General features: G+C 71.1%; 49 protein-coding genes (2 of these 49 only partly in view). 31 read left to right on the forward strand and 18 right to left on the reverse strand.

Annotated features, from left to right (window positions below):
• Positions 1–573, forward strand: partial view of a tRNA pseudouridine(38-40) synthase TruA gene (truA, locus tag ACFZBD_RS27120; RefSeq protein ID WP_391144225.1) — the 3' portion only. Its footprint begins 282 nt before the window's first position; only the last 573 of its 855 coding nucleotides appear in the window; the start codon falls outside the window, past its left edge; the stop codon is at positions 571–573.
• Positions 574–592: 19 nt separating this feature from the next.
• Here truA and ACFZBD_RS27125 read toward each other — a convergent pair whose 3' ends face one another.
• Positions 593–1,642: a hypothetical protein gene (locus ACFZBD_RS27125; protein ID WP_391144227.1), complete on the reverse strand. Its 1,050-nt coding sequence runs from the start codon at positions 1,640–1,642 to the stop codon at positions 593–595.
• A 56-nt stretch (positions 1,643–1,698) separates the two neighbouring features.
• On the opposite strand from ACFZBD_RS27125, the gene ACFZBD_RS27130 reads away from it, so the two are divergent.
• From ACFZBD_RS27130 to glmM, 4 genes are all read left to right on the forward strand, one after another.
• Complete coding sequence (locus tag ACFZBD_RS27130) at positions 1,699–3,321, forward strand: ATP-binding cassette domain-containing protein (RefSeq protein WP_391144230.1); 1,623 nt, start codon at positions 1,699–1,701, stop codon at positions 3,319–3,321.
• A gap of 219 nt (positions 3,322–3,540) precedes the next feature.
• Positions 3,541–3,984, forward strand: coding sequence for a 50S ribosomal protein L13 (gene rplM, locus ACFZBD_RS27135; protein WP_391144232.1), 444 nt, complete (start codon positions 3,541–3,543; stop codon positions 3,982–3,984).
• 42 nt (positions 3,985–4,026) lie between these two features.
• A complete protein-coding gene (gene rpsI / locus ACFZBD_RS27140) occupies positions 4,027–4,545 on the forward strand; it encodes a 30S ribosomal protein S9 (RefSeq protein ID WP_391144234.1) in 519 nt (172 codons plus the stop codon).
• A 174-nt stretch (positions 4,546–4,719) separates the two neighbouring features.
• On the forward strand, positions 4,720–6,078 hold the full coding sequence (gene glmM, locus ACFZBD_RS27145; protein WP_391144237.1) for a phosphoglucosamine mutase: 1,359 nt from the start codon (positions 4,720–4,722) through the stop codon (positions 6,076–6,078).
• Between the two features lie 170 nt (positions 6,079–6,248).
• On the opposite strand, the gene ACFZBD_RS27150 is transcribed toward glmM, so the two are convergent.
• From ACFZBD_RS27150 to ACFZBD_RS27160, 3 genes are all read right to left on the reverse strand, one after another.
• Positions 6,249–7,229, reverse strand: coding sequence for a DUF389 domain-containing protein (locus tag ACFZBD_RS27150; RefSeq protein WP_391144238.1), 981 nt, complete (start codon positions 7,227–7,229; stop codon positions 6,249–6,251).
• Between the two features lie 20 nt (positions 7,230–7,249).
• Positions 7,250–8,173, reverse strand: a complete 924-nt coding sequence (coaA, locus tag ACFZBD_RS27155; protein WP_391144240.1) for a type I pantothenate kinase — start codon at positions 8,171–8,173, stop codon at positions 7,250–7,252.
• Positions 8,174–8,379: 206 nt separating this feature from the next.
• Positions 8,380–9,465, reverse strand: coding sequence for an acyltransferase family protein (locus ACFZBD_RS27160; RefSeq protein ID WP_391144242.1), 1,086 nt, complete (start codon positions 9,463–9,465; stop codon positions 8,380–8,382).
• Positions 9,466–10,234: 769 nt separating this feature from the next.
• Between ACFZBD_RS27160 and ACFZBD_RS27165 the strand changes: the two genes are divergently transcribed.
• From ACFZBD_RS27165 to ACFZBD_RS27175, 3 genes are all read left to right on the forward strand, one after another.
• Complete coding sequence (locus tag ACFZBD_RS27165) at positions 10,235–14,509, forward strand: LamG-like jellyroll fold domain-containing protein (RefSeq protein ID WP_391144244.1); 4,275 nt, start codon at positions 10,235–10,237, stop codon at positions 14,507–14,509.
• A gap of 206 nt (positions 14,510–14,715) precedes the next feature.
• Complete coding sequence (locus tag ACFZBD_RS27170; RefSeq protein WP_391144246.1) at positions 14,716–21,510, forward strand: polymorphic toxin-type HINT domain-containing protein; 6,795 nt, start codon at positions 14,716–14,718, stop codon at positions 21,508–21,510.
• Between the two features lie 2 nt (positions 21,511–21,512).
• On the forward strand, positions 21,513–21,812 hold the full coding sequence (locus ACFZBD_RS27175) for a hypothetical protein (RefSeq protein WP_367494102.1): 300 nt from the start codon (positions 21,513–21,515) through the stop codon (positions 21,810–21,812).
• Positions 21,813–21,951: 139 nt separating this feature from the next.
• Here the strand turns inward: ACFZBD_RS27175 and ACFZBD_RS27180 are convergent, their stop codons facing one another.
• Genes ACFZBD_RS27180 through ACFZBD_RS27190 form a run of 3 tightly spaced genes read right to left on the reverse strand, consistent with a single transcriptional unit; the run spans position 21,952 to position 24,470 of the window.
• Entirely contained in the window at positions 21,952–23,172 is a 1,221-nt protein-coding gene (locus tag ACFZBD_RS27180) for a tyrosine-type recombinase/integrase (protein WP_391144410.1), read from the reverse strand.
• Between the two features lie 43 nt (positions 23,173–23,215).
• Positions 23,216–23,401, reverse strand: coding sequence for a helix-turn-helix domain-containing protein (locus ACFZBD_RS27185; RefSeq protein ID WP_391144250.1), 186 nt, complete (start codon positions 23,399–23,401; stop codon positions 23,216–23,218).
• A complete protein-coding gene (locus ACFZBD_RS27190) occupies positions 23,394–24,470 on the reverse strand; it encodes a replication initiator (RefSeq protein WP_391144252.1) in 1,077 nt (358 codons plus the stop codon). The genes ACFZBD_RS27185 and ACFZBD_RS27190 overlap by 8 nt, the downstream gene beginning before the upstream one ends.
• A gap of 317 nt (positions 24,471–24,787) precedes the next feature.
• Between ACFZBD_RS27190 and ACFZBD_RS27195 the strand changes: the two genes are divergently transcribed.
• From ACFZBD_RS27195 to ACFZBD_RS27230, 8 genes are all read left to right on the forward strand, one after another.
• The gene (locus tag ACFZBD_RS27195; RefSeq protein ID WP_391144254.1) at positions 24,788–25,546 is read left to right on the forward strand and encodes a hypothetical protein; all 759 of its coding nucleotides are present in this window, start codon (positions 24,788–24,790) and stop codon (positions 25,544–25,546) included.
• A 277-nt stretch (positions 25,547–25,823) separates the two neighbouring features.
• A complete protein-coding gene (gene glmS, locus ACFZBD_RS27200) occupies positions 25,824–27,671 on the forward strand; it encodes a glutamine--fructose-6-phosphate transaminase (isomerizing) (protein ID WP_391144256.1) in 1,848 nt (615 codons plus the stop codon).
• Between the two features lie 4 nt (positions 27,672–27,675).
• Entirely contained in the window at positions 27,676–28,044 is a 369-nt protein-coding gene (locus tag ACFZBD_RS27205; RefSeq protein ID WP_391144259.1) for a holo-ACP synthase, read from the forward strand.
• 210 nt (positions 28,045–28,254) lie between these two features.
• Complete coding sequence (locus ACFZBD_RS27210; protein WP_391144262.1) at positions 28,255–29,784, forward strand: NAD(P)H-hydrate epimerase; 1,530 nt, start codon at positions 28,255–28,257, stop codon at positions 29,782–29,784.
• Positions 29,785–30,207: 423 nt separating this feature from the next.
• Entirely contained in the window at positions 30,208–31,368 is a 1,161-nt protein-coding gene (gene alr, locus ACFZBD_RS27215) for an alanine racemase (RefSeq protein ID WP_391144264.1), read from the forward strand.
• Positions 31,369–31,492: 124 nt separating this feature from the next.
• Positions 31,493–32,668: an alpha/beta fold hydrolase gene (locus ACFZBD_RS27220; protein WP_391144267.1), complete on the forward strand. Its 1,176-nt coding sequence runs from the start codon at positions 31,493–31,495 to the stop codon at positions 32,666–32,668.
• Between the two features lie 10 nt (positions 32,669–32,678).
• The gene (tsaE, locus tag ACFZBD_RS27225; RefSeq protein WP_391144270.1) at positions 32,679–33,173 is read left to right on the forward strand and encodes a tRNA (adenosine(37)-N6)-threonylcarbamoyltransferase complex ATPase subunit type 1 TsaE; all 495 of its coding nucleotides are present in this window, start codon (positions 32,679–32,681) and stop codon (positions 33,171–33,173) included.
• Positions 33,174–33,337: 164 nt separating this feature from the next.
• Positions 33,338–33,475, forward strand: a complete 138-nt coding sequence (locus tag ACFZBD_RS27230) for a hypothetical protein (RefSeq protein WP_391144272.1) — start codon at positions 33,338–33,340, stop codon at positions 33,473–33,475.
• Between the two features lie 110 nt (positions 33,476–33,585).
• On the opposite strand, the gene ACFZBD_RS27235 is transcribed toward ACFZBD_RS27230, so the two are convergent.
• Positions 33,586–34,149 (reverse strand): hypothetical protein, encoded by a 564-nt coding sequence (locus tag ACFZBD_RS27235; protein ID WP_391144274.1) that lies wholly within the window; start codon positions 34,147–34,149, stop codon positions 33,586–33,588.
• 101 nt (positions 34,150–34,250) lie between these two features.
• Between ACFZBD_RS27235 and tsaB the strand changes: the two genes are divergently transcribed.
• The 7 genes from tsaB (at position 34,251) to ACFZBD_RS27270 (ending at position 39,577) form a co-directional block, all read left to right on the forward strand.
• The gene (gene tsaB / locus ACFZBD_RS27240) at positions 34,251–34,904 is read left to right on the forward strand and encodes a tRNA (adenosine(37)-N6)-threonylcarbamoyltransferase complex dimerization subunit type 1 TsaB (protein ID WP_391144275.1); all 654 of its coding nucleotides are present in this window, start codon (positions 34,251–34,253) and stop codon (positions 34,902–34,904) included.
• 29 nt (positions 34,905–34,933) lie between these two features.
• Complete coding sequence (gene rimI / locus ACFZBD_RS27245; protein ID WP_391144412.1) at positions 34,934–35,398, forward strand: ribosomal protein S18-alanine N-acetyltransferase; 465 nt, start codon at positions 34,934–34,936, stop codon at positions 35,396–35,398.
• Positions 35,398–36,510 (forward strand): tRNA (adenosine(37)-N6)-threonylcarbamoyltransferase complex transferase subunit TsaD, encoded by a 1,113-nt coding sequence (gene tsaD, locus ACFZBD_RS27250; protein WP_391144277.1) that lies wholly within the window; start codon positions 35,398–35,400, stop codon positions 36,508–36,510. Before rimI ends, tsaD begins: the two co-directional genes overlap by 1 nt.
• 14 nt (positions 36,511–36,524) lie before the next feature.
• Complete coding sequence (locus tag ACFZBD_RS27255) at positions 36,525–36,782, forward strand: hypothetical protein (RefSeq protein WP_391144415.1); 258 nt, start codon at positions 36,525–36,527, stop codon at positions 36,780–36,782.
• 43 nt (positions 36,783–36,825) lie between these two features.
• Complete coding sequence (locus ACFZBD_RS27260; RefSeq protein ID WP_391144279.1) at positions 36,826–37,749, forward strand: polysaccharide deacetylase family protein; 924 nt, start codon at positions 36,826–36,828, stop codon at positions 37,747–37,749.
• Between the two features lie 185 nt (positions 37,750–37,934).
• Entirely contained in the window at positions 37,935–38,291 is a 357-nt protein-coding gene (locus tag ACFZBD_RS27265) for a YciI family protein (RefSeq protein WP_391144281.1), read from the forward strand.
• An 80-nt stretch (positions 38,292–38,371) separates the two neighbouring features.
• Positions 38,372–39,577, forward strand: a complete 1,206-nt coding sequence (locus ACFZBD_RS27270; RefSeq protein ID WP_391144417.1) for a DUF6596 domain-containing protein — start codon at positions 38,372–38,374, stop codon at positions 39,575–39,577.
• Positions 39,578–39,596: 19 nt separating this feature from the next.
• Here ACFZBD_RS27270 and ACFZBD_RS27275 read toward each other — a convergent pair whose 3' ends face one another.
• Entirely contained in the window at positions 39,597–40,781 is a 1,185-nt protein-coding gene (locus ACFZBD_RS27275) for an SAM-dependent methyltransferase (RefSeq protein ID WP_391144283.1), read from the reverse strand.
• A 99-nt stretch (positions 40,782–40,880) separates the two neighbouring features.
• On the opposite strand from ACFZBD_RS27275, the gene ACFZBD_RS27280 reads away from it, so the two are divergent.
• The 4 genes from ACFZBD_RS27280 (at position 40,881) to groL (ending at position 44,413) form a co-directional block, all read left to right on the forward strand.
• A complete protein-coding gene (locus tag ACFZBD_RS27280) occupies positions 40,881–41,888 on the forward strand; it encodes a polysaccharide deacetylase family protein (RefSeq protein ID WP_391144285.1) in 1,008 nt (335 codons plus the stop codon).
• Positions 41,885–42,079, forward strand: a complete 195-nt coding sequence (locus ACFZBD_RS27285) for a hypothetical protein (protein WP_391144287.1) — start codon at positions 41,885–41,887, stop codon at positions 42,077–42,079. The genes ACFZBD_RS27280 and ACFZBD_RS27285 overlap by 4 nt, the downstream gene beginning before the upstream one ends.
• Before the next feature lie 284 nt (positions 42,080–42,363).
• Positions 42,364–42,672, forward strand: a complete 309-nt coding sequence (gene groES / locus ACFZBD_RS27290; protein ID WP_010471835.1) for a co-chaperone GroES — start codon at positions 42,364–42,366, stop codon at positions 42,670–42,672.
• A gap of 112 nt (positions 42,673–42,784) precedes the next feature.
• Positions 42,785–44,413, forward strand: a complete 1,629-nt coding sequence (gene groL / locus ACFZBD_RS27295; RefSeq protein ID WP_391144290.1) for a chaperonin GroEL — start codon at positions 42,785–42,787, stop codon at positions 44,411–44,413.
• A gap of 142 nt (positions 44,414–44,555) precedes the next feature.
• Here the strand turns inward: groL and ACFZBD_RS27300 are convergent, their stop codons facing one another.
• From ACFZBD_RS27300 to ACFZBD_RS27325, 6 genes are all read right to left on the reverse strand, one after another.
• Positions 44,556–45,254, reverse strand: a complete 699-nt coding sequence (locus tag ACFZBD_RS27300; protein ID WP_391144291.1) for an ester cyclase — start codon at positions 45,252–45,254, stop codon at positions 44,556–44,558.
• A 61-nt stretch (positions 45,255–45,315) separates the two neighbouring features.
• A complete protein-coding gene (locus ACFZBD_RS27305; RefSeq protein ID WP_391144292.1) occupies positions 45,316–46,344 on the reverse strand; it encodes an NAD(P)-dependent oxidoreductase in 1,029 nt (342 codons plus the stop codon).
• A gap of 17 nt (positions 46,345–46,361) precedes the next feature.
• Positions 46,362–47,216: an ABC transporter permease subunit gene (locus tag ACFZBD_RS27310; protein WP_391144293.1), complete on the reverse strand. Its 855-nt coding sequence runs from the start codon at positions 47,214–47,216 to the stop codon at positions 46,362–46,364.
• On the reverse strand, positions 47,213–48,103 hold the full coding sequence (locus ACFZBD_RS27315) for an ABC transporter permease subunit (RefSeq protein WP_391144295.1): 891 nt from the start codon (positions 48,101–48,103) through the stop codon (positions 47,213–47,215). Before ACFZBD_RS27315 ends, ACFZBD_RS27310 begins: the two co-directional genes overlap by 4 nt.
• Before the next feature lie 4 nt (positions 48,104–48,107).
• Entirely contained in the window at positions 48,108–49,424 is a 1,317-nt protein-coding gene (locus ACFZBD_RS27320) for an extracellular solute-binding protein (RefSeq protein ID WP_391144297.1), read from the reverse strand.
• A 303-nt stretch (positions 49,425–49,727) separates the two neighbouring features.
• Entirely contained in the window at positions 49,728–50,837 is a 1,110-nt protein-coding gene (locus ACFZBD_RS27325; protein WP_391144299.1) for a substrate-binding domain-containing protein, read from the reverse strand.
• Positions 50,838–51,071: 234 nt separating this feature from the next.
• On the opposite strand from ACFZBD_RS27325, the gene ACFZBD_RS27330 reads away from it, so the two are divergent.
• Positions 51,072–52,892 carry a DUF2264 domain-containing protein gene (locus ACFZBD_RS27330; protein WP_391144301.1) on the forward strand — a complete coding sequence of 607 codons (1,821 nt, stop codon included), beginning with the start codon at positions 51,072–51,074 and terminating at the stop codon, positions 52,890–52,892.
• A 25-nt stretch (positions 52,893–52,917) separates the two neighbouring features.
• Here ACFZBD_RS27330 and ACFZBD_RS27335 read toward each other — a convergent pair whose 3' ends face one another.
• Together ACFZBD_RS27335 and ACFZBD_RS27340 are read right to left on the reverse strand one after the other, a co-directional pair.
• Entirely contained in the window at positions 52,918–53,691 is a 774-nt protein-coding gene (locus tag ACFZBD_RS27335) for an SDR family NAD(P)-dependent oxidoreductase (protein WP_391144303.1), read from the reverse strand.
• Between the two features lie 23 nt (positions 53,692–53,714).
• The gene (locus ACFZBD_RS27340) at positions 53,715–54,449 is read right to left on the reverse strand and encodes an MOSC domain-containing protein (RefSeq protein WP_391144306.1); all 735 of its coding nucleotides are present in this window, start codon (positions 54,447–54,449) and stop codon (positions 53,715–53,717) included.
• 81 nt (positions 54,450–54,530) lie between these two features.
• Between ACFZBD_RS27340 and ACFZBD_RS27345 the strand changes: the two genes are divergently transcribed.
• Positions 54,531–55,424: a LysR substrate-binding domain-containing protein gene (locus tag ACFZBD_RS27345; protein WP_391144308.1), complete on the forward strand. Its 894-nt coding sequence runs from the start codon at positions 54,531–54,533 to the stop codon at positions 55,422–55,424.
• Between the two features lie 110 nt (positions 55,425–55,534).
• Here the strand turns inward: ACFZBD_RS27345 and ACFZBD_RS27350 are convergent, their stop codons facing one another.
• Positions 55,535–55,873, reverse strand: coding sequence for a WhiB family transcriptional regulator (locus ACFZBD_RS27350; protein ID WP_391144310.1), 339 nt, complete (start codon positions 55,871–55,873; stop codon positions 55,535–55,537).
• Between the two features lie 451 nt (positions 55,874–56,324).
• Between ACFZBD_RS27350 and ACFZBD_RS27355 the strand changes: the two genes are divergently transcribed.
• Together ACFZBD_RS27355 and ACFZBD_RS27360 are read left to right on the forward strand one after the other, a co-directional pair.
• Entirely contained in the window at positions 56,325–56,936 is a 612-nt protein-coding gene (locus ACFZBD_RS27355; RefSeq protein ID WP_003948568.1) for a response regulator transcription factor, read from the forward strand.
• A 254-nt stretch (positions 56,937–57,190) separates the two neighbouring features.
• Positions 57,191–57,671: the 5' portion of an RNA polymerase sigma factor ShbA gene (locus tag ACFZBD_RS27360; RefSeq protein WP_391144311.1), read on the forward strand. It continues 122 nt past the right edge of the window; 481 of the gene's 603 nt are visible here — the first part of the coding sequence; its start codon is at positions 57,191–57,193; its stop codon lies off the right edge, out of view.

Here is a 57,671-nt window from a genome sequence, read left to right on the forward strand (position 1 = left end):
GGACGGCTGCGGCACGACGTCCGGGTATGGCGGCTCACCGAGGCGCCCGCCGGGTTCAACGCCCGGTTCTCCGCCGTCTGGCGCCGCTACGCCTACCGCGTCACCGACAACCCCGGCGGGGTCGACCCGCTGCTGCGCGGCCATGTCCTGTGGCACGACTGGGCCCTCGACATGGACGCCATGAACGCCGCCGCCGAGCGGCTGGTGGGGGAGCACGACTTCGCCGCGTACTGCAAGAAGCGCGAGGGCGCCACGACCATCCGCACGCTCCAGGAGCTGCGCTGGGAGCGGCGGCCCGGCGGGGTGCTGGAGGCGACCGTGAAGGCGGACGCCTTCTGCCACAACATGGTCCGTGCGCTGGTGGGCGCGCTGCTGTTCGTGGGCGACGGGCACCGGCCGGTGGAGTGGCCCGCGAAGGTGCTCGCGGCGGGCGTGCGGGACTCGGCCGTGCACGTCGTACGGCCGCACGGGCTGACGCTCGAAGAGGTCGGCTACCCGGCGGACGAGCTGCTGGCCGCCCGGAATCTGGAGGCCCGCAACAAGCGGACCCTGCCCGGAAGCGGCTGCTGCTGACGTCGCCCGGGCGCCGCCGTCACTCCCCGGGCGCGCCGGCCGCCGCCGCGGCCTGGGTGCGGCCGCGGGCGTAGATCTGGTTGAAGGCGAAGCTGCCCAGGTCGTCGCTGGTCTGGTAGATGGCCTTGTCCTTCGCCGCCGAGGTGACCTTCTTGCCGCTGGTGTAGCCGGCCTGCGTGAAGTAGGCGTACCGGCCGATGGCGTTGGTACGGCGCAGGCAGACGGTGGCGCGGCAGAAGTCGGCGACCCCGGAGCCGGCCAGCGGGGCGATGCCCCCCTGGGCCTGCCCCTTCGCCTTCAGCGCCTCCGCCTCGGTGGAGAAGACGGCGACGCCGACCGTGATGGCCACACCGTCCTTCACATAGGTGGCGCGCAGCACGCGGTCGCAGCCGTTCCTCTTCAGGACCGACCCCAGCGCGCCCTGGGTGACGCTCGCGCACGAGGTCGTGGAGGAGGTCGCGCCCTTGGTGTAGGCGCGGCCGTTCATCGTGAACTTCTTGCCCGGGAAGAGGCCCTCGGCGCTCAGCGGCGCCTTGTCCTTCCTCTCGTCGGAGATGAAGTCCATGGGGTCCGGCGGGGGCGGCGGCGCCACGGAGGAGAAGGTCGGATCCGGCGTGGGGGAGCCGTCGGCGGTCGCGGCGCCGGTGGGGGTGGTGCCGCCGTTCTTGGCGGTGTCGTCCCCGCCGCCGCCCACGACGGCGGCCGCGACGATCGCGCCGACCGCGAGCGTCGCCAGCGCGCCGCCGCCGATCATCAGCCGGCGCTTGCGGCGGCCACGCGCCGCCGACGCGTCGGCGAGGGCGCCCCAGTCCGGCGTGTCCCCGCCCTGGGCCCCCGGGAACGGGTCCGGCCGCTGACCGTACGACGGCTGCCCGTACGACTCCTGCCGGTAGGGCTGCTGTCCGAACGGGTCGCGTCCGGTCCCGTCCTGCCCGTAGGGCCGCTGCCCGTACGGATCATGTCCGTACGGGTCCTGTCCCCGCTCGTCCTGCCCGTGCGACGGCTGCCCGAACGGCTGCGGCCGCGGCTCCTGCGGTTCCTGCGGCCACTGCGGCCCCCCAAAGCTCATGTCGCGCATCCTAAACCGGTTGGGAGACGGCGGTACGGGCGGCGACAATGCCCTCCATGGGACATGTCGAGGCCGCGCATCTGGAGTACTACCTTCCGGACGGGAGGGTGCTGCTCGCCGACGCCTCCTTCCGGGTGGGCGAGGGCGCCGTGGTCGCCCTCGTCGGCGCCAACGGCGCCGGGAAGACCACGCTGCTCCGGATGATCGCCGGTGAGCTGCAGCCGCACGGCGGCACGGTCACCGTCAGCGGCGGACTCGGCGTCATGCCGCAGTTCGTCGGCTCGGTCCGCGACGAACGCACGGTCCGCGACCTGCTGGTCTCCGTGGCCCAGCCGCGGATCCGCGAGGCGGCGAAGGCGGTCGACGAGGCCGAGCACCTGATCATGACCGTCGACGACGAGGCCGCCCAGATGCGGTACGCGCAGGCGCTCAGCGACTGGGCCGAGGTCCAGGGGTACGAGGCCGAGACCCTCTGGGACATGTGCACGACGGCGGCGCTGGGCGTCCCGTACGAGAAGGCGCAGTTCCGCGAGGTGCGCACCCTCAGCGGCGGCGAGCAGAAGCGGCTGGTCCTGGAGTCGCTGCTGCGCGGCACCGACGAGGTGCTGCTCCTCGACGAGCCGGACAACTATCTGGACGTCCCCGGCAAGCGGTGGCTGGAGGAGCGGCTGCGGGAGACCCGTAAGACCGTGCTCTTCATCTCCCACGACCGGGAGCTGCTCGCCCGGGCCGCCCAGAAGATCGTCGCGGTCGAGCCGGGACCGGCCGGCTCGGACGTCTGGGTGCACGGCGGCGGCTTCGCGACCTTCCACGAGGCGCGGCGGGAGCGGTTCGCCCGGTTCGAGGAGCTGAAGCGGCGCTGGGAGGAGAAGCACGCGCAGCTGAAGAAGCTGGTGGTCACCCTGCGGCAGGCGGCCGCGGTCAGCCACGAGCTGGCCTCCCGCTACGCCGCCGCCCAGACGCGGCTGCGGAAGTTCGAGGAGGCCGGGCCGCCGCCGGAGCCGCCGCGCGAGCAGGACATCCGGATGCGGCTGCGCGGTGGCCGGACCGGGGTGCGCGCGGTGACCTGCGAGAACCTGGAGCTGACCGGTCTGATGAAGCCGTTCTCGCTGGAGATCTTCTACGGCGAGCGGGTCGGCGTCCTCGGCTCCAACGGCTCGGGCAAGTCGCACTTCCTGCGGCTGCTCGCCGGGGACCCGTCGGTCGCCCACACGGGCACGTGGAAGCTGGGCGCACGGGTCGTCCCCGGCCACTTCGCCCAGACCCACGCCCATCCGGAGCTGCAGGGCCGGACCCTCGTGGACATCCTCTGGTCGGAGCACGCCAAGGACCGCGGCGGGGCGATGTCGGTGCTGCGCCGCTACGAACTGGAGGGCCAGGGCGACCAGCCCTTCGAGAAGCTCTCCGGCGGCCAGCAGGCACGCTTCCAGATCCTGCTCCTGGAGCTGTCGGGCACGACGGCGCTCCTCCTCGACGAGCCGACGGACAACCTGGACCTGGAGTCGGCGGAGGCCCTCCAGGACGGACTGGAGTCGTACGACGGGACGGTCCTGGCCGTCACGCACGACCGGTGGTTCGCCAAGACCTTCGACCGGTTCCTGGTCTTCGGCTCGGACGGGGTCGTACGCGAGTCGACGGAGCCGGTGTGGGACGAGCGGCGGGTGGACCGGGCACGGTAGGTCGGCGCGTTTTGACCCCTCCGGGGTGCCGCGGGTACTGTTGCGGTTTGTTATGCGTAGTGGCTTCGTCGTTCTCCGGCGAGCGCCCTTGCGCAGGTTCCCTGGAGCAGTTACCAGTGGCTCGCATACGGGCAGTGCGTCCCGGCAGTGCAGGCCCCAGCTGCATGATCGCTTCAGGTGTGTCTGGACTCCATCCACTGAAGAAGCGAAGGCTACGAAGTGCGTACGTACAGCCCTAAGCCCGGCGATGTCACTCGCCAGTGGCACATCATCGACGCGCGGGACGTTGTCCTGGGTCGTCTGGCGACCACGGCTGCGAACCTCCTCCGAGGCAAGCACAAGCCGATCTACGCCCCCCACATGGACATGGGCGATTTCGTCATCATCATCAACGCCGACAAGGTTCACCTGTCCGGCAACAAGAAGACCCAGAAGCTGGCCTACCGCCACTCCGGCTTCCCGGGTGGTCTGCGCTCCGTCCGCTACGACGAGCTGCTGGCCAAGAACCCCGAGAAGGCCGTCGAGAAGGCCATCAAGGGCATGATCCCCAAGAACACCCTGGGCCGTCAGATGCTCTCGAAGCTGAAGGTCTACGCGGGCGAGAACCACCCGCACGCTGCTCAGCAGCCGGTCCCGTTCGAGATCACCCAGGTCGCGCAGTAGTTCCGGCCACCCCCTAAGACGAAAAGAAATCTGAGGAGCATCGTGGCCGAGACCACTGTTGAGAACCCCATCGAGGGCGAGGAGACCTACGCCGAGGTCACCACCTTCGAGTCCGAGGCGCCCGTCGAGGGCGAGTACACCTCGGAGTCCGCGGCGTCCCGCTTCGGCGACCCGCAGCCGGCCGCCGGCCTGGGCCGTCGCAAGAACGCCATCGCCCGCGTCCGGATCGTCCCGGGCACCGGCAAGTGGAAGATCAACGGTCGCACCCTTGAGGACTACTTCCCCAACAAGGTGCACCAGCAGGAAGTCAACGAGCCCTTCAAGGTGCTCGAGCTCGACAACCGCTACGACGTCATCGCCCGCATCGCGGGTGGCGGCGTGTCCGGTCAGGCCGGCGCCCTGCGCCTCGGCGTGGCCCGCGCGCTGAACGAGGCGGACGTGGAGAACAACCGCGGCGCCCTGAAGAAGGCCGGCTTCCTCTCCCGCGACGACCGTGCGGTCGAGCGCAAGAAGGCCGGTCTCAAGAAGGCCCGTAAGGCCCCGCAGTACAGCAAGCGCTAAATCGCCTGCTCGGCCTGCTCGTACGTACGCCCCGGCGGCACTGCCCGTGCTGCCGGGGCGTACGTCTTTTCATCACCTCGGGCACTTCTGGACGGATTCGGCGGTCAAACGGGCATCGACCGTCAAGGAATCCGTATGGGAACGCAATTTTTCGTAGCAGTTCGGAGGACAGTGGTGGGACGACTCTTCGGCACGGACGGTGTGCGCGGTGTTGCCAACGCGGATCTGACGGCGGAGCTCGCGCTCGGCCTGTCGGTCGCCGCGGCGCATGTGCTCGCCGAGGCGGGCACCTTTGAAGGCCATCGCCCGACCGCGGTGGTCGGGCGCGACCCGCGTGCGTCGGGAGAGTTCCTGGAGGCCGCCGTCGTGGCGGGCCTGGCAAGCGCGGGCGTGGACGTCCTGCGCGTCGGCGTGCTGCCGACCCCGGCCGTGGCCTACCTCACCGGCGCGCTCGGCGCGGACCTCGGCGTCATGCTCTCCGCGAGCCACAACGCCATGCCCGACAACGGCATCAAGTTCTTCGCCCGCGGCGGCCACAAGCTCGCCGACGAGCTGGAGGACCGCATCGAGTCCGTCTACGAGGAGCACCGCACCGGCGCCCCGTGGTCCCGCCCGACCGGCGGAGGCGTCGGCCGGGTCCGCGACTACGACGAGGGCTTCGACAAGTACGTCGCCCACCTCATCGCCGTCCTCCCGAACCGGCTCGACGGGCTGAAGGTCGTCCTGGACGAGGCGCACGGGGCCGCGGCGCGCGTGTCGCCCGAGGCGTTCTCGCGGGCCGGCGCCGAGGTCGTCACCATCGGGGCAAGCCCCGACGGCCTCAACATCAACGACGGCTGCGGCTCGACCCACCTGGAGCTGCTGAAGGCCGCCGTCGTCGAGCACGGGGCCGACCTCGGCATCGCCCACGACGGCGACGCCGACCGCTGCCTCGCGGTCGACGGCGCCGGCCGGGAGGTCGACGGCGACCAGATCCTCGCGGTGCTCGCCCTCGCCATGCGCGAGGCGGGGACGCTGCGCGGCGACACCGTCGTCGGCACGGTCATGTCCAACCTCGGCTTCAAACTCGCCATGGAGCGCGAGGGGCTGCAACTGGTCCAGACGGCGGTCGGCGACCGGTACGTCCTGGAGTCCATGAAGGAGCACGGCTACGCCCTCGGCGGCGAGCAGTCCGGCCACGTGATCGTCCTCGACCACGCCACCACCGGCGACGGCACCCTCACCGGCCTGATGCTGGCGGCCCGGGTCGCCGCCACCGGCCGGACCCTCGCGGAGCTGGCCGCCGTGATGGAGCGGCTGCCGCAGGTCCTCATCAACGTGCCGGACGTCGACAAGTCCCGCGTCACGACCTCCGCCGAACTGGCCGGCGCCGTCACCGAGGCCGAGCGCGAGCTGGGCACCACCGGCCGCGTCCTGCTGCGCTCCTCCGGCACGGAGCCGCTAGTACGGGTGATGGTGGAGGCCGCCGACATCGAGCAGGCGCGCGCGGTGGCGGGCCGACTGGCGGACGTCGTGAAGTCGGCGCTCGGCTAGGGCGTGTTTCGAAAGTCCCGTCTGGCCGGGGACGCCTGGCACGCGCGCTCGCTGCGTTGTCGGTCGTCGGCGCAGCCCGCTGCGCTCTCCTTCCTCCGCCTTGCGATCGCACGCACCAGACGCCCCCGGCCCCGCCCTGCGGGCGGACGACGCTACTTTCGAAACACGCCCTAGCCCCTCCCGCGAGAAGCCTGTGTGACCTGTGGCGTACCCGGGGGGCGGGACATCCGTCCCCGCTGGGTACGCCACAGCAGTTTCCAGAGCACGAGGGTGACGACCCCGGCGAGGATGATGCCCAGCAGGTTCAGGAGCAGCTGCTCGGTCGAGCCCCACATCTGGCCCAGCTCGCCGTAGCTGAGGGCCACCGCCGCGTTCGCGGCCGCCGGGACGGTCGTCACCGAGATGGCGACCCCCACCAGCGCCCCGGACTTCGCCGACGTCAGCGAGAGCATGCCGGCCACCCCGGCGAGCACGGCGACGACGAAGGAGAACGGGTCGGGCTGCCAGATGAAGTCCGTGTTGGGGCGCGGATCGTTGAGCATCGACACCTCGAACTGGCCCGCCGCGTCCATCGCCAGGCTGAGCAGGGTCGTCGCCGCGATCGCGACCGCGAAGCCCACCAGGAGGGCGACCAGCGAGCGCCAGGCCAGCCTCGGGGCGCGCCCCACGAGACCCGTACAGATCCCGGCGAGCGGGCCGAACTCCGGGCCGACGGCCATCGCGCCCACGATCAGGACCGCGTTGTCGAGGACCACACCGCAGGCGGCGATCATCGTCGCCAGGCAGAGGAACAGCAGATAGGTGAAGGAGAGGGTGGACTCCTCGTGGGTCGCCTCGGTCAGCTCCGCCCACACCACCGCGTCCGCGCCCTCGCCCGGCGCCTCCTTCTCGGCGCGTTCGGCCCGCTCGGAGAGGGACACGTCGATGTCCGAGACCGCGATCGAGCCGTCCTGGTCGATCCCCAGCCTCCGCAGCCGGTGCAGGAGTTCGTCACAGGCCTCGCGAGCCACGTCGCACAGGACGATGTCCCCGGCAGGGTCGCGGGCCGCGCCGGCGACCACCACCACGTGGGTGGTGCCCACGGTCTCACCGATGAGCGCGAGAACGGCGTCCGTACGATCGGCCGGAACGATCATCCGCAGATGCAGCATGGCCGCACCCTAACGGGGGATCACAGCTTGCGCAGGGAGAGGCGCTGCACCTTGTGGTCGGGGCCCTTGCGGACGACGAGGGTGGCGCGGCCGCGCGTGGGGGCCACGTTCTCCAGCAGGTTCACCTTGTTGATGGTGCGCCACATGGTGCGGGCGTAGTCCAGGGCCTCCTCCTCGGAGACCTGGGTGTAGCGCTGGAAGTACGAGAAGGGGTTCTGGAAGGCGGTCTCGCGCAGCTTGCGGAACCGGTTGAGGTACCAGCCCTCGATGTCCTCGGGGCGGGCGTCGACGTACACGGAGAAGTCGAAGTAGTCGGCGAGACCGACCCGGGTGCGGCCGTCCTTGCCGGGGAGCGCCGGCTGGAGGACGTTGAGCCCTTCGACGATCAGGATGTCGGGGCGGCGGACGACGAGCCGCTCGCCGGGGACGATGTCGTAGATGAGGTGGGAGTAGACGGGGGCGGTGACCTCGTCCTTCCCGGCCTTGATGTCGGCGACGAACCGGGTGAGCGCCCGGCGGTCGTACGACTCGGGGAACCCCTTGCGGGAGAGCAGCCCGCGGGCCTTCAGCTCCTCCATCGGCAGCAGGAAGCCGTCGGTGGTGACCAGCTCGACGCGGGGGTGCTCGGGCCAGCGGGCGAGCAGGGCCTGGAGGAGACGGGCGACGGTCGACTTGCCGACGGCGACGGAGCCGGCGACGCCTATGACGAAGGGCGTGCCGCGCTGCTCGGCGTTCTCCCCGAGGAAGGTGTTGAGGGCGCCTCGCAGGCCGCTGGTGGCCTGCACGTACAGGTTGAGCAGCCGGGACAGCGGCAGATAGACGTCCCGCACCTCGTCGAGGTCGATGACGTCCCCGAGGCCGCGCAGCCGCTCGACCTCGTCGGCGGAGAGCGGCAGCGGCGTCTTGTCGCGCAGCGCGCTCCACTCGTCCCGCGTCAGATCCACGTACGGCGAAACCTCGGCCCGGCGAACGGCGGCACCGTTCCCCTTGCCGTTCCCCTTTCCGTGGCCGTGGCCGTGGCCGTTTCCGGGGGCGGGGGCGCTTCGTGGCGGCGAAGTGATCACACGGCCATTGTCGGGGGTCGGGGCCGGTTGTGGGCGGCGGGGCGTGGTGGGGTGGGTCACGTGGCGGAAGGGGGCCGGGGAGGCTCTCAGCCGGTTTTACGGGAGGACAGCAGACCCCTCAGCCGCCGCTCGGCCGGCTTCTCGACGCACTCGTGCAGGATCGCGGCGACGACGACGGTGGCGACGGCCACGGTCAGCACCTCCACGGCGTCGCGGCGCAGTCCGGGGCTCGGCACCATCCCGAGGTGACTGAGCGCCCGCAGGACGACCACGTGGGAGATGTAGAAGGCGAAGGACCACTCGCCGAGCTTCACCAGCGGCCGGGAACGGAGCAGCGAGCGCCCGCCGCGGACGTCACGCAGCGTGGTGGTCACGATCAGCAGGGTGAACGCCGGCATCAGGAGGGTGTCGAAGACGCCGTACTTGGGGGCGATCCCCGGGACGGCGTCAGGGTGGCGCAGCCAGAACCAGCACAGCAGAACCGATCCTGCTGTCAGTGCGAGCGCCACGCCGACGCCGAACGGAGGCTTCCATCCGCGGCGCACGAGGAGGGCGGCACAGAGCCCCATGACGAACATCGAGGTCATGGAGAGGGGGGAGGCGACGATGAAGCGCTCGGTCTCGGGGGAGAAGTCGTAGCGCACCGTCAGAAGACGCGTCGCGGCCGTGGCGGCGACGGAGAGCACCGAGAAGGCCATGAGCAGCCGGGAGGAGCAGCGCGAGAGCACCCAGTAGAGCAGGGGGAAGCACAGATAGAAGAACGCCTCGACGGACAGGGTCCAGGTGACGGCGTTCAGCGAGATGAAGTGGTCCGCGCTCCACGCCTGGGCGAAGGTGAGCGTGTAGAGGATGTCCGCCTTCGACACCGGAAGGTGCCACCACCACTTCAGCAGCACGACCACCGCGGCCGTGGTCACCGCCAGCAGGGGCCAGATGCGGGCGAATCGCCGCCAGTAGTAGCTGAGGGTGGTGTCCCCGGGGCGGGCGACCCAGGCCATGACGAAACCGGACAGGATGAAGAAGAACGGGACGCCTTCGTAGCCGATCGCCGAGAAGTGGAGCAGGGCCTCGGATTCGCCGAAGTACCACCGCGCGTGGAAGAAGAACACGCCCAGGGCGGCGAACCAGCGCAGTCCGGTCAGCGAGTCCACGCGCGTGCCGCCGAGGGGCATGGCCCGGCGCTCCTCGCGGGGGCGCGAGGGGCGCACCGCGTCGGTCGCTATGGCCGTGCCCGCTCCGGACAGGCCTCGGTCTTCAGTGACAGTAGAAATTCCGCACCCCTAAAAGCCTCCAGGTGACAGAAGGCGTGGGTGCCCGATGCGTGATCACCAATGGAGGGTCGGCGAGCCCTCGTGCCGTGCGGAGAATGTCGACGGCCGGGCCGATGGTCGATTCAAAATGGAATTGCCCCTGCCGGGAATCTATCACGGTGCCACAAGAACGGCCGGCCGTCACATTGGCGTCGGCCGGAATGCCGGTGTGCAGTGTGATGACGGTCAAATCGGTACACAGACGGATTTTTCCTGGGCTTTCTCGCCATGCTCTGGACGTCGTCGGCCCCGGCCCCCCCTCCTGCCCCCATCGATGACTGCCGCCGTGCCGACCGGCCCGGGGCCTCGGCGGCGACCGTTTGCGAAGGCGTGGCGGCTAAGGGGTTTTCGGACGGGCAGGGACTGGCCGGATTTCTCGCCGCGGCTAACCGCCGTGAATTGGGCTGGCGAGATCAGGACGTGATGCTGTAAAGCCCCCATTCTTCTGTGTTGCAGCTCACAAGACGATTTGTCCGAATCCACCGGTTCGCATGCATACGGAAAGTAAGTCCATCTGTCCGTTCCTGCTTGTGAAGGTTACGTTCACATTCGCTTACGCGATCTTTATGGTTTCTTCAGGGAGTGAGTGCACATGGGGTGGGGCAGGCGTCGCGGGGGAGCGACGCGTGGCATGGCGATCGGAGCGCTCACAGCGTTGCTGGCCGCCGGTACGGCGGCGGTGCCGGCCGTTGCCGTCGATGGGGAGGGCGCGCCGCCCAGGGCCGCGCTCGACGCGGCCGTGGACTCGGGGGAGGCGCCGGACGGTGGCCTCGCCCAGGCGGCGGCCAAGGCAAGTGGCGAACCGGTCGAGGTGACAGGCCTCCGTCAGGAGCGCCGCGAGGTGTTCGCGAACCCCGAGGGGACGTTCACCGCCCGCGAGTACGCACAACCGGTGCGCACGCAGCGGGGCGGCGCCTGGGTGCCGGTGGACGACTCGCTCGCCCAGCGGAGCGACGGCGGGTGGTCGCCGAAGGCCGCGACCGTGGACCTCGAGTTCTCCGGCGGCGGGGAGGGCCCCTTCGCCCGTATGAACCGCGCCGGTCGTGAGTACGCGCTGACCTGGCCGGGAGGCGCTCTGCCCCAGCCGAAGGTCGAGGGGGACACCGCCCGCTACGAAGAGGTCCTGCCGGGCGTCGATCTGGCCGTGCGCGCCGACGTGGAGGGCTTCGCCCACTACCTCGTCGTGAAGTCCGCGGAGGCCGCGGCCAACCCGGAACTCGACCGGATCGAGTTCGGGTTGTCGACCAAGGGCCTTGAGGTCACGGAGACGGCCGGTGGTGCGCTGCAGGCCGTCGACGCCGCGGTCGGCGGTACGGTCTTCGAATCGGGCCGCGCGGTGATGTGGGACTCCGCCGTCGCGAAGCCGGCGGCGCGGTCCGCGTTCACGGCCCGCGCGGCGACGGCCCCGCAGGGGGAGCTGGACCCCGCCGACGGTGGCCGCAAGGCGCCGGTCGCCCTGGACGTCACCTCGGACACGCTCACGCTCACGCCGGATCGGGCGCTGCTCCGTGGCAAGGGCACGGTCTACCCGGTCGTCATCGACCCCATTCCGCGCACCACGGGCACGACGGCCTGGACGTCGGTGATGTCCGGCATGCCCAACGAGCAGGACTGGAAGTATTCCGGTCACGCCGGCATGGGTAAGTGCCCGACGAACTACAACCCCACCGAATGCTCCGGCGTCGGTGTGCGCCGTCTGCTGTTCAGCTTCCCGATGTCCTTTTACAGCGGCAAGCAGATCCTCAGCACCTCGTTCTCGGCCCGCGTCGGGGCCGTCTACTGGGCGGACGCGAAAGCGGAGCCCCTCGACCTGTACCGGATCGGCGGTCAGAACTACACCGTCACGTCGGCCAGCAACTGGTCCAACACCCAGGACGACTGGTCCGACTACCTCATGACGATGGACCAGAAGATCTCGCCCACGGCCTGCTCGAGCCAGGCGAACCTCCACTTCAGCAACGGTGAGCTGCTGGAGGAGGCGCAGGCGGCCGCGGCCGGCGGATGGTCGAGCATGTCGCTCGGTCTGAAGGCGAAGGACGAGTCGACCTTCTACGGCTGGAAGCGCATCTGCGGCAACAGCCACCTCTCGATCACATACAACACGCCGCCGCTGCAGGTCTCGAACGCGCTGATGTCGTCGAACCCCGGTGGCAAGTGTGTCGTCGACGCCACCAAGGCGCCCTACATCGATTCCCTGCCGCAGCTGCGGGCGGAGGCACGGGACCCGGACCACAGCTCGTCCCGGACCGACCAGGTGAAGATGCAGTTCCAGGTCTTCTACAAGGGGCTGAACGGCGCCGACAAGAGCTACTTCGCGGAGACCGGATACAAGTCACCGAACGCCGGCACCACCTTTTCGCACCAGGTGACCCAGCCACTGCTCGGCGCGGGTATCGGCATGTGGGAACCGGCGAAGAAGACATTCCACCTCCGCAACACGCCGAACGCGGGATGGCCCGACACCAAGCCTGTGTACGACGAAGCCGGAACCGTGCCCCTCACGGGCGACTGGAACGGCGACGGCATCGACACCATCGGCATGTACGACCCGGCCACCCGCACCTTTCGCCTGCGCGACTCGAACGCGGAAGCCGCCAAGTACGTCATCACCTTCGGCAGCGGAGGCGACGTCCCGGTGGTCGGCGACTGGAACGGTGACGGCAAGGACACCATCGGTGTCTGGCGACCCAGCACCCACTACTTCTACTTGAACAACGAGCACACCAACAACGTCACCGACATTGCGCCCTTCGTGTACGGAGCCAGCGGGATGACGCCCATCACGGGCGACTGGAACGGCGACGGCTACGACACGATCGGCATGTACGACTCGACGACGGTGATGGTGTACCTGCGCAACGCCAACAGCGGCGGTGGCAACCACCACCAGATCCGTTACGGCAGCCCCGGTGACAAGCCGGTGGTCGGTGACTGGAACCAGAACAAGGCCGACACCGTCGGTGTCTGGCGGCCCAGTACGCACTACTTCTATCTGAACAACGAGAACACCAACAACGTCGCCGATCTCTCCTTCGTGTACGGCGCCGACGGGATGCTTCCGCTGAGCGGAATCTGGAGCACGGAAACCGGGATCCCCGCCGAGACGACGATCTCCTGGCAGGCCCGTGCCTATGACGGTGAGAACTGGGGCCCCTGGAGTTCGGCCAACTCGGTCGGGCGGTGCGTCGTGAAGCGCGACTCGCAGAAACCGACCGCTCCGCAGGTGTCCGGCAATCCGTACAAGGCCGACGAGGTGTGGCGCAGCGGTGTGGGCAAGCCCGGCACCTTCACGTTCGACGCTGTCGACGATGACGTCGTGGGGTACCGGTACTGGTTCAACGACGAGACCGCGCAGACCGCGTCGACGGTTGGCGGACAGGCGGTGACCCGCACCTGGACGCCCATGACATGGGGACTGCACAAGTTGTACGTGGAGGCGTTCGATGCCGCCGGCAGGACCAGTGGGATCGAGCTGTTCTCGTTCAAGGTCGTCGACGACGGCCCCGTGGGTCAGTGGAACCTCGGAGATGCGGCAGGGGCCACCGAAGCCCACGAGGAGATGGGCCGGCTCTCCGCCGCAGCCGGGCCGGGCGTGACGTTCGGCGTCGATGGACCGGGCAGGGGGCCCGCCGGCGCCATGGTGCCGGACGGCGCCGCGTATCTCGACGGCACGGCTGATGCGTTCCTCACCGTGCATGACGCGGAGGAGGACGCCGATCCGTCGAAGCGGGCGTCGGTCGTCGACACGACGCAGAGCTTCTCCGTCAGCGCCTGGGTCAATCCCGCGGCCACGGACCGGGACATGGCCGTGCTCAGCCAGGACGGTACGGATGGCGCCGGCTTCTTCCTGGGGTACGACGCGGCGGCCGGTGGGTGGGTCTTCGACGCGCCGGGCACGGAGGGCACCACGACGACTCGTTGGCGCGTCAAGGCTGACGCAGCCGTGACGGCCGATACCTGGGTGCATCTGACAGGCATTTTCGATGCCCATGCCCCTGCCGCTGAGCGACTTTCCATCCAGATCAACAATGCGAGCCCTGTTAAGGGTCCGCGGCCCACGACCGTGCCGGCAGGCGGGGACTTCCAGATCGGTCGAAGTCTGCTCGACGGTGCCTACGGTAAGAACTTCGAGGGCAAACTCGCCGAGGTCCGTGCGTACACGCGGATCGTCACTCCGGAGGAGATCGAGAAGTTCCAGAAGGTTCGGCCGGACCGCCGGGCCTACTGGCAGTTCGAATCTCTCGACAACGGCAACGTCCCCAATGTGCATAACGGGGGTCAGGCGTTGACCGTCAACGGCCCGGTGCTCTATGAGATGGGAAATCCGGCGGACAACCCGCCTTCCGCCTTGTCGGGCAACGGGCACATGGAGTTCGACGGCGTTGATGACTGGGCGGGTGCCGCGCAGGGTGTCTTGACGGCGGAAGGCAGCTACACCGTGAGCGCGCGGGCGAGGCTGACCTCCGCCGGCGCCACGCAGTCGCAGACACTGTTCTCCCTTCCTGGGCAGAATGCGGAACGCCTTGTCGTCAGATACGACGCGGCAACCCAGCGTTGGCAGGTGGTACTGCGCGCGTCGGACACGCCCGGGGCGCCGGCGACGGTTCTGACCCACTCCGGCCAGCCGCCCACGGCCGACGGCTCGGGGGACCACATCGCCGTGGTCTATGACGCGGTGACGCGGCAGGTACGGCTCTACGTCAATGGCCAGAGCCTCCCCGAGGACGTCCGCCTGGACAAGACGCCGTGGCCCACTCCTGGGGGCCTTCAGCTCGGGCGATCCACGAAGAGTGGGGCCGCGGAGCCTTTCGCGGGCGCCGTCGACGAGGTCCGTGTCTATACCGGGGCGTTTGATCAGACCGGTATCACCCAGCTCGTGGACCTGAACCCCAACCCCAACATCTAGCTACCCGCGAGGTCAGGGGCTCGCCACTCGGGCGAGCCCCTGACCCGGCAGCACCGGTAGCCGCTTCCCCCGTCAACTTCCACCTTCTGCGGAGTCTTGTCATGCCCATTCGCGGCCGACTGCTCGCCTCCCGCATGCCCAGGCGTGCGGTGACAGGCACAGTCATCGGTCTGGCGCTTGCCCTTTCGGCAGGCGCTGCGCAAGCAGTGCCCTCACAACCCGAAGCCGCCCGGCTTCCGGGCTTCTCCGACAACCCGGACCCCATCAACGGCAAGAACGCCGGCAGAGCGAAACCGCTGGGTTCCGACGCGGCCAAGAAGGCGGCGGTCACCACGCTTGACCAGCCCGTCTGGCCCCGACGGGCCAGCGCGGAGGTGACCCTTCCCGCCGCCCCCGCCCCCACTGCGGCCAGGACAGCGCGCCACGCGAGCCCCGTGACGAAGGCCGACGTCGGTGGTCTTCCGGTCACGGTGAAACACGCCGTCGCCAAGGGAGGCCAAGCAGCTCCTTCCCCGTCGAAGATCAAGATCACCTCGCTGGGGCAGAAGGACGCCGCCCGCTGGGACAGCGCAGCCCTGTTCACCGTCGAGCGCACGGACACGAAGGCCGCCTCGGCGCCGGTCGCACTCTCCCTCGACTACTCGAAGTTCGCCGACGGCGCCGGCGGAGCCTACGGATCCAGGCTCCGCCTGATCGAGCTCCCCTCCTGCGCCGCGACGCGGGCGCCGGGCAGCAAGGACTGTCCCGCGACGCCCAAGACCATCGGCTCCACCAACGACCCGGTCGCCCGCACGGTCAGTGCACAGGTGGCGGCGGCGCCGGCCGCCGCCGCCGGCGCGGCCGTGTTCGCGCTGACCGCCGGTGCCTCGTCGTCGAAGGGCGACTACAAGGCCACCCCGCTCTCCCCCTCGGCGAGCTGGTCGATGGCGAACTCCTCCGGCGCGTTCTCGTGGAACTACCCGATGCGGGCGGTCCCGACGCCGGGCGGCCTGTCTCCGACGATCGGCCTGGGCTACTCCTCCCAGTCCGCCGATGGACGCACCTCGGCGACGAACAACCAGGGCTCCTGGGTCGGTGAGGGCTTCAGCTACGAGCCGGGCTACGTCGAGCGTGCGTACAAGCCGTGCTCGGAAGACGGACACAGCACCTCCGGAGAGCAGTGCTGGGCGTTCGAGAACGCCACGGTGATGCTGAACGGCTCGGCCAGCACGCTGATCAAGAGCGACAAGGACGGCAAGTGGCACTTCGCCTCCGAGTCCGGCGCGAAGATCGAGCAGCTCACCAGCACCGACTACGCCACCAACAACGGTGACAACAACGGTGAGCACTGGAAGATCACCACGACCGAGGGAACGGAGTACTACTTCGGCCTGAACCGGCTCCCCGGCTGGACCACGGGCAAGGAGGAGACCGCCTCGACGTGGACCGCGCCGGTCTTCGGCGACGACCCGGGCGAGCACTGCTACAACGCGACGTTCACCAGCGCGCACTGCAAGCAGGCCTGGCGGTGGAACCTCGACTACGTCAAGGACACCCGCGGCAATGTCATGTCGTACTTCTACGGCGCCGAGACCAACCACTACGCGCTGAACGGCAAGACGACCGTCAATGGCACCGCTTACCACCGTGGTGGCTATCTGAAGCGGGTCGACTACGGCCAGCGTGACAACGCCGTCTACACCACGAAGGCCCCCGCGCGCGTGGTCTTCAACGTCTCGGAACGCTGCCTGCCTGTCGTCGGCGTCTTCGACTGCGCCCCCGCGAAGTTCACCGCAGCCAATGCCAAGTACTGGCCCGACACCCCCGTCGACCGGTCCTGCGCCGCGAACACGAAGTGCACGGCGAGTCAGAGCAGCCAGACGTTCTGGACGACCAAGCGGCTGACCGGCATCACCACCCAGATGAGCAGGAGTGCCGTCGCGGGGGAGTACTCCGACGTCGACGCGTGGACGTTCACGCACTTCTTCACCGACAACGGCGACGACACGAAGACCCTCTGGCTTTCGAAGATCGACCACGAGGGCAAGGTCGGCGGCAGCGCCAAGGTGCCCTCGGTCGAGCTTCGCGGCGAGCACCTGATGAACCGGGTGGACAGCGACACCGACAACACCGACCCGTTCTATCGCTACCGCCTGATCACCGTGTTGAGCGAGACCGGAGCGCAGCTGGACATCAGCTACGCGCCCCGCGAGTGCACGCCCACGACCCTGCCCCAGCCCGGATCCTCGACCAAGCGCTGCTACCCCGTTATTTGGTCCCCGCCGGGCAGCATCGAGCCGAAGACCGACTGGTTCCACAAGTACGTCGTGCAGGAGATCAAGGAGACCGACCGCACCGGTGGCGGCGACGACCTGGTCACCCGCTACGCCTACCAGGGCCCGGCCGGCTGGCGGCACGCAGAGCCGGACGGGATCACCGATCCGAAGTACCTGACCTGGGGCCAGTGGCAGGGCTACGGCAAGGTCACCGTCACGGGCGGCAACGGTGAGAAGACCTCGACCCGCCTCGACTACACGTACCTGCAGGGCCTCGACGGCGACAAGCTCCCCGGCGGCGGCACCCGCGTCGAGAAGGTGAAGGACTCCACCGGCACGGAATACACCGGACACAAGGAGTTCACCGGCTTCGAGATCGAGTCGCAGACCTACGACAACGCGACCGGCGGCAAGGTGATCGCCAAGTCGATCAGCGAACCGTGGAAGCACGACACGGCGACCCAGACCAGGACGTGGGCCACGAGCCACGCCACCCTGGTCAAGTCGGACGTCTCCCGGGGCTACAGCCTCCAGCACGACAACACCTGGGTCGCCACGAAGTCGACGTCGACCTACGACACCTCGGTACCCAACGGCCGGCTGGAGAGGACCGAGGATCTGGGTGACGTCTCCACCACGGCCGATGACACCTGCACCCGGCTCTGGTACGCGGACGAGCCCGGCAAGAACGTCTACGAGCGTCCGGGGCGCAGCGAGGCCGTCACCGTCGGCTGTGCTGCCACGCCCGACCGTAAAACGCAGGTCCTCGCGGACGAGCGCACCACGTACGACGCCTACGGCAATGCCACCAAGACCGAGCGCCTGACCGCTCACGACGGGACATCGGCCACCTACCAGGTCACGGGCACGACCGAGTACGACGCCTTCGGCCGCCCGACCGTGCAGAAGGACGCGGAGCAGACCCCGACGAAGATCGAGTACACGGACGCCTTCGGTCTGATCTCCAAGACCAAGCACACCAACGTACTCGGGCACGTCACGACCACGGACTACGCCCCGGCCTGGGGACAGTCGGTCGGTCAGGCCGACCCGAACGGCAAGCGCACCGATCTGACCTACGACCCGCTCGGCCGGGTCAGCTCCGTCTGGCTGACGGACCGGGCCAAATCCACCGCGCCTAGCATCAAGTATTCCTACAACGTCCGGAACGACAAGCCCGTCAGCGTCAAGACGGAGAAGATCCAGAACGACGGAAAGTACGGCGCCGAATACCAGCTCTACGACAGCCTGCTGCGGCCGCGGCAGCTCCAGACGCAGGGCCCCGATGGCACCCGCCTGGTAGGTGACGTCTTCTACGACGGCACGGGCAAGCCGAAGAAGACCAACGCCACGTACAACGCGACGGGCGCTCCTTCCGAAGAGCTGCTGACCGTGGTCAATGGTCAGGTGGCTTCGCAGACCGCCTACGAGTACGACGGGCTTGGCAGGACGACCGCGGCGATCTCCCTGGTGGGCGGCGACGAGCAGTGGCGCACCACCACGGCGTACGACGGGAACCGTACGCACGTCGACCCGCCCAAGGGCGGGGTGCCGACCACCTCGATCACCGACGCCGAGGGGCGCGTGACGGAGCTGCGTCACTACCGGACGGAGTCTCCCGAGCCGACGGGTCCGGGTGTCCAGTACGACACCACGAAGTACACCTACACGCCGCGCGGCCAGCTGAAGACCGTCACCGACGCGCAGGACAACGTATGGCGGTACGAGTACGACCAGCTCGGCCGCAAGACCAAGAGCGTCGACCCGGACGCCGGCACGTCGCGGGTGGAGTACGACGGCTTGGACCGGCCCGTCGCCGCCTTCGACGCTAACGAGAAGAAGATCAGCACCGTCTACGACAAGCTGAGCCGTCCCGTGAGTACGTGGGAAGGCGAGGCAGTCACCGGTAAGAAGCTGACCGAGACGCGTTACGACCGGGCGGGGGCACTGGGCGAAGCCTGGGCGTCGCTCCGGTACACGACTCCGACCGACTACTTCGCCAGCTTCGTTCTGCAGCGAGATGCCCGCTACCGGCCCATGAGGGTCGACTATGTGGTTCCCGCTTCCGAGGGACTGCTGCAGGGGACGTACAGTTTCACGACCTCGTACCGGGCCGACGGGACCGTCGCCAGCACTGGCATGCCCGCTGCGGGTGCCCTGCCGACCGAGACGTTCTCGTACGGCCACGACGCGTTGCAGCGTCCCACGAGCATGACGAGTTCGATGTCCGGCTACGTGTCGGGCACCCAGTACACCGAGACCAGTCAGCTCAAGGGTTTCCTGCTGTCCACCGGCAGCGGCAAGAAGGTCCAGCAGTCCTTCGACTTCGAGAAGGGCACCGACCGTCTGACGGGTTCGAGGATCGACATCGAGGGGGTGTCCGCCCCGGCGAAGAAGTCGCAGTACTCGTACGACCAGGCCGGCAACGTCCTGTCGATCTCGGACATCGGCGGCACGTCACCCGATGTCCAGTGCTTCGCCTACGACAACGCCCAGCGGCTGTCCGAGGCGTGGACGCCGGCCGCGACCGAGGCCGAGGCCACGGGCATGGGCACCGTCGGTTCCGTCGCGAACGGCACGGTTCCCACCGCGTGTGCCGCCGCTCCGGGCACGAGCGCACTCGGCGGCCCCGCCGCGTACTGGAAGTCGTACACGACCGACGCGATCGGCAACCGCACCAAGGAAGTCGTCCACGACACCGGTCTGGACGCGACGAAGGACATCACGCGTACCTTCACCTACGGCGAGGACAACGCGGGTCCGCACGCGGTCACCAAGGTCGTCGAGAACACGCCGACCGGAGACCGGCAGTCGCTCTACTCCTACGACGACAACGGCAACACCGAAACCCGGACACTCGGCGGCAACACCCAGACCCTGGAGTGGAACCCCGAGGGGAAGCTGACGAAGACCACCGAGGCCGACGGCAAGGAGACGACGTACGTCTACGACGCCTCCGGTCAGCGCGTGCTGCGACGGGATGCCACGGCGACGACGGTCTATCTGCCGGGCATGGAACTCAAGCTGGCCGCGAACGGCAGCGCGGTCGACGCGACTCGCTACTACTCCTTCGCGGGCCAGACGATCGCCGTCCGCCAGAACAACGGGGACCTGTCCTTCCTCGGCTCCGACCACCAGGGCACGAGCAGCCTGTCGATCAACGCGACGACGGGCGCCGTCTCCCAGCGCCGCTTCGACCCGTACGGCGGTCCCCGAGGCCAGGACAGCGGAACGTGGCCTGGCGAGAAGGGCTTTGTCGGCGGCACGCTCGACTCGCAGACGGGCCTGACACACATCGGGGCGCGTGAATACGACCCGGGTCTGGGCAAGTTCATCTCGGTCGACCCGCTGATCGACTACACCCAGCCGCAGCAGATCAACGGCTACGCCTACGCGAACAACAGCCCGGTCACGCTGTCGGACCCGACGGGTCTCTTGCCGGCCGACTGCCTTGAGCCTGGCGTGACATGCGACGGAAAGGGCGTTACCGGCTATGACGGCGCCTGGAAGGAAAAGGCTGAGCAAGAAGCGGCGGAACAGGCCAAGGCGCAGGCTGAGGAAAGCCTGAAGCGAGCCAAGGCCCAGGTCAAGCAGGCCGTAAAGGGCCTGATCGCCATAGCCAAGCGCGAACTCGGGATCGACGCGGCGCTCGACTGCTTCTCAAGCGGTGACATCGGCGCTTGCGGTGAAACGATTCTCAACGTCGCGGGCAGCTTCGCTGGCGGCTTGGCCGGAAAGATCCTGGTCAAGTACGGCTTCAGGTGGGGGAAGGCCGCCGATCTTGTAAAAACGATCTACGGTCACGTCGAAAAGCTCATCGGTGGCGTTGAAGCGATATTCAAAAACTCCAAGGCATTGAGTAAGGCGAAGGACGCCCTGGCTGTCGCCAGGACGAAGGCGGAAGCCGCCATTGCCAGGGCTAAGGGGGGGTGTCATAGCTTCCTGCCAGGAACCCGGGTGCTCTTGGCTGACGGTTCCACAAAGGCCATTGAGGACGTCGAGCTCGGGGACCGGGTAACGGTCACCGACCCAGAGACCGGTGAGACCACGACCCGCGAGGTCGTCGGCACCATCGTCACTGAGGATGACAAGCACTTCGTCGACCTTACGATCAAGATCGACGCAGGTGGCGAAGCGGCACTGATCTCGACGACGACCCACCCCTTCTGGGTGGTGTCGGAGAACGCGTGGATCGAAGCCGGTGACCTGAAGCCCGGCATGACCCTTCGCACTCTGGCCGGCGATACGGTCTATGTCGAGAAGGTCGGCCGCTTCGATGAGCGTCAGCGCACGCATGACCTGACGGTCAGCGACATTCATACTTACTATGTGCTGGCGGGGGCCACGCCGGTCCTCGTTCACAACTGCGGCGTCAGGCCTGATGCGCCAGATCCTGACGGGAACATCGTCTACCGTGCACTGAGCGAGTTCGATAACCCTTCAGCGGGGTTGACTGCCCGCGCTCCCGGAAACGCAGGGGTTAGCCCTCTGTCGCATGTCGCCGGGAAGAAGTTGACGCCTTGGATATCTACAACTAAGAATCCGAGCATCGCGTTCGATAAATATGATGAAGGTTACGGGGTGATTGCCATCGACCTGAGGTTGATTCCACACAGCTATGTGGATATTTCTTCGGGTCCATTCAAGAGCAGGAGGCATAACGCCTACGCCAGGAAGGACTCCGAGGTCCTGGTCTGGCAGAGAATCCCGGCGGAAGCGATCGTCGGGCACTGGCCTGGAGGGTGAACATGGATGACCTGCTGGAACTTCTAGACGAAGCATGGGATGACGAGTCTGGATTTCTCGGAAAGCTTCGGTCTGGGAAATTTGATCCCGATGCTGGTGAAGCGTACGTAGCGCTTCTTTCTCGGATTCCTCCGATCGGCGAGACTGTGGAAGCGAGACTCGTGCAACTCATCTGGTTCGCACCCATGTTCATCGAGTGGCAACTGGAGCGAGCCGCCAAGAGCGAGGATGAGCTTAAGCAGCTAACTCGCATTGCGACTCAGGTGCACGAAGCGGTGTCCGACGTTCTTGGGATTCCGTAAGTCAATTCACTTCTTCTGGCCTGTAAGTAAGTACCAGGCACTGAAGGGGAAGTGCTGCGGAAAATGTAAAACAGAGAGCCCTGCCGGACACAGTCCGGCAGGGCTCTCTGGGCGTTTGACGGCAACGCTGACGGCAACCTCAGCGGACGACGGCTGCGGAGGGCGGGTCGTCGGGGTCGTTGTCCGTCGGGCTGAGGGCGTTGCCGAGGGTTTGGATGGCTTGGCGTTGGAGGCGGAGTCGTACGTGGGCGTAGACGCCGGCGGTGACGCCGATGTGGGCGTGACGGAGGAGTTCCTTGATGACCACGAGGTCCACGCCCTGTTCCAGGAGCAAGGTCGCGGTTGAGTGCCGGAGGTCGTGGAAGCGGATGCGCCGGAGGCCAGCCCGCTCGAGGAAGCTGCGGAAGCGGCGGAGGAGGTTGGCGGGGTCGAGAGGTCCTCCAGTCGGCGTGGTGAAGACGAGTCCGCTGTCCCTCCAAGCTGACCCTGCCGTCTCGCTCTCCTCGTCCTGCCGTTGCTTGTGTTCCTTGAGGGATTGGATGCATTCGGTCGGGAGCGCGATACGGCGCTCGGATGCCCGAGTCTTGGTGGGCAGGTGGGTGAGGCCGCCGGTGCGGGTGCGCTGGAGCGAGCGCCGGATGCTGGCCGTTCCGGTGGTGAGGTCGAGGTCTTCCCAGTGGAGGCCCAGGAGTTCGCCCTTGCGGAGTCCGGTGCGCAGGGCGAGTTCGTAGAGCGCGTGGAGCCGGTCGGTGCGCGCGGCGTCGGGGAACTGGCGGGCCTCGGCCGAGGTGAGTGGCCGGAAGCGCCTGGGCCGGTGCGCAGCAGCCTTGACGTTCCGGGCGACGTTGCGGGGCAGCTCGTCCTCGCGGACGGCGTGTTCAAGGGCGGACTTGAGCACGGAGTGCACGTACGTCACCGTCGAAGGGGACAACTGCTTCTGGCAGCAGTCGCCGATGGCACAGCATGCCTTCCGTTCGGCGTCCAGGCTGTGGATGCAGCACTGGCAGGTGGTGCGGAGTCGGTCGAGGAAGGTGCGGACGTCCTTTGTGGTGAGGCGGGCGATCTTCTTGTTGCCGAGGCCGGGGATGAGGTGGAGTCGGACGCAGGCGGCGTAGCGGGTGTGGGTGTTCTCGCGGAGTCGGTGGACGGCGACGCTGCCCAGCCAGTAGGTGAGGTAGTCGCCGACGGTGCTGTCGGAGGTGGCGACGGGGAGACCGCGGTTGCTGTCGGCGATCTTCTCGGCGAGTTTGTCTGCGGCTTCTCTGCGCGTGCTGCCGTAGACACGAACGCGCTTGCTGGTGCTGTCGGCGGCGAGGACGTAGCCGGCGACTTCCCAGCGGCCGTCCTTGCGCTGGTAGATGGTGCCCTCGCCGTTGACGCGGGCCTTCTTGCGCTGGGCGCGGTCATTGGGTGGCCTCTTCCAGGTGGCGCTGAACGTAGTCGTCCAGGGCGTGAGTGGGGATGCGGCGGGCCTTGCCGATGGTCAGCGAGGCCAGGCGGCGGGTGCGCAGGAGGTCGTAGAGGGCGGAGCGGCCGATCTTGAGGCGGGCCATCGCCTCGGGGACGGTGAGGAGTTCGTCGTCACGCACGGGTCGCCACCGCCTGTTCGCGCATCGGGCCGCCGTTGATGAGGGTGGCGAGGCGTTCGAGGTCGGGGGTGAGGCCGGTGCCGCCGTAGGCCCCGTGGGCGATGACGAGGGTGGTCGGGGAGGGCGGAGCGGTGTGGCGGCGGTGCCAGGCGGCGCGGGCGGCGCGGAGGGCGCCGAGGGTGGTGGAGTAGGCGCGGGTCTTGGTGGAGAAGTGGCCGCGGAAGCCGAGCATGTGGACCCACTTGCGTAGGTTTAGGTGCTTGAGGTCGTCGCGGGCGCCGAGGGTCCAGGCGGTGCGGATCATGCGGGCGGCGTGCTCGGGTACGGACTCGCACCAGAGGTCGGTGATCCTCTTCAACCGGTGGTCGAGGGTGCCGGTTGCGGCTTCGGTGCCCTTGGTGGCGTACTTGGCGACGTACCCGGCGACCTTGCCCTCGGTGATCGTGGTCCCGCCCTGGAAGGCCGTGGACCGGATGATCCTGGTGTCGATTTGTTCGCCGAAGGCGAAGGAGTGGGCGCGATTCTTGAGCGTGGGTCCGTCGATGTGGGTGTGGGTGGCCGCGGTCTGGATGGCATCGGCGAGGAGTTCGGGGGTGGCCCAGGTGGGCGGCGGGGTGTAGGGGCCTGCGGGGCCGTCGAGGCGGATCACGTGGAAGTGGATCAGTCCGCGCTGCTGGTACTCGGCGACCTTGGCGTACGAGACGCGGACGGCCTTGTGCAGCAGGCGCTGCGGGAGACCGGCTGCGGCGGCGATGGTGCGGCGCAGGTGGAGCATGAAGCGGGCCCACAGGGCCGGGGCATGGGCGTTCCACAGCACCGCGCCGGTGTAGTCGTAACGCTCGGGGTCGAGTGGGGTCCCGAGGAGCGGGTCGCCCTTGGCGTGGGTGCGTCCGCAGCGGCAGCGGGCGGAGCCGCCCACCCGTCGCCCGTGGACGGGGCCGTAGGAGGGTGCGGTGAGGGTGGCGAAGACGCGGGGGTGGGTGGCGACCTGGTCGGGGATGTTCTTGCCGCCGCGTAGGCCGGCGGCGATGAGGTGGTAGGTGTCCTGGCGGTAGAGCTCGGGGCACATGCCAACCTGCCTGGTCTGATCTGGCCTCCGCCGGGAAAGGCGTTGGGCGGAGGTCAGAGTGGCCGTACAAGGCATCGACAGCAGTTTCGCCTCCATGCTGGATTACGTCATGGTTCGTTAGTGGAGTAAGCGCGCGATTTGCTGCGAGAAGCGAGTACCTCATATGCCGCCACCACGCGAGCGGAGGTGCTGTGGGCGGGCCACGGCAACGCCCACGGCAGATGCCACGCGGCAACGGGTGTACCCCCCTACGACCCACGGCCGCCCGCGCGCATAGGGTTCGCACAGATTCACGAGCCTGAGCAGAGAGTTGGACCATGAAGTCGACCGCCCTCCGTCGTACCACCGCCGTCGCCGTCACCGCCGCGTCCCTGGCGCTGCTGCTCACCGCGTGCAGCGGGGACGCGAACGACGGGAAGCCGAAGGGCGAGAACGACGCGTCCGCCTCCGCCGCCGCGAAGCCGGACGTGAAGGCGCTGTCCGCCGGTGAGCTGGAGAAGCTGATCGTCGAGCAGGCCGACCTCAAGGGCTACCAGGTGCAGAAGCCGAAGGCCGCCGAGATCCTGCACTCCGGGGACGTCGGCGCCGACAAGCCCGCCTGCGAGCCGCTCGCCGAGGCCCTGTCGCACGTCGCTCCCGGTGACCCGGGCGCCAGCGTGCAGCGCAAGGCCATCGAGGCGAAGAAGGGCAAGGCGACCTCCGCCGACGACATCCTGGGGGCCCTCGGGGCTCCGGTGACCAATGTGACCCTGGGGTCGTACGGCGGGCAGGGTGCCGAGAAGGCGTTCGCCTCGCTGAAGACGGCCGGGACCGACTGCGCCGGCGGGTTCACCGCCATGGCGAGCGGTGCGAAGACCAAGGTCTCCAAGGTCGCCCCCGAGAGCGGTCTGACCGCCGGTGACGAAGCGCTCGCCTGGACCGTCACCGCCGACATGAACGGCCAGCCCTTCGTCACCAAGCTCGTCGTCTTCCGCAAGGGCAACACGCTGGCCTCCTTCGCCTCCCTCAGCCTCTCCGGCACCGTCAAGGAACTCCCGAAGACCGTCGTCGACGCGCAGGCCGCCAAGCTGCGCTAGGGCGTGTTTCGAAAGTCCTGTCTGGCCGGGGGCGTCTGGCACGCACTCCCCCGTAGCCCTTCGGGCACGGGAGGTGCCCCCTCGCTGCGTTGTCGGTCGTCGGCGCAGCCCGCTGCGCTCTCTCCCCCTGCGCCTGGCGGCGCGGGAGGTGCCCCCATCCTCCGCCTGCGATCGCACGCACCAGACGCCCCCGGCCCCGCCCTGCGGGCGGACGACGCTACTTTCGCCACACGCCCTCGTACGGGCCCCCGGCCGCCGTCGGTCGTAGGCTGCCGCCATGTGCGGAATCGTGGGTTACGTCGGCGGGCAGTCGGCGCTTGATGTGGTGATCGCGGGTCTCAAGCGGCTCGAGTACCGGGGCTACGACTCGGCCGGTGTCGCGGTGCTCTCCGACGGGGGGCTCGCCGCCGCCAAGAAGGCGGGCAAGCTCGTCAATCTGGAGAAGGAACTCGTGGACCGCCCGCTGCCGAGCGGTTCCACCGGCATCGGGCACACCCGGTGGGCCACCCACGGCGGCCCGACCGACGCCAACGCGCACCCGCACCTCGACAACGCGGGCCGCGTCGCCGTCGTCCACAACGGCATCATCGAGAACTTCGCCGCCCTCCGCGCCGAGCTGCAGGAGCGCGGCCACGACCTCGCGTCCGAGACGGACACCGAGGTCGTGGCCCACCTCCTCGCCGAGCAGTTCTCCTCCTGCGGGGACCTGGCCGAGTCGATGCGCATGGTGTGCCGCCGCCTCGACGGGGCCTTCACGCTGGTCGCCGTGCACGCCGACGACCCCGACGCGGTCGTCGGCGCGCGCCGCAACTCCCCCCTCGTCGTCGGCGTCGGCGAGGGCGAGTTCTTCCTCGCCTCGGACGTCGCCGCCTTCATCGCCCACACCCGGGCGGCCATCGAGCTCGGCCAGGACCAGGTCGTCGAACTGCGCCGTGACGGCGTCACCGTCACCGACTTCGACGGGGCGCCCGCGGACGTACGGGCGTACCACGTCGACTGGGACGCCTCCGCCGCCGAGAAGGGCGGCTACGACTACTTCATGCTCAAGGAGATCGCCGAGCAGCCGAAGGCCGTCGCCGACACCCTCCTCGGCCGCATCGACGCCGAGGGCCGCCTCAGGCTCGACGAGGTGCGCATCCCCGCCACCGTGCTCCGCGAGGCCGACAAGGTCGTCATCATCGCCTGCGGCACCGCCTTCCACTCCGGTCTCATCGCGAAGTACGCCATCGAGCACTGGACCCGCATCCCCTGCGAGGTGGAGCTGGCCAGCGAGTTCCGCTACCGCGACCCGATCCTCGACCGGCGCACCCTCGTCATCGCCATCTCCCAGTCCGGCGAGACCATGGACACCCTGATGGCCCTGCGGCACGCCCGCGAACAGGGCGCGAAGGTGCTCGCCATCTGCAACACCAACGGCTCCACCATCCCCCGCGAGTCGGACGCCGTCCTCTACACGCACGCCGGCCCCGAGGTCGCCGTCGCCTCCACCAAGGCGTTCCTGACGCAGCTCGTGGCGTGCTACCTGGTCGCGCTGTACCTGGGGCAGGTACGGGGGACGAAGTGGGGCGACGAGATCGGCGCCGTCATCCGGGAGCTGGCCCGGATCGGCGACGAGGTCGAGCGGGTCCTGGAGACCATGGAGCCGGTACGCGCGCTGGCCCGCTCACTCGCCCACAAGAACACCGTCCTCTTCCTCGGCCGGCACGTCGGCTACCCCGTCGCCCTGGAAGGCGCGCTGAAGCTCAAGGAACTCGCGTACATGCACGCCGAGGGCTTCGCCGCCGGGGAGCTCAAGCACGGGCCGATCGCCCTCATCGAGGAGGACCTGCCGGTCGTCGTGGTGGTGCCGTCGCCCAAGGGCCGCTCCGTCCTCCACGACAAGGTCGTCTCCAACATCCAGGAGATCCGGGCCCGCGGCGCGCGGACCATCGTGATCGCCGAGGAGGGCGACGAGGCCGTCGCCCCCTACGCCGACCACCTCATCCGCATCCCGGCAACGCCTACGCTGCTCCAGCCGCTGGTCTCCACCGTGCCGCTCCAGGTTTTCGCCTGCGAACTGGCGACGGCGCGCGGCAACGAGGTGGACCAGCCGCGCAACCTGGCGAAATCTGTGACCGTGGAGTGAGTGAATGATCATCGGGGTGGGGATCGACGTGGCCGAGGTGGACCGCTTCGCGGCATCGGTGGAGCGGACCCCGGGGCTCCTCGGGCGCCTCTTCGTCGACCGGGAGCTGCTGCTGCCGAGCGGTGAGCGGCGGGGGCCCGCCTCGCTTGCGGTCCGGTTCGCCGCGAAGGAGGCGCTGGCGAAGGCGCTCGGCGCGCCCGCCGGTCTGCACTGGACGGACGCGGAGGTGTACGTCGAGGAGAGCGGCCGACCCCGGCTGCGGGTGCGCGGCACGGTGGCGGCGCGCGCGGCGGAGCTGGGCGTGCGGCACTGGCACGTCTCGCTCAGCCACGACGCGGGGGTCGCGTCGGCGGTGGTGATCGCGGAAGGGTGACGGGCGGGGGCCGGCCGTTCCGTTCGAGCGAGGCCGGTCCACCCGCGCGCGGGGGCGCGGAGGTGCCCCGCTATGCCCGTGGTGTGGTCCGCGCGCGGGGGAGCGGATGTGCCCCGTCATGCCCGTGGTGTGGTCCGCGCGCGGGGGCGGCGGCGCGCGGGCGTGGGCCGGGGCTTGGGCCGGGCCGCGCGGCAGAGCAGACTGCGGGGCATGCGTACCGCTTACCGCGTGGAGACCGTACGGGCCGCCGAGGCCGAGCTGATGAGCCGTCTGCCCGACGGCGCGCTGATGCACCGGGCCGCGGCCGGGCTCGCCGCCGCCTGCGTCTCGCTCCTGGGGCGCGGACGGGTGTACGGAGCGAGAGTCGTCCTCCTCGTCGGCAGCGGGGACAACGGCGGTGACGCCCTCTACGCCGGTGCGCGGCTCGCGCGGCGCGGCGCGGGCGTGACGGCCGTGCTGCTGGGCGCCCGCGCCCACGAAGGCGGTCTCGCCGCGCTGCGGGCGGCCGGCGGGCGGGTCGCGGAGGATCCGTTCGAGCCGCTGGCCGTCGCGGATCTCGTCCTCGACGGGATCACCGGCATCGGCGGGCGCGGGGGGCTGCGGCCGGACGCCGTCCCGGTCGCCCGGGCGGCCCGCGGTTCGGACGCGGTCGTCGTCGCCGTCGACCTGCCGAGCGGTGTCGACGCGGACACCGGTCAGGTGGCGGGGGAGGCGCTGCGGGCGGACGCGACGGTGACCTTCGGCGCGTACAAGCCGGGGCTGCTGATCGACCCCGCCCGGGAGTACGCGGGGGCCCTGCGGCTCGTCGACATCGGGCTCGGCGACCATCTGCCCTCGCTCCCCGAACTCCAGGCGCTCCAGCACGAGGACGTGTCCCGGCTGCTGCCCGTGCCGGGTGCGGAGAGCGACAAGTACCGGCGCGGGGTGGTGGGCGTCGTCGCCGGATCCGCGCGCTATCCGGGCGCGGCGGTCCTCTCGGTGGCGGGGGCGCTGCGGGGCGGTGCGGGCGCGGTGCGGTACGTCGGCCCGGCCGCGGACGCGGTGATCGCCCGTTTCCCCGAGACGCTGGTGCACGCGGGGCCGCCGCGGAAGGCGGGGCGGGTCCAGGCGTGGGTGGTCGGCCCGGGGATCGGCGACGGGCCCGGCGTCGAGGAGGTCCTCGCCTCCGACGTACCGGTCCTGGTCGACGCGGACGGGCTGCGGGACCTGCCCGTAGGGGTGGTGCGCGCGCGTACGGCTCCGACCCTGCTCACCCCGCACGCCGGGGAGGCGGCGGCCCTGCTCGGCGTCTCCCGGGAGGAGGTCGAGTCGGGCCGGCTCGCGGCGGTACGGGAACTGGCGGGGCGCTTCGGCGCGACGGTGCTGCTCAAGGGCTCGACGACGCTGGTGGCGGAACCGGGCGAGGAGCGGGAGCCGGCAGGGTCCTCCGGAGCGGCCGACTCCGCGGGGGCGGGCGCGCGGGGGGACGTGCGGCGGGTCGCGGGGCCGGTCCGGGTCAACCCGACGGGGACGTCGTGGCTGGCCACGGCCGGCAGCGGCGACGTCCTGTCCGGCCTTGCGGGCTCGCTGCTCGCGGCGGCCCTCCCGGCCCTGGACGCCGGGTCGGTGGCGGCGTACCTCCACGGTCTCGCGGCCCGCCGCGCGTCCGGCGGCGGCCCGATCACGGCGGCCGAGGTGGCGGAGGCCCTGCCCGGCGCATGGCGCGACGTGACCTTGTCAGGGGCGGAGCCCGGGGCGTAGGCGGACCGGCCGTCAGGGGCGGAGTCGGAGTCCGGGACGTAGGCGCACCGGCCGTCAGGGGCGCGCGCGGGTGCCGTCGGGGTCGCCATCAGGGGCGCGCGGGTGCCGTCAGGGGCGTGGGGAGGGCTTTCCCGCGCCGTCGGACCGGTCCTGAGCGCGTGTCCCGCCCGGCCGAACGGGCGACTCCGGCCGGGTGAAACCGTCGGCGCCACCCCAACACCACCCGCCCGCGCTCCCGTTCCCCGGCCGCCCCCGGCATCAGCCCCGGGCCCGCACCCGGTTCGCCGCGCGCCCTCCCCGAGCCCCCCCGCCCCGAGCCCCCCGCCCCAAGGGCCCCACCCCCGCCCCACCCCCCACCCCGCGTGACCGGCCCGACAGGCCGGGAAAGCGGGCCGGGAGCCGACACCTGAGAGACTGGGCGCGATGACTGAGACACCGCCGCCCCGCCGAGCCCGCGCCGAGATCGACCTCGGTGCGCTGCGTGCGAACGTCCGCACGCTCCGTGCCCGCGTCGCGCCCCACGCCCAGGTCATGGCCGTGGTCAAGGCGGACGCGTACGGACACGGCGCCGTGCCCTGCGCCCGCGCCGCTCTCCAGGCCGGTGCCACCTGGCTCGGCACCGCCACCCCGCACGAGGCGCTGGCCCTGCGCGCGGCCGGGATCACGGAAGCCGACGCCCGCCTCCTGTGCTGGCTGTGGACCCCCGGCGACCCGTGGGCGGACGGCATCGAGGCCGGGCTCGACATGACCGTCAGCGGTCTGTGGGCCCTGCGGGAGGTCGTCGAGGCGGCCCGCGCCACCGGCCGGCCCGCGCGGATCCAGCTCAAGGCCGACACCGGTCTCGGCCGCAACGGCTGCCAGCCCGCCGACTGGCCCCAACTCGTCGGCGAGGCACTCAAGGCCGAGGGCCAGGGCCTGGTGCGGATCACCGGCCTCTGGTCGCACTTCGCCTGCGCCGACGAGCCCGGCCACCCCTCCATCGCCTCCCAGCTCGACGTCTTCCACACCGTGCTGGAGTACGCCGAGAAGGCGGGCGTCGACCCCGAGGTGAGGCACATCGCCAACTCCCCGGCCACCCTCACCCTCCCCGAGAGCTACTTCGACCTCGTCCGGCCCGGCATCGCCATGTACGGCGTCTCGCCGATCCCCGAGGTCGGCACCCCGGCCGACTTCGGACTGCGCCCCGTGATGTCGCTCAAGGCGAGCGTCGCGCTGGTGAAGCAGGTCCCGGCCGGGCACGGCGTCAGCTACGGACACCACTACGTCACCGAGGACGAGACCCACCTCGGCCTCGTCCCCCTCGGCTACGCCGACGGCGTCCCCCGCCACGCCTCCGGCCGCGGGCCCGTCCTCGTCGGCGACACGGTCCGCCGGGTGGCCGGCCGGGTCGCCATGGACCAGTTCGTGGTCGACCTGGGCGGCGACACCGTCGAACCCGGCGCCGAGGCGCTGCTCTTCGGCCCCGGCGACCGGGGCGAGCCGACCGCCGAGGACTGGGCCGTGGCCGCCGGCACCATCGCGTACGAGATCGTCACCCGCATCGGCGCCCGCGTCCCACGCGTCTTTCTGAACGAGACGGACTGAACGCACCGGTACGGAAACGGGTACATCCGCGACTCGGGCGCGCATCCGGACAGGATGCGGGCACGGGCACGGTATGGACACGGATACGGATACGGATACGGATACGAGTCATCAGGGAGCGGGAGTGAGCGAGTCCAGCACCGACCACTGGCGCCGCGCCGGGTTCGCCGGTGCCGCGATAGGCGTGCTCGCGGCCGGCGCGGCCGCGGGCGTCGCCCTCGAACGGCTCACCGTCGGGCGCGGCATGCGGCAGAAGGCGCGGCTCGCCCTCGACGCCTCCGCCCCCTACGGGTCCGTGCGGGGCACCCCCGGCAAGGCGCTCGCCGACGACACCACCGAGCTGTACTACGAGACCGACGAGGTCGACGCGGAGGCCGGCGCCCCGCGTAAACGGCGCCTGTTCGGGCGCAAGCCCCCCGCCCCCGTCACCGTCGTCTTCAGCCACGGGTACTGCCTCGGCCAGGACTCCTGGCACTTCCAGCGGGCCGCGCTGCGCGGACTGGTCCGTACCGTCCACTGGGACCAGCGCAGCCACGGGCGTTCGGCCCGCGGCGTCTCCCAGGCCGGACCCGGCGGCGTGCCCGTCACCATCGACCAGCTGGGCCGCGACCTGAAGGCGGTCATCGACGCGGCCGCGCCCGAGGGGCCGTTGGTCCTGGTCGGCCACTCCATGGGCGGCATGACGATCATGGCGCTCGCCGACCGCTACCCCGAGCTGATCCGGGAACGGGTCGTCGGGGTCGCCTTCGTGGGCACCTCCTGCGGCAGGCTCGGCGAGGTGAACTACGGGCTCCCGACGGCCGGGGTCAACGCGATACGGCGTGTCCTGCCCGGCGTGCTGAAGGCGCTCGGCTCGCAGACGGAGCTGGTCGAACGCGGCCGCAGGGCCACCGCCGACCTGTTCGCGGGGCTCATCAAGAAGTACTCGTTCTCCTCCCGGGACGTCGATCCGGCGGTGGCCCGGTTCGCGGAACGGATGATCGAGGCCACCCCGATCGACGTGGTCGCCGAGTTCTATCCGGCCTTCAGCGAGCACGACAAGGCGGCGGTGCTCCCCGTCTTCCGCGAGGTGCCGGTGCTCGCGCTGGCCGGCGAACGCGACCTGGTCACCCCCAGCTCGCACACCGAGGCCATCGCCGACCTGCTGCCGGAGAGCGAGCTGGTCATCCTCCCCGACGCCGGGCACCTGGTCATGCTGGAGCACCCCGAGGCGGTCACCGACCGGCTGGCGGACCTCCTCGCCCGGGTCGGTGCGGTCCCCTCGGCGACGGGCGCGAAGGCGGGCTCGGGCAACGGATAAATTGGCCCGTATGGAAGCACCGCACAACGCCGCCACGCTCGATGTCGACTCCGCCGAGGAGATGCGGGAGATCGGCCGCCGCCTCGCCGGCCTGCTGCGCCCGGGCGACCTCGTGATGCTCACGGGCGAGCTGGGCGCGGGCAAGACGACGCTGACCCGTGGCCTGGGGGAGGGTCTCGGCGTCCGGGGCGCCGTCACCTCGCCGACCTTCGTCATCGCCCGCGTCCACCCCTCCCTGGTCGGCGGCCCGGCCCTGGTCCACGTCGACGCGTACCGCCTCGGCGGCGGCCTGGACGAGATGGAGGACCTCGACCTCGACGTCTCGCTGCCCGAGTCGGTGGTGGTCGTGGAGTGGGGCGACGGCAAGGTCGAGGACCTGACGGACGACCGGCTGCACGTGCTGATCCACCGGGTCGTCGGCGCCACCGACGACGACCGGCGCACGGTCGTGCTGCGCGGGATCGGCGACCGGTGGGCGGACGCGAGGCTTGACCTCGGGGGGTGACGGGGTAGGGGAACGTCCGTAGCTTCCGACAAGCTGTCGGGAAGATGTTGCGTCGGTCGTACGAGCCGTGGTGACATGGAGGCACGAGCTGGTTAGGTGTACCTAACCTACGGGAGGCATTCATGGCGACGCCAGAGCGGGCACGCGCAGCGGACCGGATCCCTATGAGCGATCTGCTGGCGTCCTGTGCCGCGGCGAGCGCGGTCTCGACCCCGCCGCGCGAGCCGGACGAGCAGCCGGAGTCCGCCGCCGCCGTCCCTGACATCGAGCCCGAGGGCCCGGCCCGGCGCGAAGCCGCGTAAGCGGCCGGCCTTCGCGACGGCGGAGGCGTGACCCGTACGAGTGACGAGGCCGCCGGGACCTCGACGGGCGGCCGCGCGCCGACGGTAAGGGCTCCGCCGCTCCGCCCCCGCTAAGCGACGACGACGACCTTCGCGCCGATCGCGGCGAACGTCCACATCGCGTCGCCGTCCGCCCGCTTCATGCGGATGCCGCCGGTCTTCCGCTTCGGGTCCGGCGCCGGGAGCGAGCCGTCGACGGCCGCGCTGAAGCCGACCGTGACGTCCTGCACCGTCGCGAACCGCACCACGTGCTCGATCCGCACACCGTCGGAGCCGGTCACCGAGCCCGACCGCGAGGTCACCTTGTACGCCCCCGGCGGCGGGTTCACCGTGCTCGGCATCACCGAGAAGGAGTGCGTGGCCTGGCCCTTCTCGTCGACCAGCCAGACCCGGCGCTCGCTCAGCCCGTAGACGACCCGGGCGCCGCTGCCGGAGTTCCCCGGCACGGCGAGCGGGTCCTTGGGCTTCTGCTTCGGCCCGCCGGTGGGCGCGGCCGACGGCGCGGCGTGGGGCGTCCGGGGCTTCGCCGACACGTCGGCCGGGGCGTTCGCCGACGCCTGATAGGCGAGGAAGGCGACCGCGGCGATCGCCGCCGCCGTGAGCCCGGCCACGAATCCCGAGCTGCTCCGTGCCACCGTGGCCTCCTCCGTACGTATGTATCGGTGGTGACGGTAGCAGCAGCGGCCAGGTGGCACGGGGCGCCGTGCCAGGGCGCCGGGAGCCGTAGGCTGTTTGCGTGCTCTTGCTCGCCATGGATACCGCCACACCCGCCGTCACCGTCGCCCTCCACGACGGCGACTCCGTCGTCGCCGAGTCCCGCCAGGTCGACGCCCGCCGCCACGGGGAGCTGCTGCTGCCCGCCGTCGACCGGGTCCTCAAGGAGGCCGGGCTCAAGATCGACGCCGTCACCGGCGTCGTCGTCGGCGTCGGACCGGGGCCGTACACCGGACTGCGGGTCGGCCTGGTCACCGCCGCCACCTTCGCCTCCGCGCTCGGCGTGCCGGTGCACGGCCTGTGCACGCTGGACGGGCTCGCGTACGCCTCCGGGATCGAGGAGCCGTTCGTCGTCGCGACGGACGCGCGCCGCAAGGAGGTCTACTGGGCGCGGTACGACGACTCCCGCACGCGGGTGACCGACGCCGCCGTCGACCGGCCCGCGGAGATCGCCGCGGACGTCACCGGACTGCCGGCCGTCGGCGCCGGGGCGCGCCTCTACCCCGAGGTCTTCGCCGACGCCCGCGACCCCGAGCACCAGTCCGCCGCGGCGCTCGCCGCCCTCGCGGCGGAGAAGCTCGCCGCCGGGACGGACTTCCTCGACCCGCTGCCGATGTACCTGCGCCGCCCCGACGCGCAGGTGCCCAAGAACTACAAGGTGGTCACTCCCCAGTGACCGCCGTCACCGCCGCCGTACTGCGGGAGATGCGCTGGTGGGACATCGAGCCCGTGCTCGCACTCGAACACGAGCTGTTCCCCGAGGACGCCTGGTCCGAGGGGATGTTCTGGTCCGAGCTGGCCCACGCGCGCGGCCCCGGCGCCACCCGCCGCTACGTCACCGCCGAGGACCCGGCGGACGGCCGGGTCGTCGGCTACGCCGGGCTCGCCGCGGCCGGCGGCCTCGGCGACGTCCAGACGATCGCCGTCGCCCGCGACCAGTGGGGGACCGGGCTCGGCGCCCGGCTGCTCACCGACCTGCTCCAGCACGCCACCGCCTTCGAGTGCGAGGAGGTGCTGCTGGAGGTACGGGTGGACAACACCCGGGCCCAGAAGCTGTACGCGCGCTTCGGCTTCGAGCCCATCGGCTTCCGGCGCGGCTACTACCAGCCCGGCAACGTGGACGCGCTTGTCATGCGATTGACCGTTCAAGGAACAGAGACGACAGACTGATGGCTGCTGACGAACCGCTCGTACTCGGCATCGAGACCTCCTGCGACGAGACCGGCGTCGGCATCGTGCGGGGCACGACCCTGCTCGCCGACGCCGTCGCGTCGAGCGTGGACACCCACGCGCGCTTCGGCGGAGTGGTGCCGGAGATCGCCTCCCGCGCCCACCTGGAGGCGATGGTCCCCACCATCGAGCGCGCCCTGAAGGACGCCGGGATCTCCGCGCGGGACCTCGACGGCATCGCGGTCACCGCCGGGCCGGGTCTCGCCGGCGCGCTGCTCGTCGGCGTCTCGGCGGCCAAGGCGTACGCCTACGCCCTCGGCAAGCCGCTGTACGGCGTGAACCACCTGGCCTCGCACATCTGCGTCGACCAGCTGGAGCACGGGCCGCTGCCCGAGCCGACGATGGCGCTGCTGGTCTCCGGCGGCCACTCGTCGCTGCTGCTCGCGCCCGACATCACCGCCGACGTGCGGCCGCTGGGCGCCACCATCGACGACGCCGCAGGTGAGGCCTTCGACAAGATCGCGCGCGTGCTCGACCTCGGCTTCCCCGGCGGCCCGGTGATCGACCGGCTCGCCCGGGAGGGCGACCCGAACGCGATCGCCTTCCCGCGCGGCCTGAGCGGCTCCAGGGACCCCGCGTACGACTTCTCCTTCTCCGGTCTGAAGACCGCCGTGGCCCGCTGGATCGAGGCCAAGCGGGCGGCGGGCGAGGAGGTGCCGGTACGGGACGTGGCGGCGTCCTTCCAGGAGGCGGTCGTCGACGTGCTGACCCGCAAGGCCGTCCGGGCCTGCAAGGACGAGGGCGTCGACCACCTGATGATCGGCGGCGGCGTGGCGGCCAACTCGCGGCTGCGGGCGCTGGCCGAGGAGCGGTGCGAGCGGGCCGGGATCCGGCTGCGGGTGCCGCGCCCCGGGCTGTGCACGGACAACGGCGCGATGGTCGCGGCGCTCGGCGCGGAGATGGTGGCCCGCAACCGGCCGGCCTCCGACCTGGAGCTGTCGGCGGACTCGTCCCTGCCGGTGACGGACCCGCACGTGCCGGGCGCCCACCACGGCCACGGGCACGATCACGACCACGTGCACGAGATCAGCAAGGAGAACCTGTACTCGTGACGACCGTGACCCTCATGTGGGAGGCGCGGGCGGCCGAGGGCCGGGGCGAGGCGCTCCTCGACTGGGCGCGGGCGCGGACGCTGCCGGCCGAGCCGCTGCGCCGGGAGACCTTCCGCGCCGAGGGGGGCCGGGTCCTCGTGCTGACCTGGTGGGAGGCGGACGCCGTCGACGCGGACCTGCCGGAACTGCCCGAGCCCGACGCGGAGATGGTCACCCGGCCGGTGCACCGCTGGCGTTTCGAATCGGTCTCCTCGGACGTCCCCGCGTCCTGAGCCGATACCGCTCGCCCCGGTCACCGCCGGTCGCCTCGGTCACATGGCTCACACCGGTCACGCCTTGCGCGGACGCAACCTCCTGACCCGGTCGCGCATCAAACACGGCGTGGACAAGAAGATCGTGGCGTGGGCGGTACTGACGGTGGCGGCTCTGCTCGGGACGGGGTGTACGTCGGGAGCCGACGCGGCTCCCCGGACGCCCCCGACGGCGGCGCCCTCCGCAGGGGCGGACACGGCGCCCCCGGCGGGCGGCGAGGAGGCGGCGCGGCCGGAGCGGGCGACCGCCGCCGCGTACCGCAAGTGGGGGCTCGAGCCCTTCGCCGCGCCGCCGGCCCCGCCGAAGGTCAAGCCGGTCCGTCGGGCGGCCGGCGGACCCGTACCGGTCATCAGCGAGATACCGACGACCGACAAGGTCGTCTTCGTCACGATCGACGACGGGGCCGAGAAGGACCCGGAGTTCGTGGCGATGATGAAGGAGCTCAAGGTCCCCGTGACCATGTTCCTCACCGACTCGGCGATACGCACCGACTACACCTACTTCGAGCCGCTCGCCGCCCTCGGCAACGGCGTCGCCAACCACACGCTCACCCACCCCAACCTGCGCACCCTCGGCCGGGCCGCCCAGCAGCGCGAGATCTGCGGCCAGCAGACCCGGCTGGCCGAGAAGTACGGCACCGCCCCCCGGCTCTTCCGCCCGCCGTACGGCAACTGGAACGAGGACACGCGGGCCGCGGCGGGCGGCTGCGGGGTCGACGCGATCGTGCTGTGGCGCGAGTCGATGCAGATCAAGAACCTGCAGTACCAGCGCGGCGACCGGAAGCTGCACCCCGGCGACATCATCCTGGCCCACTTCCGGGGACCGGCCGAGCTCAAGGGCACCACGATGACCGAGATGACGGCGGCGATGCTGCGCCGCATACAGGAGCAGGGCTTCACGGTGGCCCGCCTGGAGGACTACGTCTGAGCCCGGCGGAGCCCCCCCGGAAACGCCGCCGGGCCGGGTCCGGCGCGGGTCCGGCGGCGTTTCCGGCGCGGTTTCGGAGCGGTTCAGGAAAAACTTCGGCGGACGTGTCGATGCGGGGTCGCCTCGGTCGACGTATGAGTGAGAGGCGGGGAACGGCCCCGCCGCCGCACCACCGAGGAGTCACCATGCCGCGCTTCCTGACGATGATCCGCGTCGAGGAGAACACCATCGACATGGAGGAGGCAGGACCCGAGTTCGGCGAGCGCATGGGCGCGCTCTTCGAGGAGATCACCAAGGCCGGCGTCATGCTGGACACCGCCGGGCTCCTGCCGACCTCCGAGGGAACCCGGGTGACCTGGGCCGACGGGAAGATCAGCTACACCGACGGCCCCTTCACCGAGACCAAGGAGGTCGTCGGCGGCTACTCCCTCAGCCAGTGCAAGGACAAGGCCGAGGCGCTGGAGTGGACCCGGCGGTTCCTGGAGCTGCACCCGGCGGGCTGGAAGGTCACCGCCGAGGTGCGCCAGATCGAAGAGTCCTGACGTCCGGGCGGCCGGGTGTGCTGTCATGGTGAGCCGTGACAGCACACCACGCCGCGGGCAGCGTCGAGACGGTCTTCCGGATGGAGTCGGCGCGGATCATCGCCGCCGCGGCGAGGATCGTCCGCGATGTCGGCATCGCCGAGGAGATCGCCCAGGACGCGCTCGTCGCCGCCCTCGAACAGTGGCCCCGGACGGGGGTCCCCGACCGGCCGGGCGCCTGGCTGACGGCGGCCGCGAAGAACCGCGCCGTGGACCTCGTACGGCGCCGTGAGACGTACGCCCGCAAGCTCGCCGAGGTCGGCCGCGAGCTGACCGAGGAGACGTACGACCCCGAGCCGTCCGGCCCCGGGGACATCGACGACGACCTGCTGCGGCTGATCTTCACCTCCTGCCATCCCGTGCTCTCCGCCGAGGCGCGCGCGGCGCTCACGTTGCGGCTGGTCGGCGGGCTGCGCACGGACGAGATCGCCCGCGCCTTCCTCGTACCGGAACCGACCGTCGCCCAGCGGATCGTGCGGGCGAAGCGGAGCCTGGCGAAGGCGGGGGTGGAGTTCGAGGTGCCGTACGGGGAGGAGCGGGCGGCCCGGCTCGGCTCCGTCCTGGAGGTCATCTACCTGATCTTCAACGAGGGGTACGCGGCCACGGCCGGCGACGACCTGCTGCGGCCGGCGCTCTGCGAGGACGCCCTGCGGCTGGCCAGGGTCCTCGCCGGCCTGATGCCGGAGGAGGGCGAGGTCCACGGCCTGGCGGCGCTGCTGGAGATCCAGGCGTCCCGGACGGCGGCGCGGACGGGCCCCGACGGGGAGCCGGTCCTGCTCTCCGCGCAGAACCGCGGCCGCTGGAACCGGCTGCTGATCCGGCGCGGTTTCGCCGCCCTGGAACGGGCGGGCCGGGGCGCCGACTTCGGCCCGTACGCCCTGCAGGCCGCGATCGCCGCCTGTCACGCGCGGGCGGTGACGTACGAGGAGACGGACTGGCGGACCATCGCCGCGCTGTACGCCCGGCTGGCGGCCGTGGCGCCCTCCCCGGTGGTGGAGCTGAACCGCGCGGTCGCCGTCTCGATGGCGGACGGCCCGGCGGCCGGCCTGGCGCTCGTCGACGCCCTCGCCGCCGAACCGGCCCTGGCGCACTACCACTTGCTGCCGAGCGTCCGCGGCGACCTGCTGTCCCGCCTGGGCCGCCCCGCCGAAGCCCGCGCGGAATTCGAACGCGCGGCCTCCCTGACCCGCAACACCCGCGAACGCGCCCTCCTGCTGGACCGCGCCCGCACACTCCCCCCGGCCTGACGGACCCTTCCCGAAGGATCTAGCGCGCCGGGTGCCCGATCAGCATCGTCGGGGCGCCCGTGGTCCGGGTGAGGAAGACCGTGGCAGAGTGGGGGCCGTTCGGCTTGAGTTTGCGGCGGAGTTCCTCCGGTTCGACCGCCGAGCCGCGCTTCTTCACCGTCAGGGTGCCGACCTCGCGCTCCCGCAACAGGGCCTTCAGCTTCTTGAGGTTGAAGGGGAGACGGTCGGTGATCTCGTACGCGGTGGCGAACGGTGTCGGGGTCAGGGAGTCCGCCGTGATGTACGCGATCGTCTCGTCGATCAGGCCGCCGCCGTCGAGCCCCTCGGCCACCTCGGCCACCAGGTGGGCGCGGATGACCGCGCCGTCCGGCTCGTAGAGGTAGCGGCCGACCGGGCGGACGGCCGGGTCGGGCAGGCCGCGGCCGGTCAGGCTCGTCCCGGACGGCAGGAGGGTGGCGCGGACCGCGCCCGGCGTGGTGCCGAACCAGAGCACCGCCTCCTTCACGTCGCCCCCGTCCGAGATCCACTCCGCCTCCGCGTCCTCCGGGACGGCCTCGTGCGGCACCCCCGGGGCGATCTTCAGGGCCGCGTGCGGGGCCCGGCGGGCGGCCTCGATCGCCCAGGACAGCGGGGGCGAGTACGCCTCCGGGTCGAAGATCCGGCCGCGCCCGCCGCGCCGCGCCGGGTCGACGAACACGGCGTCGTACGGAGCCGTGTCGATCTCCGTCACGTCCGCGCGGCGCACCTCGATCAGATCGGCCAGCCCCAGCGCCTCGGCGTTGGCGCGGGCCGCCTCCGCCGTCAGCGGGTCGCGGTCCACGGCGAGGACCGAGATCCCGGCGCGGGCGAACGCGATCGCGTCGCCGCCGATCCCGCCGCACAGGTCCGCGACGGACCGCACCCCCAGCTCCGCGAGACGGCGGGCGCGGTGGGCGCCGACCGTCGCGCGCGTGGACTGCTCCACGCCGTGGGGCGTGAAGTACATCCGGTACGCGTCGTCCGCGCCGAACTTCGCCACCGCGCGCTGCCGCAGCCTGGCCTGCCCGACGGCGGCCGTGACCAGCTCGGCGGGATGGTCGCGGCGGAGCCTGGAGACGACCGCCAGCTCCTGGGCGGGGTCGTGGTCGCGCAGGGCGGCGAGCAGGGCCTGGCCCTCCGGGGTGAGCAGGGCGGTGAAGGCGGCGAGGTCGGTCACCCGCCCCATTGTGCGGGTTGGCCGGGTGTGGGCCGGCCGGGGGACGGTGCGCGCGGCACGGCGGTGTCGCCGGGGCGGGAGGGCTCGCCGCTGAAAGGATGCGGCGCCATGCAGCTAGTACGACAAACAGAACAAATGACCCCGCGGGACGACCGCCCCCGGCGCACCCGCCTCCGGTCCGCCCGCCCCCCGTCCGGCCGCTCCCTGCGCGCCCGTCACCTGCGGCGATCGGTCGGTGCGGCGCTGCTCGTCGCCGCCCTCGGCGCGGCCTGCGCCGGACCGGGCGACGGTGCCGGCGGCGCCCCGGGCTCCCCGGCCCGGCCCGCCGCCGGGCAGCCCGGCAGTCAGGCGCAGGGCGCCTCCGGCGCCCTCAACGCGTACGTCTCGAAACTCCGCGAACGGCGCGCAGCCCGGGCCCTCGCCGCGAAGAGATGGGGCCTCGACCGGCCTCCGCTGGAGGCCCCCGCCCCGCCCGCCGTCAAGCCGACGATCACCACGCGCAAGGGGTTCGAGACCGACGGCGAGGGCCTGCCCCCGGTCTTCACCACCGTGCCGACCAAGGAGAAGGTCGTCTTCCTGACGATCGACGACGGCTCCGAGAAGGACCCGGAGCTGCTGCGCATGATGAGCGAGCTGGGGATCCCGTACAGCGCCTTCCTCAGCGACTACCTGGTCAAGGAGGACTACGGCTACTTCCGGAAGATGCAGGACGCCGGCGTCGCCCTGCACAACCACACCCTCAACCACCGCTACATGCCGAAGCTGTCCTACGCGGAGCAGAAGCGCGAGATCTGCGGGATGCAGGACACGATCGAGAAGAAGTACGGCAAGCGGCCGCCGCTCTTCCGCCCGCCCTACGGCAACTACGACGAGGACACCCTGCGCGCGGCGCAGAAGTGCGGCGTGAAGGCGGTCCCGCTGTGGGCCGCCGAGGCGTTCCCGGACCGGATGGAGTGGCGCGAGTGGGACCGGGACCTGCACCCCGGCGACATCGTCCTCACCCACTTCCGGGGCAAGGGGGAGTGGAAGGGCTCCATGCCCGACATGATCCGCCGCGTGATGAAGACCATCACGGACAAGGGGTACGCGGTCGCGAAGCTGGAGGACTACGTATGACCGGCGCGCGCCGGCCGGTCGCCGGACTGGCCCTGGCCGGCGCGCTGCTGGCCACGGCGGCCTGCGCCCCGTCCGTCGACCCCTTCGAGCGCCTGGGTCGCAAGGCGGCGGAGCGGGTCGCCGCACCGGACGGCGCCCTCTCCCGGACCGCCGCCCGGGTGCTCCACGGGGTGGGCCGTACGGACCGCTGACGGCCCGCCCCGGCGCCGTACACCGGCCGGAGACCCGCCCCCCGCCGTCCGGAACCATCGGGTCCTTCGCGCCGTTCCCCGTACCGGAACCGAACCGCCACGCGCACGTAATTGGCACTCCGCTTGACCGAGTGCTAATCGCGGTCATAGTCTCGGCTCTGGCACTCCCCACCGGAGAGTGCCAACACAGCGACGGGCAGGTCCGGCACCCGCGACGACGGATCCACCTGGTCGCCACCTCAGACAGTTAACCCCGTGAGATCTCCGAAGGGGGAGGTCGGATCGTGACGACCACCAGCTCCAAGGTTGCCATCAAGCCGCTCGAGGACCGCATTGTGGTCCAGCCGCTCGACGCCGAGCAGACCACCGCCTCTGGCCTGGTCATCCCGGACACGGCGAAGGAGAAGCCCCAGGAGGGCGTCGTCCTCGCCGTGGGCCCGGGCCGCTTCGAGAACGGCGAGCGCCTGCCGCTCGACGTGAAGACCGGCGACATCGTGCTGTACAGCAAGTACGGCGGCACCGAGGTGAAGTACAGCGGCGAGGAGTACCTCGTCCTCTCGGCTCGCGACGTGCTCGCGATCGTCGAGAAGTAATTCACCGACGCCAGATGTTTTGAGCCGCGCCCCTTGACCCCGCACTGGGCGTCCGGGGGCGCGGTTCGTTTCACGAGTTTCACCACGAATTCCGAGAGGGCTGAATCGCTCCATGGCGAAGATCCTGAAGTTCGACGAGGACGCCCGTCGCGCCCTTGAGCGCGGCGTCAACAAGCTTGCCGACACGGTGAAGGTGACGATCGGCCCCAAGGGCCGCAACGTCGTCATCGACAAGAAGTTCGGCGCCCCCACCATCACCAACGACGGTGTCACGATCGCCCGCGAGGTCGAGATCGACGACCCGTACGAGAACCTCGGCGCCCAGCTGGTGAAGGAGGTGGCGACCAAGACCAACGACATCGCGGGTGACGGCACCACCACCGCCACCGTGCTCGCCCAGGCCCTGGTCCGCGAGGGTCTGCGCAACGTCGCCGCCGGCGCCTCCCCGGCCGCCCTGAAGAAGGGCATCGACGCCGCCGTCAAGGCCGTCTCCGACGAGCTGCTCGCCACCGCGCGCCCGATCGACGACAAGTCGGACATCGCCGCCGTCGCCGCGCTCTCCGCGCAGGACCAGCAGGTCGGCGAGCTCATCGCCGAGGCGATGGACAAGGTCGGCAAGGACGGTGTCATCACCGTCGAGGAGTCCAACACCTTCGGCCTGGAGCTCGACTTCACCGAGGGCATGGCCTTCGACAAGGGCTACCTCTCGCCCTACATGGTCACCGACCAGGAGCGTATGGAGGCCGTCCTCGACGACCCGTACATCCTGATCCACCAGGGCAAGATCTCCTCGATCCAGGACCTGCTGCCGCTCCTCGAGAAGGTCATCCAGGCCGGCTCCTCCAAGCCGCTGCTGATCATCGCCGAGGACGTCGAGGGCGAGGCCCTGTCGACCCTGGTCGTCAACAAGATCCGTGGCACCTTCAACGCCGTGGCCGTCAAGGCCCCCGGCTTCGGCGACCGCCGCAAGGCGATGCTCGGCGACATGGCCACCCTCACCGGTGCCACCGTCATCGCCGAGGAGGTCGGCCTCAAGCTCGACCAGGCCGGTCTCGACGTGCTGGGCTCCGCCCGCCGCGTGACCGTCACCAAGGACGACACCACCATCGTCGACGGTGGCGGCAAGTCCGAGGACGTCACCGGTCGCGTCAACCAGATCAAGGCCGAGATCGAGTCCACCGACTCCGACTGGGACCGCGAGAAGCTCCAGGAGCGCCTCGCGAAGCTGGCCGGCGGCGTGTGCGTGATCAAGGTCGGCGCCGCCACCGAGGTGGAGCTGAAGGAGAAGAAGCACCGTCTGGAGGACGCCATCTCCGCGACCCGCGCCGCGGTCGAGGAGGGCATCGTCTCCGGTGGTGGCTCCGCTCTGGTCCACGCCGTCAAGGTCCTCGAGGGCAACCTCGGCAAGACCGGCGACGAGGCCACGGGTGTCGCGGTCGTCCGCCGCGCCGCCGTCGAGCCGCTGCGCTGGATCGCGGAGAACGCCGGCCTCGAGGGCTACGTCATCACCTCCAAGGTGGCGGAGCTCGACAAGGGCCAGGGCTTCAACGCCGCCACCGGCGAGTACGGCGACCTGGTCAAGGCCGGCGTCATCGACCCGGTGAAGGTGACGCGCTCCGCGCTGGAGAACGCCGCCTCGATCGCCTCCCTCCTCCTCACCACCGAGACCCTCGTGGTGGAGAAGAAGGAAGAGGAGCCGGCGGACGCGGGCCACGGTCACGGCCACGGCCACTCGCACTGAGGCACCACCACGCCTGACGGGCCGACCGCCCGGAAGGACTGAACGACCACCGAGGCCCGGTGCCCCCGTCGCGGGGGCACCGGGCCTCGGTGCGTGAGCCGCCGCGCGGAGGCCGGACCTCCGTGCGCGAGCGCCGGGCCGCTCAGGCCTCGACGGCGCCGAGCTGCCCCATCAGCCCCAGCAGGTCGTACTGCCACCACGCCTCGACGATCTTGCCGTCGTCCCGGAACTGGTGGATGGTCGTGCCGGTCATGGCGACCCGCATGCCCGTCGGCTGGAGCCCCATGAAGTCGCCGGTGTGCGTCCCCACCCACGTCCACCGCGTGCACACCCGGTCGCCCTCGGCGATCTGGTCCTGGACGGTGAAGGCGAAGTCGAAGCCGCCCCGCCACACCTCCACCTCGCGGCGGATCGCGTCCATGCCCAGGGCGTCCTCCTGCCCGCTCGGCTGGTGGTCGTGGCACCCCTCCGCGAGGACCTCGTCGAGCGGCGGAAGCTCACCCTCGGTGGCGATCAACTCGAAGAGCCGGCGGGAGGCGGCCTTGTACATCTGCACGTCCCGCATGACGTCGAGATCCGTGAACGTCGGCATCTCGTCACAGAGCGCGACCATCTCCCGGAAGATGCGGTCGGTCTCGGGGAGCTGCGAGTTGGTCATGGCCACTTCGTAGGAGGGGAACTCGACGATCTCCACGAGATGGTCCCCGTCGGAGCGGTCCTTGCCGATGACGCTGTGCGTGGCCGTCCGCTTGCCCTTGGTCTGCTCGACCCATTTGTCCATGAGCCGGTTGAGGTCGTCGAACCGGCTGGTCTTGCAATCGATGATCTGTACGAAAGTCATGGCACCTCCCGGACCGGGTGGGACCTTTCCAGTCTAGGCGCGGCCCCCACCCGGCGGCCGGTCACGCCGAGCGCGTCAGATCCGAGGGCCGTACCCGCTCGGCGAACGGCTCACCCCGCCCGTACCGGGCCACCTCCGCCAGCGCGTGGTCCGCCATCCGGTGCAGCTCGTTGCCGAGCGAGCCGGCGACGTGCGGGGTGAGGAGCACGTTCGGCAGCGAGTACAGCGGCGAGTCCGGAGGCGGGACCTCCGGGTCGGTCACGTCCAGGACCGCCCGCAGGCGCCCGGTGCGCAGGTGCGCCAGGAGCGCCGTCTCGTCGACCAGGGAGCCGCGTGCGGTGTTGACGAGGGTGGCGCCGTCCGGCATCGCGGCCAGCTGCGCCGCCCCGATCATCCGGTGGGTGGCGGGGAGTTGGGGCGCGTGGACGGAGACGATCGTGCTGCGCGCGCACAGGTCGTCGAGACCCGTCCCCTCCACTCCCAGCCGCGCCGCCTCCGCCGCGTCCACGTACGGGTCGTGGAGCAGCACCTCGAAGTCGAAGGGGCGCAGCAGCTCGATGACCCGGCGGCCGATCCGGGAGGCGCCGACCAGGCCGACCGTACGGCGGTAGTTGCCCGTCGTCGCCGACTCGGCCGTCCAGGCCTCGTCGCCGCGGACCCGGCCGTACCGCAGGGCCGCGTCGAGGACGCCCTTCCCGGCGAAGAGGATCGCGGCCAGGGTGTACTCCGCGACGGGCAGGGCGTTGGCGGCCGCGGCGGAGGAGACGACGAGGCCGCGTTCCCAACAGGCGTCCGTGATGTGGTGCTTGACCGATCCGGCCGCGTGGACGACGGCCTTCAGGCGCGGGGCGCGGTCCAGGACGGTGGCGGTCAGGGGCGGCGCGCCCCAGCAGGTCAGGAGGATCTCGGCCTCGGCGAGGGCGGCGGCGACCCGGGGCGCGGGCGCGGTCAGGTCGTGGGCGACGAGGTGGGGGTCGGTACGGGTGAGGGCGGCGAGGCGCCGCCGGTGGGCGTCGGTCAGCAGGCGGCCGGCGACGCCGGGGTCCATGGCGAGCAGGAGCGCGGGCCGGGGGTGGGGAGTGGCGGTCATCGCGGGGCGGGTGCTCCTCACTTGACGCTGCCGGCGGTCAGGCCGGCCTTCCAGTGGCGCTGGAGGGAGACGAAGGCGACGACGAGCGGGACGACAGCGAGGAGGGATCCGGTGACGACGAGGGGATAGAAGTCGGGTTCCGCGTGGGCGTTGCTGTTCCAGGCGTACAGGCCGAGGCTCAACGGGAACAGTCTCTGGTCCGAGAGCATCACCAGGGGCAGGAAGAAATTGTTCCAGATCGCGGTGAACTGGAAGAGGAAGACGGTGACGAAGCCGGGCATCATCATGGGCAGTCCGATCGACCGGAAGGCGCGCAGCTCGCCCGCGCCGTCGATGCGGGCGGCCTCCAGCGCCTCGTCGGGGACGTACCCGGCGCTGAAGACCCGGGAGAGGTAGACCGCGAAGGGGTTGACCAGGACCGGGATCAGCACGGCGGCGTGGGTGTTGACGACGCCGACCTCGCTGGCGAGGAGGTACAGGGGCAGGGCGAGCGCGGTGGTGGGGACCAGGACGCCGAGGAGGACGACGCCGAAGAGCTGCTCCTTGCCCCGGAAGTCGTACTTGTCGAAGGCGTACCCGGCGGCGACGCTGATCAGCGAGCAGGCGAGGGCGCCGATCCCGGCGTAGAGGAGGCTGTTGAGGTACCAGTGGAAGTAGATGCCGTCGTTGTACTCGGTGAGCCGGGAGAGGTTGCCGCCGAGGTCGAAGCCCTCGAAGGAGAAGGCGTCCCCGGCGAGCAGGCCGCCGGCGTCCTTGGTGGCCGCGGTGACCAGCCAGACGAGCGGGAAGAGCATGTAGACGACGGCGAGGACGAGCGCGCCGTTGACGGCGGTCCGGGAGAGCCAGACGCTGCGGGGTCGGTACTTGCTCACGCTGTTTTCTCCTTCCGGCGGCCGGTCAGCCGGGTGACGCCGAAGGAGAGCAGGGCGGCGGTCAGGGCGAGGAGGACGGAGGCCGCGGCCGCGAGGCCGTAGTCGTTGCGGTCGAAGGCGGCGGTGTACGCGTACATGTTCGGCGTCCAGGTCGAGGTGACGGCGGAACCGGTGCCCTTGTTGAGGATGAGCGGTTCGGTGAACAGCTGCAGCGAGCCGATGACGGTGAAGAGGCCGACCATCACGAGCGAGGCGCGGATCAGCGGGACCTTGATGCCGAACGCGATGCGCCAGGCGCCGGCGCCGTCGACGGTGGCGGCTTCGAGGACGGAGCGATCGATGGCCTGCAGGGCGGCGTAGAAGATCACCATGTTGTAGCCGAGCCACTCCCAGAGCGCGATGTTGACCACGGAGGGCAGGGCGCCCTCGGGGGAGAAGAAGTCGAAGCCGATGCCGCCGGCCTCCATCGTCCGTACGACGGGGCTGAGTTGGGGGGTGTAGAGGTAGACCCAGATCAGCGCGGCGATGATGCCGGGGACGGCGTGCGGCAGGAAGAGCGCGAGCTGGAAGAAGCGACGGGCGCGGGCGAGCGCCGAGTCGAGGAGGAGGGCGAGGCCGAGGGCCCCGGCGAGCAGCAGCGGGATGTAGAGCAGGCAGTATCCGAGCAGGACGCCGAAGCCCTCGCGGAAGGCCCGGTCACCCAGCGCCGCGGTGTAGTTGTCGAGCCCGGTGAAGACGGTCTCGGAGCCGCCGAAACCGAGCCCCGACTGCTTCTCGGTGAAGAGGCTGAGCCAGACCGCGTAGCCGATCGGCACCACCATCACCGCGGTGAACAGGGCGAAGAACGGGGTCAGCAGGACGGCTGCGGCACGGGTGCGGGCGTTCACCGGGTCAGCCCTCGACCTTCAGTCCGCGCTTCCTCAGCTCGGCGACGGTCGCGTCGTGGCCGGCCTTGACGGCGTCGGCGATGGTGGGGCCGCCGCGGCTGATCGTGCCGAACCGGTCCTTGACGGCGGTGTTGGTGGTGCCGGTGGTCGGCCCCCAGGCCCAGTTCGGGCCGATGGAGGCACCGGCCTCCTCGAAGAGGGCGTAGATGTCCTGGCCGCCGTAGAAGCCGGCGTCGAAGGCCTGCTTGGCGACCGGGCGCAGGGCGGTGGCGGCGGGGAAGGCGCTGGAGGTGCCGGAGGCGATGCGGGCCTTGACGCCCGCCTCGGTGGTCGACATCCATGCGGCGAACTCGACGGCCGCCGCCTTGTGGTCGCTGTCCTTGGTCACCGCGAAGGTGGAGCCGCCGAGCATGCCGCTGGCGGGCTTGCCGTCCCAGCTGGGCAGGGGCGCCACGGCCCACTTGCCGCTCTGCTCGGGGAGGGTCCCCTTGAGGACGCCGGCGCCCCAGGAGGCGCCGAGGTAGCCGAGGGTGGTGCCGTTCTTGAGCGAGCCGGTCCACTCGGGGCTGAAGGAGGCGTTCTTGTGGACGAGGTCGGCGTCGAGCAGGCCCTGCCAGTAGGCGGCGACCTTGGTGGTGGCGGGGTCGGTGGTGTCGATCTTCCAGGTGTCGTCCTCGGCCTTGAACCACTGGGCGCCCGCCTGCCAGGCCATCGCCTCGAAGGTGGTCGGGTCGTCCGGGAAGAAGGTGCCGATACGGGCCTTGGGGTCGGCCTTCTTCACCTTCTCGGCGGCGGCTCGGAAGGCGTCCCAGGTCCGGGGGACTTCGATGCCGTGCCGGGCGAAGAGGTCCTTGCGGTAGTAGAAGGCCTGCGGGGCGGCGTCGAAGGGGACGGCCCAGGTCTTGCCGCCGAGGGTGGTCAGCTCCACCGCCTGCGGGAGCAGCTTGGCGCGGTCGGCCTCGGTGAACTCGCCCCCGATGTCCTGCAGGGCGCCGGAGCTGACGAACTCGGGGAGCGAGGGGTACTCGATGGAGACCAGGTCGGGGGCGTTGCCCGCCTTCACGGCGTTGGAGATCTTGGCGTAGCCGCCGGCGGTGCCGGAGGGGATCTCCTCGAAGGTCACCCGGATGTCCGTGTGCGAGGCGTTGAAGGCGTCGACCACGTCCTTGGTCCCCTTGGCCCATCCCCAGAAGGTGATGGTCACGGGCTTGTTCGCGGTGTCGGTGCCGGTGTCACCACCTCCGCCGCAGGCCGTGAGGACGGCGAGGGCGGCGGCGGTGACGGCTATGGCACGGGAGGTTCTGTTCCGGGTACGGCTCATAGCGCGGCTCCAGGGACGGCGGCACGGGGGGATGTGGCCGTGATCCTGTGACCGTCCATGACCGAAGTCAAGAGCGAAAGATTGAATGATCGAAAAAAGATCGATTCGATCGTGTGATGGTGCGCGGCGGGAGCGGGGCGGGGCGGGGCGGAAGGAGGCGCGGTCAGGGGCCGGGCAGGAGCTCCGGGTACGGCGCGGTCAGGGGCCGGGCACGGGCTCCGGCCGCGGCGCGGTCAGGGGCCGGGCAGGAGCTCCGGGCGCGGTGCGGTCAGGAGGTGGGCTGGGGCGCCGGGCGCGGTGCGGTCAGGAGGCGGACCCCTCCGGGGGAGCGCCGCACGAGGACCGCACCCGCAGCCGGGGCAGCAGGCTCAGATGGCGCCGGGCGGGCTCCTCGTCCAGCGCCTCCCGCGCCTCCGTCAGCCGCTCCACCAGCAGCTCGGTGGCGTACCGGCCCACCTGACGCTTGGGCGGCGCCACCGCCGTCAAGGGGATGTCGGCGAGGGCGGCGACCTCGTCGTCGTACGCGATGAGGGCCAGGTCGCCGGGGACCGAGAGGCCCAGCTCGGCCAGGCGCTGCACGATCTGGATCGCGTCCACGTCGTTGTGGACCAGGGCCGCGCCCGCCCGGCCCGAGACGACCGCTTCGTGCAGCGCCCGTACCGCGCGCTCGAACCCCTCCGGGTCCTGGTCGGCCGGTACGGAGGCGATCACCGGCCCGGGCGCCGCCGCGCCCAGGGTGATCAGCGCCTCCGCGTATCCCGTGCGCACCGCGAGCGCCGTCGGGCTGTCGCCGCGGGCCACGAGCAGCGGGGTGCCACGGCCGAGGCCGATGAGGTGGCGCAGGGCGAGCAGGACGCCGTGGCCGTGGTCGGAGACCACCCGGTCCACGCCGTCGAGCGCGGTGCCGGGTTCGGCGCGGCGCTCCAGGAGCACGGCCGGCACGGGCATCTGGGCCGGCCAGTCGCCGTACGCGAGCCGGTCCTCGGGCCCGCGCCAGCCGGGCGCCACCAGAAGGCCCTCGGCGCCCGCGGCCAGCAGCCCCTCGGCGCGCGCCCGGTCCTCCTCCGGACGGTAGTCCGAGATCCGCAGGATCAGCCGGGCGTCGGCCCGCGCCGCCGCCTCGTGCGCGCCCCGGATGACTTCGGCGAAGTAGTACGTCGCGGACGGCGCGAGGAGGCCAAGGACCAGACCCTCGCCGGGGCGCACGGCCCCCGTCTCGCCCGCGCGCCCCGGCCAGGACACCTGGCCGTGCACCCGGTCGAGCAGGCCCTTCGAGGCCAGCGCCTCCACGTCCCGGCGGGCGGTCACGGGGGAGACCCCCAGCCGGTCGGCCAGCTCGGAGACGCGGGCGGTGCCCCGCTCGCGCACCAGGGCCAGCAGTCGGTCGTGTCGTTCGGCGGCACTCTCGCGCACGTGCGCATCCCCTCGCGGTGTGGTGGTCCGGCGGTGCACCGGATCCGTGGGCAGACCCTCTCACGCGGAATGATCGAACGACAGAAGTTTCGATCATTCGGTCCGATCGTCTTGACGCTCGATCCCGGCCTGTCCATGATTCCGGCGACGGGGGCACCCCGGCCCCGGCCCGGCCGCCGCGCACCTCATCGGCCGGGCGCCGCGCCTTCCCCGGCCGGATCCCCAGGGAGCCTCATGCCCACGCCGCCCGAGAACCGCGAGCTCAGCCTGTACACCGGCCTGACCCGCGCCCACTGGGAGCACACCGCCGACCGGCTCCTCCTCGCCGTACGCCCCTACGCCACCCCGCGCGGCGGGCTCGTCCACCTCCCCGGTCCCCGGCCCAGCCGGTCGGGCACCCGCTCCGACGGCCTCGAAGGCCACGCCCGCACCTTCCTCCTGGCCGCCCTGCGCGTCGCCGGAGCCCACGGCGACGACCCGCACGGCCACCTCGCCCGCTACGCCGAAGGCCTCGCCGCCGGCACCGAGGCCCCCGGCACCGACGGCCCCGAGGCGTGGCCGCTGCTGACCGACGTCCGTCAGGCGGTCGTCGAATCAGCCTCCGTCGCCCTCGGACTGCGCCTGACCCGCCCCTGGCTCTGGGACCGCCTCGACGACCGCACCCGCGCACGGGTCGCCGACTGGCTGCTGCCCGCCCTCGCGCCGTCCCCCGTCGACAACAACTGGTGGCTCTTCGGCCTCACCGTCGCCGGCTTCCTCCAGGACGCGGGCGTCGCGACCGACCGGGCCGCCGCCACCGTCGACCGCTCCCTGGCCCGCGTCGAGGAGTGGTACCTCGGCGACGGCTGGTACAGCGACGGCGACAACCGCGCCTTCGACCACTACAACGCCTGGGCCCTGCACTTCTACCCCGTGCTGCACGCCCACCTCTCCGGCGACCGGACGCTCCTCGACCGCTACGGCCCCCGGCTGCGCGCCCACCTCGGCGACTACGCCCACCTCTTCGACGCCAACGGCGCGCCCCTGCCGTTCGGCCGCTCCCTCACCTACCGCTTCGCCGCGGCCGCCGCCCCCTGGCTCGGCACGCTGACCGGCCACACGCCGCTCACCCCCGGCGCCACCCGCCGCCTCGCCTCCGGCACCCTGCGCTACTTCCTCGACCGGGGCGCCCGCGACGGACGGGGACTGCTCACCCTCGGCTGGCACGGCCCCCACGAGCCGGTCCTCCAGGACTACTCCGGCCCGGGCTCCCCCTACTGGGCGTCCAAGGGGTTCCTCGGCCTGCTCCTGCCGGCCGGCCACCCCGCCTGGACCGACCCCGAGGAGCCCCTGCCCGCCGAACGCGCCGACACCGTCCGCCCCGTGGCCCCGGCGGGGCTCCTCATCCACTCCACGGCCGCCGACGGACTCGTACGCCTCCACAACCACGGCAGCAACCACGCCCCCAGCCGGGAAGCCGCGGAGGACGACTCCGGCTACGCCCGCTACGCCTACTCCACCCGCACCGGCGCCACCACCGCGCCCGACCATCCCGACAACCACTTCGCCCTGGTCGTCGACGGCCGCCTCACCCACCGCGGCCCCGCCACGCCGCACGGCACGGGACCCGGCTGGGCCGCCTCGCTGCACACCCCCCGGCCCGGCATCCGGATCCTCTCCGCGACCCTCGCCCACGGCCGCGCCGAGGTCCGCGCCCACCTCGTCCTCGGAGCACCCGACGGCACGCCCGTACGCCAGACGGGCTGGGCCACCACGCCCGACGGCCCGGTCGCACAGCTCCACCCGGCGCACGGCTACCCGCCCGCCGCCGAAGCCGTCGCCCTCGCCACCGGGCCCACGCTCCAGGGCCCGCGCACCCGCACCACGGCCCTCCACGGCACCACCGGCGGCGCCGAGAGCCTCTTCGTCGCCCTGGCCTCCCTCACCGCCGAACCCGGGCCCGCCCCCGTCGCCACCCTCGCGACCGTCCGGGTCACCGGCCGGCGCACGGTCGAAGTGATGTGGCGGGACGGCACCACGACCCGGCTCACCCTCGACCCCGACGAGCGCCCCTGAGCCGCCGCCCGCCTGCCCCCGCGGGCTACTTCGGGCCGTACTTGCGGCCCGCCCTGGAGGACACCCCGCCGAGCAGCCCGCGGGGCGCCAGCTTCACCACGCCCATCAGCGCCTTGTAGCGGGGGTCGGGGACGGACAGCGTCCGCCCCCGCGCCAGGTCGGCCAGCGCCGTCGCCACCAGCTTGTCCGCGTCGAGCCACATCCAGCCCGGGATGTTGTCCGTGCCCATCCCGGCCCGCTCGTGGAACTCCGTACGGACGAACCCCGGGCACAGCGCCATCATCCGCACCCCCGTGCCCGCCAGGTCCCGTGCCGCGCCCTGGGTGAACTGCACGACCCACGCCTTCGACGCCCCGTACGTGCCGCGCGGCACGAACGCCGCCACGGACGCCACGTTCACCACCCCGCCCCGGCCCCGGGACCGCATGGACTCCGCCGCCGCCGACGTCAGCCGCAGTACCGCCTCGCAGTGCACCGTCAGCATCTTCAACTCGTCGGCCATGGACACTTCCAGGAACCGGCCCTTGTTGCCGAACCCGGCGTTGTTCACCAGCAGGTCCACCGGCTGTCTCGGGTCGGAGAGACGGGCCTCCACGGCCGCGATCCCCTTCTCCTCCGCCAGGTCGGCGGCGAGGACCTCCGCCTCCACCCCGTGCCGGTCGTGCAGCTCGGTCGCCTGCTCGCGCAGCCTCTTCACATCGCGGGCCACGAGCACGACGTCGTGCCCGTCCGCCGCGAGTCGCCGCGCGAACGCGGCCCCGATGCCCGCCGTCGCTCCCGTAATCAGTGCAGTCGTCATACGCGGCACGTTAGTGCCCCGGCTCAGGGCGAGGCGCTCTCCGGTCCCGCACCCCCGGCCGGCCCACCGTCCCGCTCGCCGTACTTCTCCGTGTACGTCCGGGCGAGGTCCAGCAGCCCCGACTCCATCCACGCGGCGGCGACCAGCGTGCGCGGGAGCAGCGCGCGCTCCGTCGTCGCGGCCCGGTGCAGGAAGGAGACGGTGATGTCGTGGTCCGGCCGGTGCACGACCGTCACCGGATCGCCGACCGTGAACGCGCCCGGCTCGATCACCCGCAGCATCGCGCCGGGACCGGCGTCCGACAGGGTGAAGCGCCGCACCCAGCCCCGCACGTCGTGGCCCCGCTCGCCGAGGAACCCGGCGAACGTACGGCAGGGGATGCGGCCACCGGTCACCTCGAGCACCACCTCCGGGCCGACCCGCCAGCGCTCGCCGACCAGCGCGCCGTTCACCTCGACCCCGAGGGTGGTGAGGTTCTCGCCGAAGGAGCCGTTCGCCAGCGGCCGGCCCAGCTCCTGCTCCCAGCGGTCCAGGTCCTCCCGGGCGAAGGCGTACACGGCCCGGTCGTCGCCGCCGTGGAACCGCAGATCGCACACCGTGTCCCCGGCCACCCCGCTCGCCCCGACCCCGAGCGGCCCCGGCGCCCCGACCCGTACGGGACCCTCCACAGGACGCTTGTCGATGCCCGTCATCCCCGTCGGCGAGTCGGTGTGCCCCGCCGCCCTGGCCCGTCCGACGTTCACACTCAGCAGCTTCATGGGGAAACCCTAGGCCGCGCCCCTGTCAAAGAGAAGCGCGAAGATGTGCCACTTACTCCAAGACTCGCTTATGCTCGAAGGATGATCGAGGCCCGTCACCTCCGCGTCCTGCGCGCCGTCGCCGCGACCGGCTCCTTCTCCGCCGCCGCGCGCGAACTGGGCTGCACGCAGCCCGCGGTGAGCCAGCAGATGAAGGCCCTGGAGTCCTCCGCGGGGACCCCGCTGCTGATCCGCACCGGCCGGGAGATGCGCCTCACCCAGGCCGGCGAAGCGCTGGTCCGGCACGCCTCCGGCATCCTCGCCGGCCTCACCGCCGCAGAGGAGGAGGTCGCCGCCATCGCCGGGCTGCGCGCCGGGCGGGTGCGCCTGGTCTCCTTCCCCAGCGGCAGCTCCACCCTCGTCCCCACCGCCCTGGCCGCCCTGCGCGCCGCCCACCCGGGCACCCGGGTCTCCCTGGTCGAGGCCGAACCGCCGCGCTCCGTGGAGATGCTGCGCGAGGGCGACTGCGACGTGGCACTGGCCTTCCGCTACGGCGCGGGCCCCGCCGAATGGGACGACCTCGTCGTCCGCCCCCTGCTCGCCGACCGCCTGGTCGGCCTGGTCCCGGACACGCACCGGCTCGCCGGTGCGGAGTCGGTGGGCATCGCCGAACTGGCCGAGGAGCCCTGGATCGCGGGCTGTCCGCGCTGCCGCCGTCAGCTCGTGGAGGTCTGCGAGGAGGCGGGCTTCACCCCGCGCATCGACTTCGCCACCGACGACTACCCCGCCGTCGTGGGCCTGGTCGGCGCGGGCCTGGGCGTCGCGGTCCTGCCGCGGCTCGCCCTGGAGTCCGTACGGCCCAAGGGGGCGCGCGCCGTGGCCGTGGAGCCGGCCGTGGAGCGGGAGATCGTGGCGCTGACCTTGCCCGACCTGGCCCAGGTGCCGGCCGTCGCGGCGACCCTGGACGAGCTGAGCCGCGCCGCCACGCGCGCGTGACGCGGCGGAGGGCCGGAGGGCCGCGGAGAAGAGTGACCGGAGAAGGCTGACCGGCCTCGGGGGCCGGTGGGGCGCGAACCGGTCCCTCACGTACCCGCAGAAACGTTCCTTCAGGCGTGCCCCACGCCTGCCGAACTGGATGCCGATGCCGTCGACGTGGTGATCAGACGGTTGCGGGCTCGTCCCATGAGCTCTTCGCGTTCGTCCTCGGTGAGGCCGCCCCAGACGCCGTAGGGCTCCCGCACGGCGAGTGCGTGTGCCGCGCACTCCGCGCGCACCGGGCACCGCATGCAGACCTCTTTCGCCGAGTTCTCACGCGCACTCCGTGCCGCGCCGCGCTCTCCCTCGGGGTGGAAGAACAGGGAACTGTCCACCCCGCGGCAGGCCGCGAGGAGTTGCCAGTCCCACAGATCGGCGTTGGGTCCGGGAAGGCGGGAGAAATCTGCCATTGCGCTTGTCCCCTTGAAACCGTGTCGAACGGATTGGTGGGCGGGTTGCTGGCTGATGCGCGGGGGCCCTTCGCCCCCCATGGGGTCTCGGGTACCCGCTCTCGCGGGTTCGATCCGACCGTACAACTACTGTCTTAGTAGATGTAAATATGACTCATTGCGAATCTAGCCACAGACACCACAAAAAGGGAAGAAAACCCGCTAAATGGGGCATAGCTTCCAGCGAAGGACGGATGACCTGCGGGACTCTCCTCCGCGCACGCGCCCTTACGTAGAGTGCCGAAGGCGGCCGTCCGACCCGTAACTCTTTCGAGTGACCGTCGTTGAGAGTGCGGAGGCGGTTGAAGGAACAAGCGCTCGGGCAGGTGTCCGAGGGCGTCAACCGCACAGGTGACGATACGTACCAGCCCTGGAGGCTCAAGGTGACGCGCATCAGCTGCGGAGGGCGGCCATGACATCCGTCCTCGTCTGCGACGACTCCCCGCTTGCCCGAGAGGCGCTTCGCCGCGCGGTCGCGACCGTGCCCGGCGTGGAGCGCGTGACCACCGCCGCCAACGGCGAGGAAGTCCTCCGCCGCTGGGGCGCGGACCGCTCGGACCTGATTCTGATGGACGTACGCATGCCCGGCCTGGGCGGCGTGGAGACCGTCCGCCGGCTGCTGTCCGCGGACCCCGGCGCCCGCATCATCATGCTCACCGTCGCCGAGGACCTGGACGGCGTGGCGCTCGCCGTCGCCGCCGGTGCCCGTGGCTATCTGCACAAGGACGCCTCGCGCGCCGAACTGCGGGCCACGGTCACCCAGGCCCTCGCCGACCCGACCTGGCGGCTCGCCCCGCGCCGGCTGCGCTCGGCCGAGATGGGCGCGGCGCCCACGCTCACCGCGCGTGAGATCCAAGTGCTCGAAGGCATGAGCCACGGACGGTCCAACGCCGAGATCGGGCGCGAGCTCTTCCTCTCCGAGGACACGGTCAAGACCCACGCGCGGCGCCTGTTCAAGAAGCTGGGCGCCTCCGACCGGGCGCACGCGGTAGCCCTCGGCTTCCGCTGGGGCCTGGTTCGTTAGGGCGTGTTTCGAGACACGCTCCGGGCAGGCACGGGCCGGTCGCACGCCCCGTCCGCCACCGGCGGACGGGGCGGCTTGTGTCAGTAACGCGCGGGATGCCGCATCCTTGAGATGTGGAGTTCCTCGGGGACGAGTCGATCGAGCGGGAGGGGAGGGCGCAGGAGATGAGTGCCGGCGCACCTGCTCATAACGCTTCGGTGCACAACTACGGACGCGGTGCCACGGATCCTCAGGCGTCAAGGCACCATGGAGCGATGCGCGACGACGAGACCGTGGGGTCACCCATGCCCGCAGGGCAGGGGGAGATCGGTGCACTCGTCCACCGCGCCGTCGACGGCGACCAGCAGGCGACGCACGACCTGCTGGCCCGTGTGCACCCGCTGGCCCTGCGCTACTGCCGCACCCGGCTCAACCGGCTGCCCGGTGACGCCCGCCACTTCGTGGAGGACCTCGCGCAGGAGGTCTGCGTCGCCGTCCTGATGGCGCTGCCGCGCTACAAGGACACCGGCAGGCCGTTCGAGGCCTTCGTCTTCGCGATCGCCGGACACAAGGTCGCCGACCTGCAGCGGGCCGCCATGCGGCACCCGGGCTCCACGGCCGTGCCCTCCGACGAGATGCCGGAGCGGCCCGACGACTCCCTCGGCCCCGAAGAGCGCGCGCTCCTCAGCGACGACGCCGAATGGGCCAAGAAGCTCCTCGCCAACCTCCCGGAGAACCAGCGCGAGCTGCTGGTCC

Source organism: Streptomyces sp. NPDC008121 (genome assembly GCF_042957155.1).
In the GTDB taxonomy this organism is placed as follows: domain Bacteria; phylum Actinomycetota; class Actinomycetes; order Streptomycetales; family Streptomycetaceae; genus Streptomyces.

Bases quoted from the DNA above. Each gene is read 5' to 3' on its own strand.
- ACFZBD_RS27125 (WP_391144227.1), bottom strand. From the start codon at position 1,642: ATGAGCTTTGGGGGGCCGCAGTGGCCGCAGGAACCGCAGGAGCCGCGG.
- ACFZBD_RS27130 (WP_391144230.1), top strand. From the start codon at position 1,699: ATGGGACATGTCGAGGCCGCGCATCTGGAGTACTACCTTCCGGACGGG.
- ACFZBD_RS27150 (WP_391144238.1), bottom strand. From the start codon at position 7,229: ATGCTGCATCTGCGGATGATCGTTCCGGCCGATCGTACGGACGCCGTT.
- ACFZBD_RS27160 (WP_391144242.1), bottom strand. From the start codon at position 9,465: ATGCCCCTCGGCGGCACGCGCGTGGACTCGCTGACCGGACTGCGCTGG.
- ACFZBD_RS27165 (WP_391144244.1), top strand. From the start codon at position 10,235: ATGGCGATCGGAGCGCTCACAGCGTTGCTGGCCGCCGGTACGGCGGCG.
- ACFZBD_RS27175 (WP_367494102.1), top strand. From the start codon at position 21,513: ATGGATGACCTGCTGGAACTTCTAGACGAAGCATGGGATGACGAGTCT.
- ACFZBD_RS27190 (WP_391144252.1), bottom strand. From the start codon at position 24,470: ATGTGCCCCGAGCTCTACCGCCAGGACACCTACCACCTCATCGCCGCC.
- ACFZBD_RS27195 (WP_391144254.1), top strand. From the start codon at position 24,788: ATGAAGTCGACCGCCCTCCGTCGTACCACCGCCGTCGCCGTCACCGCC.
- glmS (WP_391144256.1), top strand. From the start codon at position 25,824: ATGTGCGGAATCGTGGGTTACGTCGGCGGGCAGTCGGCGCTTGATGTG.
- ACFZBD_RS27205 (WP_391144259.1), top strand. From the start codon at position 27,676: ATGATCATCGGGGTGGGGATCGACGTGGCCGAGGTGGACCGCTTCGCG.
- ACFZBD_RS27210 (WP_391144262.1), top strand. From the start codon at position 28,255: ATGCGTACCGCTTACCGCGTGGAGACCGTACGGGCCGCCGAGGCCGAG.
- alr (WP_391144264.1), top strand. From the start codon at position 30,208: ATGACTGAGACACCGCCGCCCCGCCGAGCCCGCGCCGAGATCGACCTC.
- tsaE (WP_391144270.1), top strand. From the start codon at position 32,679: ATGGAAGCACCGCACAACGCCGCCACGCTCGATGTCGACTCCGCCGAG.
- ACFZBD_RS27230 (WP_391144272.1), top strand. From the start codon at position 33,338: ATGAGCGATCTGCTGGCGTCCTGTGCCGCGGCGAGCGCGGTCTCGACC.
- rimI (WP_391144412.1), top strand. From the start codon at position 34,934: ATGCGCTGGTGGGACATCGAGCCCGTGCTCGCACTCGAACACGAGCTG.
- tsaD (WP_391144277.1), top strand. From the start codon at position 35,398: ATGGCTGCTGACGAACCGCTCGTACTCGGCATCGAGACCTCCTGCGAC.
- ACFZBD_RS27255 (WP_391144415.1), top strand. From the start codon at position 36,525: ATGTGGGAGGCGCGGGCGGCCGAGGGCCGGGGCGAGGCGCTCCTCGAC.
- ACFZBD_RS27260 (WP_391144279.1), top strand. From the start codon at position 36,826: ATGGCTCACACCGGTCACGCCTTGCGCGGACGCAACCTCCTGACCCGG.
- ACFZBD_RS27265 (WP_391144281.1), top strand. From the start codon at position 37,935: ATGCCGCGCTTCCTGACGATGATCCGCGTCGAGGAGAACACCATCGAC.
- ACFZBD_RS27270 (WP_391144417.1), top strand. From the start codon at position 38,372: ATGGAGTCGGCGCGGATCATCGCCGCCGCGGCGAGGATCGTCCGCGAT.
- ACFZBD_RS27275 (WP_391144283.1), bottom strand. From the start codon at position 40,781: ATGGGGCGGGTGACCGACCTCGCCGCCTTCACCGCCCTGCTCACCCCG.
- ACFZBD_RS27280 (WP_391144285.1), top strand. From the start codon at position 40,881: ATGCAGCTAGTACGACAAACAGAACAAATGACCCCGCGGGACGACCGC.
- ACFZBD_RS27285 (WP_391144287.1), top strand. From the start codon at position 41,885: ATGACCGGCGCGCGCCGGCCGGTCGCCGGACTGGCCCTGGCCGGCGCG.
- groL (WP_391144290.1), top strand. From the start codon at position 42,785: ATGGCGAAGATCCTGAAGTTCGACGAGGACGCCCGTCGCGCCCTTGAG.
- ACFZBD_RS27300 (WP_391144291.1), bottom strand. From the start codon at position 45,254: ATGACTTTCGTACAGATCATCGATTGCAAGACCAGCCGGTTCGACGAC.
- ACFZBD_RS27305 (WP_391144292.1), bottom strand. From the start codon at position 46,344: ATGACCGCCACTCCCCACCCCCGGCCCGCGCTCCTGCTCGCCATGGAC.
- ACFZBD_RS27320 (WP_391144297.1), bottom strand. From the start codon at position 49,424: ATGAGCCGTACCCGGAACAGAACCTCCCGTGCCATAGCCGTCACCGCC.
- ACFZBD_RS27330 (WP_391144301.1), top strand. From the start codon at position 51,072: ATGCCCACGCCGCCCGAGAACCGCGAGCTCAGCCTGTACACCGGCCTG.
- ACFZBD_RS27335 (WP_391144303.1), bottom strand. From the start codon at position 53,691: ATGACGACTGCACTGATTACGGGAGCGACGGCGGGCATCGGGGCCGCG.
- ACFZBD_RS27340 (WP_391144306.1), bottom strand. From the start codon at position 54,449: ATGAAGCTGCTGAGTGTGAACGTCGGACGGGCCAGGGCGGCGGGGCAC.
- ACFZBD_RS27345 (WP_391144308.1), top strand. From the start codon at position 54,531: ATGATCGAGGCCCGTCACCTCCGCGTCCTGCGCGCCGTCGCCGCGACC.
- ACFZBD_RS27350 (WP_391144310.1), bottom strand. From the start codon at position 55,873: ATGGCAGATTTCTCCCGCCTTCCCGGACCCAACGCCGATCTGTGGGAC.
- ACFZBD_RS27355 (WP_003948568.1), top strand. From the start codon at position 56,325: ATGACATCCGTCCTCGTCTGCGACGACTCCCCGCTTGCCCGAGAGGCG.